General features: G+C 64.5%; 57 protein-coding genes (2 of these 57 running past the window's edge). 28 read left to right on the top strand and 29 right to left on the bottom strand.

Annotated elements, in window-relative coordinates:
* The 5 genes in view from N4T19_RS17910 to N4T19_RS17890 are tightly spaced (at most 17 nt apart) and all read right to left on the bottom strand, a layout consistent with a single transcriptional unit that may run on beyond the window.
* A protein-coding gene (locus tag N4T19_RS17910; RefSeq protein ID WP_116926058.1) for an FAD/NAD(P)-dependent oxidoreductase crosses the window boundary here: on the bottom strand, positions 1-1,067 show its 5' portion. 367 nt of this gene lie to the left of the window's left edge; the window shows 1,067 of its 1,434 coding nt (coding positions 1-1,067); it begins with the start codon at positions 1,065-1,067; the stop codon falls past the left edge of the window.
* Positions 1,064-1,426 (bottom strand): (2Fe-2S)-binding protein, encoded by a 363-nt coding sequence (locus N4T19_RS17905; RefSeq protein WP_260718680.1) that lies wholly within the window; start codon positions 1,424-1,426, stop codon positions 1,064-1,066. Before N4T19_RS17905 ends, N4T19_RS17910 begins: the two co-directional genes overlap by 4 nt.
* Entirely contained in the window at positions 1,426-2,220 is a 795-nt protein-coding gene (locus tag N4T19_RS17900; protein ID WP_260718679.1) for an ABC transporter permease, read from the bottom strand. Before N4T19_RS17900 ends, N4T19_RS17905 begins: the two co-directional genes overlap by 1 nt.
* 17 nt (positions 2,221-2,237) lie before the next feature.
* Complete coding sequence (locus N4T19_RS17895; RefSeq protein ID WP_116926055.1) at positions 2,238-3,095, bottom strand: ABC transporter permease; 858 nt, start codon at positions 3,093-3,095, stop codon at positions 2,238-2,240.
* Positions 3,092-4,165, bottom strand: a complete 1,074-nt coding sequence (locus tag N4T19_RS17890; RefSeq protein ID WP_260718678.1) for an ABC transporter ATP-binding protein — start codon at positions 4,163-4,165, stop codon at positions 3,092-3,094. Before N4T19_RS17890 ends, N4T19_RS17895 begins: the two co-directional genes overlap by 4 nt.
* A gap of 200 nt (positions 4,166-4,365) precedes the next feature.
* On the opposite strand from N4T19_RS17890, the gene N4T19_RS17885 reads away from it, so the two are divergent.
* From N4T19_RS17885 to yddG (N4T19_RS17865), 5 genes are all read left to right on the top strand, one after another.
* Positions 4,366-5,211, top strand: coding sequence for an IclR family transcriptional regulator (locus tag N4T19_RS17885; RefSeq protein WP_260718677.1), 846 nt, complete (start codon positions 4,366-4,368; stop codon positions 5,209-5,211).
* Between the two features lie 65 nt (positions 5,212-5,276).
* Positions 5,277-6,233 carry a 2-hydroxyacid dehydrogenase gene (locus N4T19_RS17880; RefSeq protein ID WP_182344627.1) on the top strand — a complete coding sequence of 319 codons (957 nt, stop codon included), beginning with the start codon at positions 5,277-5,279 and terminating at the stop codon, positions 6,231-6,233.
* A gap of 166 nt (positions 6,234-6,399) precedes the next feature.
* Positions 6,400-7,338, top strand: coding sequence for an aromatic amino acid DMT transporter YddG (yddG, locus tag N4T19_RS17875; RefSeq protein ID WP_260718676.1), 939 nt, complete (start codon positions 6,400-6,402; stop codon positions 7,336-7,338).
* A gap of 124 nt (positions 7,339-7,462) precedes the next feature.
* Positions 7,463-7,612 (top strand): hypothetical protein, encoded by a 150-nt coding sequence (locus tag N4T19_RS17870; RefSeq protein WP_182344623.1) that lies wholly within the window; start codon positions 7,463-7,465, stop codon positions 7,610-7,612.
* Between the two features lie 161 nt (positions 7,613-7,773).
* The gene (gene yddG / locus N4T19_RS17865) at positions 7,774-8,694 is read left to right on the top strand and encodes an aromatic amino acid DMT transporter YddG (protein ID WP_182344621.1); all 921 of its coding nucleotides are present in this window, start codon (positions 7,774-7,776) and stop codon (positions 8,692-8,694) included.
* A gap of 19 nt (positions 8,695-8,713) precedes the next feature.
* Here yddG (N4T19_RS17865) and N4T19_RS17860 read toward each other — a convergent pair whose 3' ends face one another.
* The 4 genes from N4T19_RS17860 to recA all read right to left on the bottom strand — a co-directional run bounded on the left by N4T19_RS17860 (position 8,714) and on the right by recA (position 11,251).
* On the bottom strand, positions 8,714-9,193 hold the full coding sequence (locus tag N4T19_RS17860; protein ID WP_116926051.1) for a VOC family protein: 480 nt from the start codon (positions 9,191-9,193) through the stop codon (positions 8,714-8,716).
* Positions 9,194-9,301: 108 nt separating this feature from the next.
* Positions 9,302-9,553: a VF530 family protein gene (locus tag N4T19_RS17855; protein WP_116926050.1), complete on the bottom strand. Its 252-nt coding sequence runs from the start codon at positions 9,551-9,553 to the stop codon at positions 9,302-9,304.
* A gap of 84 nt (positions 9,554-9,637) precedes the next feature.
* Complete coding sequence (gene recX, locus N4T19_RS17850; RefSeq protein WP_182344619.1) at positions 9,638-10,087, bottom strand: recombination regulator RecX; 450 nt, start codon at positions 10,085-10,087, stop codon at positions 9,638-9,640.
* An 87-nt stretch (positions 10,088-10,174) separates the two neighbouring features.
* Positions 10,175-11,251 (bottom strand): recombinase RecA, encoded by a 1,077-nt coding sequence (gene recA, locus N4T19_RS17845; protein ID WP_116926195.1) that lies wholly within the window; start codon positions 11,249-11,251, stop codon positions 10,175-10,177.
* A 189-nt stretch (positions 11,252-11,440) separates the two neighbouring features.
* Between recA and N4T19_RS17840 the strand changes: the two genes are divergently transcribed.
* The gene (locus tag N4T19_RS17840; RefSeq protein ID WP_182344617.1) at positions 11,441-11,929 is read left to right on the top strand and encodes a MarR family winged helix-turn-helix transcriptional regulator; all 489 of its coding nucleotides are present in this window, start codon (positions 11,441-11,443) and stop codon (positions 11,927-11,929) included.
* Positions 11,930-11,949: 20 nt separating this feature from the next.
* Here N4T19_RS17840 and N4T19_RS17835 read toward each other — a convergent pair whose 3' ends face one another.
* Positions 11,950-12,891: an SdiA-regulated domain-containing protein gene (locus N4T19_RS17835; protein WP_182344614.1), complete on the bottom strand. Its 942-nt coding sequence runs from the start codon at positions 12,889-12,891 to the stop codon at positions 11,950-11,952.
* Positions 12,892-13,167: 276 nt separating this feature from the next.
* Between N4T19_RS17835 and N4T19_RS17830 the strand changes: the two genes are divergently transcribed.
* Both N4T19_RS17830 and N4T19_RS17825 read left to right on the top strand, forming a co-directional pair.
* A complete protein-coding gene (locus tag N4T19_RS17830) occupies positions 13,168-13,854 on the top strand; it encodes a response regulator (protein ID WP_021026639.1) in 687 nt (228 codons plus the stop codon).
* Positions 13,855-13,917: 63 nt separating this feature from the next.
* Entirely contained in the window at positions 13,918-15,372 is a 1,455-nt protein-coding gene (locus tag N4T19_RS17825) for a sensor histidine kinase (protein WP_116926046.1), read from the top strand.
* 12 nt (positions 15,373-15,384) lie between these two features.
* On the opposite strand, the gene N4T19_RS17820 is transcribed toward N4T19_RS17825, so the two are convergent.
* Genes N4T19_RS17820 through N4T19_RS17810 form a run of 3 tightly spaced genes read right to left on the bottom strand, consistent with a single transcriptional unit; the run spans position 15,385 to position 17,820 of the window.
* On the bottom strand, positions 15,385-16,227 hold the full coding sequence (locus N4T19_RS17820) for an SPOR domain-containing protein (RefSeq protein WP_116926045.1): 843 nt from the start codon (positions 16,225-16,227) through the stop codon (positions 15,385-15,387).
* Between the two features lie 40 nt (positions 16,228-16,267).
* The gene (locus N4T19_RS17815) at positions 16,268-17,119 is read right to left on the bottom strand and encodes a biotin--[acetyl-CoA-carboxylase] ligase (RefSeq protein ID WP_260718675.1); all 852 of its coding nucleotides are present in this window, start codon (positions 17,117-17,119) and stop codon (positions 16,268-16,270) included.
* Complete coding sequence (locus N4T19_RS17810; RefSeq protein WP_260718674.1) at positions 17,116-17,820, bottom strand: SET domain-containing protein; 705 nt, start codon at positions 17,818-17,820, stop codon at positions 17,116-17,118. Before N4T19_RS17810 ends, N4T19_RS17815 begins: the two co-directional genes overlap by 4 nt.
* 162 nt (positions 17,821-17,982) lie before the next feature.
* Between N4T19_RS17810 and N4T19_RS17805 the strand changes: the two genes are divergently transcribed.
* The 7 genes from N4T19_RS17805 (at position 17,983) to N4T19_RS17775 (ending at position 24,652) form a co-directional block, all read left to right on the top strand.
* Complete coding sequence (locus N4T19_RS17805) at positions 17,983-20,931, top strand: DNA topoisomerase III (RefSeq protein ID WP_260718673.1); 2,949 nt, start codon at positions 17,983-17,985, stop codon at positions 20,929-20,931.
* A 128-nt stretch (positions 20,932-21,059) separates the two neighbouring features.
* Positions 21,060-21,521 carry a hypothetical protein gene (locus N4T19_RS17800; protein ID WP_260718672.1) on the top strand — a complete coding sequence of 154 codons (462 nt, stop codon included), beginning with the start codon at positions 21,060-21,062 and terminating at the stop codon, positions 21,519-21,521.
* Between the two features lie 39 nt (positions 21,522-21,560).
* Entirely contained in the window at positions 21,561-21,905 is a 345-nt protein-coding gene (locus tag N4T19_RS17795; RefSeq protein WP_260718671.1) for a DUF4124 domain-containing protein, read from the top strand.
* A gap of 103 nt (positions 21,906-22,008) precedes the next feature.
* Positions 22,009-22,620 carry a class I SAM-dependent methyltransferase gene (locus N4T19_RS17790; protein WP_260718670.1) on the top strand — a complete coding sequence of 204 codons (612 nt, stop codon included), beginning with the start codon at positions 22,009-22,011 and terminating at the stop codon, positions 22,618-22,620.
* Positions 22,621-22,696: 76 nt separating this feature from the next.
* Positions 22,697-23,497 carry a tRNA-uridine aminocarboxypropyltransferase gene (locus N4T19_RS17785; RefSeq protein ID WP_409935210.1) on the top strand — a complete coding sequence of 267 codons (801 nt, stop codon included), beginning with the start codon at positions 22,697-22,699 and terminating at the stop codon, positions 23,495-23,497.
* 371 nt (positions 23,498-23,868) lie between these two features.
* The gene (locus tag N4T19_RS17780; protein ID WP_116926037.1) at positions 23,869-24,186 is read left to right on the top strand and encodes a DUF4148 domain-containing protein; all 318 of its coding nucleotides are present in this window, start codon (positions 23,869-23,871) and stop codon (positions 24,184-24,186) included.
* 139 nt (positions 24,187-24,325) lie between these two features.
* Positions 24,326-24,652: a DUF4148 domain-containing protein gene (locus N4T19_RS17775; protein ID WP_116926036.1), complete on the top strand. Its 327-nt coding sequence runs from the start codon at positions 24,326-24,328 to the stop codon at positions 24,650-24,652.
* 392 nt (positions 24,653-25,044) lie between these two features.
* On the opposite strand, the gene N4T19_RS17770 is transcribed toward N4T19_RS17775, so the two are convergent.
* The 4 genes from N4T19_RS17770 to N4T19_RS17755 form a co-directional block, all read right to left on the bottom strand.
* The gene (locus N4T19_RS17770) at positions 25,045-25,287 is read right to left on the bottom strand and encodes a hypothetical protein (protein WP_116926035.1); all 243 of its coding nucleotides are present in this window, start codon (positions 25,285-25,287) and stop codon (positions 25,045-25,047) included.
* 63 nt (positions 25,288-25,350) lie between these two features.
* Entirely contained in the window at positions 25,351-25,893 is a 543-nt protein-coding gene (locus N4T19_RS17765) for a ferritin-like domain-containing protein (protein ID WP_116926034.1), read from the bottom strand.
* Between the two features lie 110 nt (positions 25,894-26,003).
* Entirely contained in the window at positions 26,004-26,654 is a 651-nt protein-coding gene (locus N4T19_RS17760) for a DUF924 family protein (RefSeq protein WP_260718669.1), read from the bottom strand.
* A gap of 103 nt (positions 26,655-26,757) precedes the next feature.
* A complete protein-coding gene (locus N4T19_RS17755; protein WP_116926033.1) occupies positions 26,758-27,813 on the bottom strand; it encodes an acyltransferase family protein in 1,056 nt (351 codons plus the stop codon).
* A gap of 745 nt (positions 27,814-28,558) precedes the next feature.
* Here N4T19_RS17755 and N4T19_RS17750 point away from each other — a divergent pair.
* The gene (locus N4T19_RS17750; RefSeq protein WP_260718668.1) at positions 28,559-30,583 is read left to right on the top strand and encodes an acetoacetate--CoA ligase; all 2,025 of its coding nucleotides are present in this window, start codon (positions 28,559-28,561) and stop codon (positions 30,581-30,583) included.
* Between the two features lie 176 nt (positions 30,584-30,759).
* Positions 30,760-31,956 (top strand): multidrug effflux MFS transporter, encoded by a 1,197-nt coding sequence (locus tag N4T19_RS17745; RefSeq protein ID WP_116926031.1) that lies wholly within the window; start codon positions 30,760-30,762, stop codon positions 31,954-31,956.
* Positions 31,957-32,020: 64 nt separating this feature from the next.
* On the opposite strand, the gene N4T19_RS17740 is transcribed toward N4T19_RS17745, so the two are convergent.
* Positions 32,021-32,404, bottom strand: coding sequence for a VOC family protein (locus N4T19_RS17740; protein ID WP_116926030.1), 384 nt, complete (start codon positions 32,402-32,404; stop codon positions 32,021-32,023).
* Between the two features lie 289 nt (positions 32,405-32,693).
* On the opposite strand from N4T19_RS17740, the gene N4T19_RS17735 reads away from it, so the two are divergent.
* Positions 32,694-33,650 carry a DMT family transporter gene (locus N4T19_RS17735; RefSeq protein WP_260718667.1) on the top strand — a complete coding sequence of 319 codons (957 nt, stop codon included), beginning with the start codon at positions 32,694-32,696 and terminating at the stop codon, positions 33,648-33,650.
* A gap of 14 nt (positions 33,651-33,664) precedes the next feature.
* Here the strand turns inward: N4T19_RS17735 and N4T19_RS17730 are convergent, their stop codons facing one another.
* A complete protein-coding gene (locus tag N4T19_RS17730; protein ID WP_116926028.1) occupies positions 33,665-34,612 on the bottom strand; it encodes a LysR family transcriptional regulator in 948 nt (315 codons plus the stop codon).
* Positions 34,613-34,734: 122 nt separating this feature from the next.
* Between N4T19_RS17730 and N4T19_RS17725 the strand changes: the two genes are divergently transcribed.
* The 4 genes from N4T19_RS17725 to N4T19_RS17710 all read left to right on the top strand — a co-directional run bounded on the left by N4T19_RS17725 (position 34,735) and on the right by N4T19_RS17710 (position 39,860).
* Complete coding sequence (locus N4T19_RS17725; protein ID WP_260718666.1) at positions 34,735-35,445, top strand: pirin family protein; 711 nt, start codon at positions 34,735-34,737, stop codon at positions 35,443-35,445.
* 63 nt (positions 35,446-35,508) lie between these two features.
* Positions 35,509-36,204, top strand: coding sequence for a hydrolase (locus N4T19_RS17720; RefSeq protein ID WP_116926026.1), 696 nt, complete (start codon positions 35,509-35,511; stop codon positions 36,202-36,204).
* A 75-nt stretch (positions 36,205-36,279) separates the two neighbouring features.
* Positions 36,280-38,178, top strand: coding sequence for an amidohydrolase (locus N4T19_RS17715; protein ID WP_260718665.1), 1,899 nt, complete (start codon positions 36,280-36,282; stop codon positions 38,176-38,178).
* 44 nt (positions 38,179-38,222) lie between these two features.
* Complete coding sequence (locus N4T19_RS17710; protein ID WP_260718664.1) at positions 38,223-39,860, top strand: MFS transporter; 1,638 nt, start codon at positions 38,223-38,225, stop codon at positions 39,858-39,860.
* A gap of 111 nt (positions 39,861-39,971) precedes the next feature.
* On the opposite strand, the gene N4T19_RS17705 is transcribed toward N4T19_RS17710, so the two are convergent.
* Together N4T19_RS17705 and N4T19_RS17700 are read right to left on the bottom strand one after the other, a co-directional pair.
* Complete coding sequence (locus N4T19_RS17705; protein WP_409935124.1) at positions 39,972-41,006, bottom strand: phosphotransferase family protein; 1,035 nt, start codon at positions 41,004-41,006, stop codon at positions 39,972-39,974.
* Positions 41,003-42,235, bottom strand: coding sequence for an acyl-CoA dehydrogenase family protein (locus tag N4T19_RS17700; RefSeq protein ID WP_260718663.1), 1,233 nt, complete (start codon positions 42,233-42,235; stop codon positions 41,003-41,005). The genes N4T19_RS17705 and N4T19_RS17700 overlap by 4 nt, the downstream gene beginning before the upstream one ends.
* Positions 42,236-42,425: 190 nt before the next feature.
* Between N4T19_RS17700 and N4T19_RS17695 the strand changes: the two genes are divergently transcribed.
* Positions 42,426-43,223 (top strand): tyrosine-protein phosphatase, encoded by a 798-nt coding sequence (locus tag N4T19_RS17695; protein WP_116926193.1) that lies wholly within the window; start codon positions 42,426-42,428, stop codon positions 43,221-43,223.
* Positions 43,224-43,268: 45 nt separating this feature from the next.
* Positions 43,269-44,246 carry a hypothetical protein gene (locus N4T19_RS17690; RefSeq protein ID WP_260718662.1) on the top strand — a complete coding sequence of 326 codons (978 nt, stop codon included), beginning with the start codon at positions 43,269-43,271 and terminating at the stop codon, positions 44,244-44,246.
* A gap of 12 nt (positions 44,247-44,258) precedes the next feature.
* Here N4T19_RS17690 and bla read toward each other — a convergent pair whose 3' ends face one another.
* Together bla and N4T19_RS17680 are read right to left on the bottom strand one after the other, a co-directional pair.
* On the bottom strand, positions 44,259-45,167 hold the full coding sequence (gene bla, locus N4T19_RS17685; protein WP_260718661.1) for a class A beta-lactamase: 909 nt from the start codon (positions 45,165-45,167) through the stop codon (positions 44,259-44,261).
* Between the two features lie 125 nt (positions 45,168-45,292).
* The gene (locus tag N4T19_RS17680) at positions 45,293-45,940 is read right to left on the bottom strand and encodes a PadR family transcriptional regulator (RefSeq protein ID WP_260718660.1); all 648 of its coding nucleotides are present in this window, start codon (positions 45,938-45,940) and stop codon (positions 45,293-45,295) included.
* A 173-nt stretch (positions 45,941-46,113) separates the two neighbouring features.
* Here N4T19_RS17680 and N4T19_RS17675 point away from each other — a divergent pair, with 173 nt between their 5' ends.
* From N4T19_RS17675 to N4T19_RS17665, 3 genes are all read left to right on the top strand, one after another.
* The gene (locus tag N4T19_RS17675; protein ID WP_116926018.1) at positions 46,114-46,344 is read left to right on the top strand and encodes a ParD-like family protein; all 231 of its coding nucleotides are present in this window, start codon (positions 46,114-46,116) and stop codon (positions 46,342-46,344) included.
* On the top strand, positions 46,341-47,135 hold the full coding sequence (gene map, locus N4T19_RS17670) for a type I methionyl aminopeptidase (RefSeq protein ID WP_116926017.1): 795 nt from the start codon (positions 46,341-46,343) through the stop codon (positions 47,133-47,135). Before N4T19_RS17675 ends, map begins: the two co-directional genes overlap by 4 nt.
* Before the next feature lie 571 nt (positions 47,136-47,706).
* Positions 47,707-48,984: a S1 family peptidase gene (locus N4T19_RS17665; RefSeq protein WP_260718659.1), complete on the top strand. Its 1,278-nt coding sequence runs from the start codon at positions 47,707-47,709 to the stop codon at positions 48,982-48,984.
* 415 nt (positions 48,985-49,399) lie between these two features.
* Here N4T19_RS17665 and N4T19_RS17660 read toward each other — a convergent pair whose 3' ends face one another.
* Positions 49,400-50,236: a DUF4261 domain-containing protein gene (locus N4T19_RS17660; protein ID WP_260718658.1), complete on the bottom strand. Its 837-nt coding sequence runs from the start codon at positions 50,234-50,236 to the stop codon at positions 49,400-49,402.
* A gap of 112 nt (positions 50,237-50,348) precedes the next feature.
* Between N4T19_RS17660 and N4T19_RS17655 the strand changes: the two genes are divergently transcribed.
* Positions 50,349-50,828, top strand: coding sequence for an RDD family protein (locus tag N4T19_RS17655; protein ID WP_116925537.1), 480 nt, complete (start codon positions 50,349-50,351; stop codon positions 50,826-50,828).
* A gap of 26 nt (positions 50,829-50,854) precedes the next feature.
* Here the strand turns inward: N4T19_RS17655 and N4T19_RS17650 are convergent, their stop codons facing one another.
* The 5 genes in view from N4T19_RS17650 to N4T19_RS17630 are tightly spaced (at most 37 nt apart) and all read right to left on the bottom strand, a layout consistent with a single transcriptional unit that may run on beyond the window.
* Positions 50,855-52,000: a M20 family metallopeptidase gene (locus N4T19_RS17650; RefSeq protein ID WP_182344577.1), complete on the bottom strand. Its 1,146-nt coding sequence runs from the start codon at positions 51,998-52,000 to the stop codon at positions 50,855-50,857.
* A 37-nt stretch (positions 52,001-52,037) separates the two neighbouring features.
* Entirely contained in the window at positions 52,038-52,916 is an 879-nt protein-coding gene (locus N4T19_RS17645) for an alpha/beta hydrolase family protein (protein WP_182344575.1), read from the bottom strand.
* A 31-nt stretch (positions 52,917-52,947) separates the two neighbouring features.
* Positions 52,948-53,952, bottom strand: coding sequence for an ABC transporter ATP-binding protein (locus N4T19_RS17640; protein ID WP_182344573.1), 1,005 nt, complete (start codon positions 53,950-53,952; stop codon positions 52,948-52,950).
* A complete protein-coding gene (locus N4T19_RS17635) occupies positions 53,949-54,926 on the bottom strand; it encodes an ABC transporter ATP-binding protein (RefSeq protein ID WP_260718657.1) in 978 nt (325 codons plus the stop codon). The genes N4T19_RS17640 and N4T19_RS17635 overlap by 4 nt, the downstream gene beginning before the upstream one ends.
* On the bottom strand, positions 54,926-55,106 hold the end of the coding sequence (locus tag N4T19_RS17630) for an ABC transporter permease (RefSeq protein WP_232539496.1). It continues 746 nt past the right edge of the window; the window shows 181 of its 927 coding nt (coding positions 747-927); its start codon lies beyond the right edge, outside the window; it ends in the stop codon at positions 54,926-54,928. The genes N4T19_RS17635 and N4T19_RS17630 overlap by 1 nt, the downstream gene beginning before the upstream one ends.

The following is a 55,106-nucleotide window of genomic DNA, read 5'->3' as shown; positions in this document are numbered from 1 at the left end:
TGGCGCAGCTTGGCCTGGCGCGCTGCATCGGTTGCAATGCCCCGGTCCTGCAGCAAAGCCAGTGCGGCCAGCTCGCCCGACATCTCGGCCGCGTCAGCCCCCATGATGCCGGCGCCATCGCCCGCCAAATAGACGCCGGGCACGCTGCTGCGCCGGTCGGCATCGATCTGCGGCACATAACAGCGGTGCAAGGGGGCAAAGGCGAACTCGCAGCCCAGCAGATCGGCCAGCTGCGTCTCGGGCCGCAGCGCATAGCCCAGGCCGATGGCGCTGCAGGCGGTGTGCTGTTCGGCGCCCTGTGCATCCTTCCACACGAGGGCCTGCACGCGGTCTGCGCCTTCGGCGCGCAGCAGCTGCACGCCATGGTGCACCGGCACATCGTGGAACATCAGCCAGCTCAAAAAATACACGCCCTTGGCCGCCACCGCCGGCTGGGCCAGCATGGCGGGTGCCGCCTTGTAGCGCTGCACCGCCGGGGCCGTATCCAGCACTGCCAGCACCCGGCCACCGGCCTTGGCGTACTGGTAGGCCACCAGATACAGCAAGGGGCCGGTGCCGGCAAACACCACCGCGTCACCAATCGCACAGCCCTGGTACTTCAAGGCCACCTGGGCGCCGCCCAAGGTGTAGACACCCGGCAGGGTCCAGCCGGGCAAAGGCAGCACCCGGTCGGTGGCGCCGGTGGCGACGATCAGATCGCGCCAGCGCAGGGTATTGGCAGTGCGCTGCGCCGTGTGCAGCAGGTCCAGGCTGTGGCCCTGGGCGTTCCAGACGAGCGTGTCAGGCCGGTAGTCCAGCTGCGGGCGCAGGCGGTCAAAGGTCTGGTGCAGGTCGCTGGCGCGGCCGGCCTCAAAGCCATACAGATCCTTGGGCGTGCGGCCAAAGCCATCGGGCTGGCGGCGGTAGATCTGGCCTCCGGCCTGGGGTGCCTCGTCAATGACCACCGGGCGCAGGCCATGGGCCAGCAGGGTTTGCGCGGCGCGGATGCCGGCGGGCCCGGCACCCACGATGACGGGCGGGCCGTCGGCGGGCCGGGGATCGTCCAGGTAGAAATCGCTGCCGATCATGGTTGCACCTGGCTGGCATTCGTGGCGGTAGCCTGGGCCACGGCCTCTGTCGTGGTACAGATCTGCATGCCCACCTGCAGCAAGGTCGAGCAGGCGCGCAGCTTGCGGCCAGCCTGCTCACCACCCAGCGTGACCCAGCAGTCCTGGCAGGCGCCCATCATGCAAAAGCCGGCGCGCGGGGTGTGGGCAAACTCATGGCTGCGCAGCTGGGCCGACTGGGCCAGCACGGCAGTCAGCACCGTGTCGCCCTGCAGCGCCTGGGCCGGCTGGCCGTTGAGCACGAAGTGCAGCGGCGCGCGGCCCTGCTCCTTGAGGCGCACCAGCTGGCCGGCCGGCAAAAGGGGAGTAGCGTGTGCCATCAGTGCTTGCCGATCAGGATGCGGTCCAGGCCATAGACCTTGTCGAGCAAGAGCATCAGCCCCAGCGTGATGAAAACGATCAGCGCCGACACCGCTGCCATCATCGGGTCCAGCGACTCGGTGGCATACATGTACATGCGCACCGGCAAGGTCACCGTGCTGGGCGAGACCACAAAGATCGACATGGTCAGCTCGTCAAAGCTGTTAATAAAGGCCAGCAGCCAGCCGCCGGTGATGCCGGGCAGCATCATCGGCAAGGTGATGCGCTGGAACACCTTGGCATTGCTCGCGCCCAGCGAGTAGGCGGCCTGCTCGGCGCTGCGGTCAAAGCCAATCAGCGCGGCCATCACCAGGCGCATGGTGTAGGGCGTCACCACCAGCGCATGGGCAAAGATCAGCCAGCCAAAGCTGCCCTGGCCGCCCACCAGCGAGAACATGCGCAGCATCGCCACACCCAGCACCAGGTGAGGAATGATCAGCGGCGACAGGAACAGCGCCTGCAGCGCGCCACGGCCGGGGATCTCATAGCGCACCAGCGCAATGGCAGCGGGCACAGCCAGCGCCGTCGAGATGGAGGCGGCAGCCACCGCCAGGCCCAGGCTGTTCCAGAACGACTGGACAAAGTCGGCATGGTGCAGCACCTGCTCAAACCAGCGCAGCGAGAAGCTGGTGGTGGGCAGGGTCAGAGTCTCGGCCGGGGTGAAGGCCACCAGGCAGACGATCACCAGCGGCGCCAGCATGAAGATGATGACCAGCGCGTTGAAGATCAGGGCAATGGGTCCGTTTTTTTGCATGTCAGTTACCTCGCCTCTCAGCCCAGGGTCTTCTTGTAGCGGCCTTCAACCATGCGGTTCCAGCCCAGCATGATCACCAGGTTGGCGGCCAGCAGCACAAAGGCGATGGCTGCGCCCAGCGGCCAGTTCAGCTCGTGCAGGTACTCGTCATAGATCAGAGTGGCCACCATCTTGACCCGGCGCCCGCCCAGCAGGCCCGGAATCGCAAACGAGCTGGCAGCCAGGCCAAACACGATCAGGCTGCCCGAGAGAATGCCGGGCAGCACCTGCGGAAACACCACGCGGCGCAAGGTGGTGAAGTGCGAGGCACCCAGCGACAGCGAGGCGCTCTCGACCGAAGGATCGAGCTTTTGCAGCGAGGTCCAGACCGGGATCACCATGAAGGGCAGCATCACATGCACCAGCGCAATGACAATGGCCGTCTCGTTGTAGAGCAGCTTGACCGGGCCGATGCCCACCAGGCGGAAGATGTCGTTGATCAGCCCTTCTGGGCCCAGCAGCATGCTCCAGCCAAAGGCCCGCACCACCACCGAAATCAGCAGCGGCGCCAGGATGATCAGCAAGAAGATGGAGCGCCAGGGCGCGCGCATCTTGCTCAGGATGTAGGCCTCGGGCGCGCCGATGGCGATGCAGATCAGGGTGACCAGGCCCGAGATCCACAAGGTACGCCAGAAGATCTCGTAGTAGTAGCTGTCGGTGACGATGTGCACATAGTGCTCAAACGTGAAGCTGCCCGCGACCGGGCCGGTGTCCACGTGGTAGGCATTGAAGGACAGGATGGTGGTCAGCAGCAGCGGCACGGCCAGCATCACCGCAAACAGCAGCAGCGCCGGAGCGCTCATGGCCCAGGGGGCCCAGGTGCGGCGCTCGCTCATGCGGCCACCCCGTCACCGGCGATCAGGCGCACATTGCGGTCGGACCAGTCAATACCCACCTGGCTGCCCACCTGGTGGGGCGCCTCGCCATCGTTGGCTGCCGTCACGGTGATGCTGCCCAGCGGGCATTCCACGGTGTAGAGCCAGAGGTTGCCCAGGAAGAAGCGCTCGCGCACGGTGCCCTGAGTGCGGCCGGCCGAGCTGGCCGACAGCTGGATTTTCTCGGGGCGCAGGCCCAGCAGCAAACGCGTGCCGTGGCTGGCCGCTGCGGCGGGCACATCCTGCACCGCCATCTGCACATCGCCCACATGCGCCAGCCACTGGCCGCCCTGGGCATGCACGGTGGCCTGCAGCAGGTTTGCCTTGCCGACGAAGGTGGAGATAAAGGCGTTGTGCGGGTGCTCGTACACCGTGTGCGGCGTGTCCACCTGGGTGATACGGCCGGCCTCCATCACCACGACGCGGTCGCTGATCGACATCGCCTCGCTCTGGTCGTGCGTGACCATGATGGTGGTCGTGCCCACCTTGCGCTGGATCTCGCGCAGCTCGAACTGCATCTCCTCGCGCAGCTTGGCATCCAGGTTGGACAGCGGTTCATCGAGCAGCAGCACCGGTGGCTTGATAACCAGCGCCCGGGCCAGGGCCACGCGCTGGCGCTGGCCGCCCGAGAGTTCACGCGGGTAGCGGTCGGCATAGGGCCCCAGGTGCACCAGGGCCAGCGCTTCGCTGGCGCGCTCGCTGCGCTCGGGCTGCGCCACCTTGCGCATCTCCAGGCCAAACTCGACGTTCTCACGCACAGTCATGTGCGGGAACAGCGCATAGGTCTGGAACACGATGCCCAGGCCGCGCTCATTGGCCTTGGCGCGCGTGATGTCCTTGCCGTCGAGCTCAATACGGCCTTCGGTCACATCCACAAAGCCGGCAATCATCTGCAAGCTGGTGGTCTTGCCGCAGCCCGAGGGGCCGAGCAACGAGACGAACTCGCCCTTTTGCACATCCAGGTTGAACTGGCTGACCACCCGGTTGGGGCCGTACTGTTTGGAGACGTTGTGGAGACGCAGAAAACTCATGGAAATCACCTCGGTGGCACGTGGTTGCGGGGCCCGTCAGCCATGTCGCACGGATGAACGACATTTGCAACTATTTATCTATTTTCGGAATGTGGTTTGAATCCATACACGGTGTAAACACTGATAATGGAAGAAAAATTTGATTTATTCCGATAAATGGAATAAAAATCAGATCCACCGAATTTTTATTCCGGAAAACCATGCGCACCGACACCTCTGAGGACAACAGCCACCAGCGCGGCACCCTGCACCGCAGCTTTTTGGTGATGCGCGCGCTGGCCGCGCACCAGACCGAAGGCGTGCGCGTGACCCATCTGGCCAAGGAAATCGGCCTGACCCAGGCCACCACGCACCGGCTGCTGCAGGGCCTGATCCAGGAGGGCATGGTGGAGCAGGACCAGGTGCACAAGCTCTACCGGCTGAGCCTGGATTTGTTCTCGCTGGCCGCCCAGGCCGGCGCGGTGAGCGACCTGCGCAGCCTGGCGCGCCCGGTGCTGCTGCGCCTGTGCGCCAGCCTCAATGACACGGTGATCCTGATGGTGCGCTCGGGCTTTGACGCGGTCTGCCTGGACCGCATCGAAGGCCAATTCCCGATCCGCACCTTCACCGGCGATATCGGCGGGCGCGTGGCGCTGGGTGTGGGCCAGGGCTCGCTGGTCATCCTGGCCAACCTGCCCGAGGCCGAGCGCGAGGAGGTGCTGCGCTTCAACCTGCCGCGCATGCAGCACTACAACGTCTATGACGAGGTCTACATGCGCACCGAGATCGACAAGGCGCACCGCCAGGGCTATACCGCCAAGAACTCCGGCCTGCTCGAAGGCATGGCCGGCCTGGCCGTGCCGGTGTTTGACCGGGGTGGCCAGGTGGTCGCCGCCCTGTCGATCGGCACCCACACCGCGCGCCTGAGCGACGAGCGCCTGCCCATCGTGCGCGACATGCTGCTGCGCGAAGCCAAAACGCTGAGCGCCCAGATCAACCCCTTTGACCCGACCTTGCGCCACCCGATGCATGCGATCTCCACCGGGGACCGCACCCGCTCGATGTAAGCGGCGCCAGCCTCTACCCCCTTTTCTCCCGCCCTCTCACCCTTTCAGCGCTACTGACCCCCGCCATGGCCTCCAGCACCCCTTTGCACCTCATCATCAAAAGCGGCGGCAGCGCTGCGATCCCGGAATGGACGGCCCTGTTTGCCGAATTTGCACCCCATGTGGTCGTGCATGACTGGAACAGGCCGCCGGCTGACCGCAGCCTGGTGGATTTTGCGATGGTCTGGGAGCCAGAGACCGGCGCGCTGGCCCGCTATCCGCAGCTCAAGGCCATCTTCAGCTCGGCCGCTGGCGTGGACCATATCCTGGCCGATAGCGAACTGCCGCCAGCGCTGCCCATCGTGCGCATGGTCACGGGCGAGTCGCAGCAGCGCATGGCCGAGTTCTGCCTGATGGCCACCTTGATGCTGCAAAAGAACATGCCGCGCGCGCTGGCCCAGCACCGCCAGCAGCAGTGGATCGAATTCAACCCGCCGCATGTGGCCAGCGAGCTGCGCGTGGGCATTCTGGGCCTGGGCACCTTGGGGGCTGCTGCCGCGCAGATGCTGCGCGCCGTGGGCTACCCGGTGCAGGGCTGGTCGCAAACGCGCAAGCAGATCGAGGGCGTGACCAGCTACTGCGGCCAGGACGAGCTGGCCGCCTTTTTGCGCAGCAGCCAGGTGCTCATCTGCCTGCTGCCCGATACGCCTGCAACCCGGGGCATTCTCAATGCCCAGCTGTTTGCCCAGCTTCCCGCTGGCGCCCAGCTGGTCAATGCCGGCCGGGGCACGCAGCTCCACAGCGCCGACCTGGTGGCCGCGCTCGACAGCGGCCAGTTGGGCGGTGCGCTGCTGGATGTGACCGAGCCGGAGCCCTTGCCGGCCGACTCGCCGCTGTGGACGCACCCGCGCGTCATCCTCACGCCCCACATCGCCGCCAGCGCCAGCCGCCGCGCCAAGGCGCGCCAGGTGGCCTTGTCGATGGCGCAGTGGCAGGCCGGGCAGGCGCTGGACAACTGCTTTGACCGGGTGCGCGGCTACTGATCAACCCGGGTAAATGGGGCCGGCCAGGCAGCTGAAAGCCGGGCTGCTGCCAGGCCGCTACTGGCGCCATATCCGAGTGTTTTGCGATGCCAAGCCCTTGGCCCCATCAGGGCCGCCCAATAGCCGCTAGGATGCGAGCCGCCCTCGTCTGCATCCCCTCCTCTCCATGTCCACCCCTTCTCTTGTGCCCAGCCAGCGCGCGACGCTGATTGGGCTTTCTGCCGTGCTCTGCTGGTCTGCACTGGTGAGCCTGTTCCGCAGCGTTGCCGAACACCTGGGGGCGATAGGCGGGGCCGCCTGCGTGTTCTCGCTCAGCGCCTTCTTGGTGACCTGGCGCTTTGGCCTACCGCGCGCCGCGCAGCTCAAGGCCATGCACCCGGCCTATGTGCTGGGCTGCGGCCTGCTGTTTGTGCTCAATGAAATTGCCTTCTCGCTGTCCCTGGGCTGGGCCAGCCACCGCGGCCAGACGCTGGAGCTGGGCATGATCAACTACCTCTGGCCCAGCCTGACCTTGGTGATGGCCACGGTGCTGGGGCTGCAGCGCTTTCGCGCCGGCCTGGTGCCGGGGGTGCTGCTGTCAATGGCCGGCATTGTGCTGGTGGTCAAGGGCGACAACGCGCTGTCGCTGGCCAGCCTCTGGGCCAATGTGCAAAGCAACCCGCTGGCCTATGCGTTGGCGCTGTGCGCGGCCTGCCTCTGGCCCTGCTATTCGGTGGTGTCCAAGCGCTACACCCAGGGCGCCAATGCACTGCCCGCCTTTCTCTGGGCCGTGGCCGCCGTGCTGTGGATCAAGTACGCACTCAGCCCCGAACCACCGCTGCGCTTTACCCTGCCCGCGCTGCTGCAGCTGGGCCTGCTCAGCGGCTTGACCGCCCTGGGCTACAGCTGCTGGGACCATGGCCTGCGCGCGGGCAACCTCACGGTGATGGCCGTGGGCTCTTACTTCACCCCCGTGCTGTCGGCCCTGGTCGGTACCGTCTGGCTGCAGGTGCAGCCGTCCTGGAGCTTTTGGCAAGGGGTGCTGCTGGTGACGCTGGGATCGTTGGTCTGCTGGTGGTACACCCGCAGCCCCACCTTGGCCGATGGAAAAAAGCTGGCCGGATAAAGGGGTGGCTGCCGCATGCATGCCGGTTTGGTATACACATACAAACACCTAGTCGTCGCCCGCTGGCCAAACGCGCCCGGCGCACTATAGTGGGCGGGTTGACCGCGTTTTTTCCGAGCTGCCCATGGACTACTCCCGCCCCAACCATATCCCCACTGCCGCCGAGCAAGAGGCCGACAAGCGCCTGGAGCTGCGTGGCCTGATCGCATTTGCCGTGCTCACCGTGGTGGCCACCATTGCTGCCGCACTGGTCTTTGGCAGCCATATCGCCTAAGCGCTAATCGCCCCAAGCCACACTGCGCCAACCTGCCGGGCGCCACTGAATGGCAGCCAGGTAGCAGCTCGATGCTGGCTACCAGGCCTGCAGAGCTGTGCTTTTCCGGCTAGGATGCAAGGCTGCTTTTCACAGCTGTCCCTGCATCCAGCCGCGCTCCCATGTCTTCCTCCCCGACGCCCTCTTCCCAGGCCGCTTCGCAACGCGCCACCTTGATTGGCCTGTCGGCCGTGCTGTGCTGGTCCACGTCGGTGGGCCTGTTTCGCAGCGTGGCCGAGCACCTGGGGCCCATTGGCGGGGCGGCGGCGGTGTTTACCTTGGGGGCCCTGCTGGTCACGCTGCGTTTTGGCCGCCCGCGCCTGGCGCAGCTGCGCGCCATGCACCCGGTCTACCTCTGGGGCTGCGGCCTGCTGTTTGTGCTCTACGAGATCGCGCTGTCGCTGTCGCTGGGCTTTGCCAGCAACCGGGGCCAGACGCTGGAGCTGGGCATGATCAACTACCTGTGGCCGAGCCTGACCATTGTGCTGGCCACCGTTTTTGGGCTGCAGCGCTTTCGTGCGGGCTTGGTGCCCGGGGTCTTGCTGGCCATGGCCGGCATCGTGCTGGTGCTCAAGGGCGACAGCGCGCTGTCCATCGCCAGCCTCTGGGCCAATGTGCAAAGCAACCCGCTCGCCTATGGCCTGGCGTTCTCGGCCGCCTGGCTCTGGCCCTGCTACTCGGTCATCGCCAAGCGCTATGCGCATGGCGCCAATGCGCTGCCCACCTTTCTCTGGGGCGTGGGCGCGGTGCTCTGGGTCAAGTACGCGCTCAGCGATGAGCCGGCGCTGCACCTGTCGCTGCCGGCCATCGTGCAGCTGTGCATGCTCAGCGGCCTCACCGCGCTGGGCTACAGCTGCTGGGACCATGGCCTGCGCGCGGGCAACCTCACGGTGATGGCCGTGGGCTCGTACTTCACGCCCGTGCTGTCGGCGCTGGTAGGCACCGTCTGGCTGCAGGTGCAGCCGTCGTGGAGCTTTTGGCAGGGGGTGATGCTGGTGACCGCCGGCTCGCTGATCTGCTGGTGGTGTACCCGCAGCACATAAGCAGCACAGGGCTGACTGCTCAGCCTTTGCGCGCCGCTTCCAGCGCGGCAATGTCAATCTTGGTCATGCCCATCATCGCCTCGAACACGCGCTTGGCCGCAGCGCGGTCGGGGTCGGACATGGCCGCAGTCAGCATGCGGGGCGTGATTTGCCAGGAGATGCCCCAGTGGTCCTTGCACCAGCCACAGGCACTTTCCTGCCCGCCATGGCCAACGATGGCGTTCCACAGGCGGTCGGTCTCGGCCTGGTCGTCCGTGGCGATCTGGAAGGAAAAGGACTCATTGTGCTGAAAATGCGGCCCGCCGTTGAGCCCAATGCAGGCAATGCCCGCCACGTTGAACTCCACCACCAGTACATCGCCCTGCCGGCCATCGGGGTAGTCCCCCGGCGCGCGGTGCACGGCGCCCACAGAGCTGTCCGGAAAAGTCCGGGCATAGAACTGCGCGGCATCGAGCGCATCCCCCTGGTACCAGAGGCATACGGTATTTTTTGCGGTCATCGTCGGTCTCCTGTTTGCACAGACGACTAGCCTAGCGGCTCGCAGCCCGCCTGCAAGTAGGACAGCGCTGCACAGCAAGGACGCCGCCGCACTGCGGGCGACGAGGCCTCAGGCGCCGCTGCGCCTTTTCTCGCGCAGCATGAACAGGTACAGACCCTCGACTTTCTCGCGCGCCCAGGGCGTCTTGCGCAAAAAGCGCAGGCTGGAGTTGATGCTCGGGTCCAGGCAAAAACAACGCACCGGGATGCGCTCACCCAGCTCTTCCCAGCCAAAGTACGCGACCAGCTCGTTCAGGATGTGCTCCAGGGTCAGGCCATGGAGGGGGTTGTTGGGCTGTTCGGCGGTGCTCATGGCCGCCATTGTCGCCCAGCCGGGGCACGGGCCGCGTGGCTGGGGCTTTGCGGGCCGCACATCTGCGCAGCCCGGCGGGGCACTCTTCAGCCGCTAATCGTCATCTCCGCCGCGCAGCACCTGGCGCACCACATCCCCACCAAACCCCCGGCTGGCCAGAAAGCGCATCTGCTTGGCCCGCTCCTGCGGGCTCTCGGGCGGCGCGCCAAAACGGCGTTGCCAGACCTCGCGGGCGCGCTGCAGCTCGGTGCTGCGCAGGCGCTCGCGGGCATCGGCGATCAGCAGGGCATCCACGCCTTTGTGGCGCAGCTCCTGCAGCACGCGGCTGGCGCCATAGCGGGCGGCCTTGGTGTGGATCACGCTGTCGACCACGCGCTGGGCGCTGATGAAGCCCTTGGCTTCGAGCTCGTCGAGGATGGCTGCCAGGTCCTCGCCCTCTTGCACATGGGGGCCGAGCTTGGCCAGCAGCTCGGCACGCGAATGCTCGCGCTGCGCCAGATAGCGCAGCGCCCGGCCCTTGAGGGAGAGTTTGCTGAAAGACATCGGTTCAAATTGCTATAAAACAAATAGCTGCTTGCGCACAGGTTCTGTGCACAAGCAGCTATTCTCAGCGCTGTGGCTAGGCGGCTATCAGCCTTCGGTGCCGGTCGCTACCGGGCCGTCCACCACGCCGTCTTCGGCGGGGCGCAGGCTGATGTTCAGGCTCTCGCGCACCTTGTTCTCGATCTCGATGGCGAGGTCGGAGTTCTCACGCAAGAACTCGCGCGAGTTGTCACGGCCCTGGCCGATCTTCTCGCCGTTGTAGGCGTACCAGGCACCGCTTTTCTCGATAATGCGGGCATTGACGCCCATGTCCAGAATTTCGCCTTCGCGCGAGATGCCTTCGCCAAACAGAATGTCGAACTCGGCCGTCTTGAACGGGGGCGATACCTTGTTCTTGACCACCTTGACCTTGGTTTCGTTGCCGATGGCCTCGTCACCACGCTTGATGGTGCCGGTGCGGCGGATATCGAGGCGCACCGAGGCGTAGAACTTCAGTGCATTACCGCCGGTGGTGGTCTCGGGGCTGCCGAACATCACGCCGATCTTCATGCGGATCTGGTTGATGAAGATGACCATGCAGTTGGTCTTCTTGATCGTGGCGGTGAGCTTGCGCAGTGCCTGGCTCATCAGGCGGGCCTGCAGACCGGGCAGCTGGTCACCCATTTCGCCTTCGATTTCCGCCTTGGGGGTCAGGGCCGCGACCGAGTCGACAACGATCAGGTCCACCGCGCCGGAGCGCACCAGGCTGTCCACAATCTCCAGCGCCTGCTCACCGGTGTCGGGCTGGCTGATCAGGATATCGCCCAGGTTCACGCCCAGCTTTTGGGCATAGCTGGTGTCCAGCGCATGCTCGGCATCGATGAAGGCGCAGGTGCCGCCCAGCTTTTGCATCTCGGCAATCACCTGCAGGGTCAAGGTGGTCTTGCCCGAGGATTCAGGGCCGTAGATCTCGATGACCCGGCCGCGTGGCAGGCCGCCAACGCCCAGCGCAATGTCCAGACCCAGCGAGCCGGTCGACACCACCTGGATGTCCGACACCGCTTCGCCTTCGCCCAGCTTCATGATGGTGCCCTTGCCGAACTGCTTTTCGATCTGGGCCAGGGCGGCGGCCAGGGCCTTGGCTTTTTCGCTGTTGGCTTCGGGTTTGGTGGCGGGTGCGTTCATGGATTTCTCCTTGCGTTTGATGGTCATGTCGTCGATCTGGAGATCCAGCTGTTTGCATATACAGCCTGGATGCTTGAACAGTAGTTTATGGGATGGGTATATTTTATAGAAGCATTTTTTTAGTCAGTTTAGTTGACTATATGCACAATAGCGACTTCGCCCTTTTTCAGCCTTTTTAGGCTGCTCGCCATGCCCATTCTTCTGCCCCATTTGCCCGATGACAGCTGGCGCCTGACCCATATGGGCCGCCTGCTGGGCCACGCGATGCGCCGTTTTGATGCCCGTGTGCTGCAGTTGATGGCCCAGGACGAGGCCGTGCCGCTGGCGCTGTCGCACCTGGCCGAACGCGACCAGGTGAGCGCCGCCCATGTCCACATCACCCGCCACCTGTCGCTGGCCGGCGACCGCCTGGTGGACCTGGCGGCGCGCGCGGGCATGAGCAAGCAGGCCATGGCCCAGCTGGTGGACCAGTGCGAAGCCTGGAACCTGGTGACCCGCGAGCGCGACCCGCGCGATGCCCGCGCCCGCATCGTGCGTTTTACCGAGACCGGCCTGCTGTGGCTGCAGGCGTTTGAGCGGGCCGTCACCCAGGCGGAGGCGGAGTTCCGCGCCGAGGTCGGCGAGCAGGTCGCCACCGTGGTACAGCTGGGGCTGGAGGTCTATGGGGCCGACAGCTGAGCGGTTGCGCTTTGCCGCGTTCAGCGGCGCTTGCGCTCGAATTTGTAGAACAGGTTGGGCTCGGAGACGATGTAGATGTTGCCGCTGTGGTCCATCGCCAGGCCTTCGGGCTGCGGCACCCGCTCGGCCAGCCCCGCCATATCGGCCCACAGCGGCATCACGCTGAGCAGGTCACCGGCTCGGCTGTATTCGTACAGCACCGACGATTCCTCCCCCAGCAGCAGCAGGTTGCCGCTGCGCGGATCGACCTCGATGGCGGCCAGATCGGTGCTGGGCATGTCGTCCACCGCCGGCACCTCCCAGGTCGAGACTTTCATATCGACCAGGCCCGGCTTGAGCTTGGACAGCGGCGCATCCATCACCAGCACCTGCATCGGCCATTTCTCGGTCACGGCCAGCAGCTGCTGGCGCTTGGCATCCCAGCCCAGGCCTTCAAGCGCAAAATTCTTGATGGCGATGTCATTGAGCTGCACATAGGGACTGTGGTCGAGCGATACCTCGGTCACCCCCTTGCCAAACTGCACCCAGTAGATGCGGTTGCTGCGCTCGTCGGCAATCGCAAACCAGTCGCCCTGGATATGGGCGATGCCTTCGGTATCTCTGGCGCCATGCAGCGGCGCCAGCCGCAGCAAGCGGCCATCGGTGCTCAGCTCGGCAATCTGGGGCGGGCGGTTGGTCACCGCAAACAAGGTCTGGGTCTCGGGGTTGAAGGCCAGGCCTGAGAGGTTGTCGGCAATGCCGCTGACCACCTTGGCATCGATGCTGGCCCGGTAGTGCGGCAGGTTGGCAGGCGGTGCCGAGCGCGGTGCAGACTGCAGCGCATCGGTCTGCCCCGGCATGGCAATGACGTGGTGCCACTGCAGGTACAGGGCGGTCAGCACCAGCAGGGCCGTCACCGCGACCAAGCGGCGCTGCCGCTGCGACGCCTGCCATCTGACCTGTACCTTGGACCCTGGTTTCATCACCACCTGCTGCAATCTCCCCCCACCAGCCACAGGCCGGGTGCCCGCGTGTTCTGGTCAAGACGAGGCGCTATCCTACGTGAGGCCTGCCCCGGTTTGATGACGGCCCGGCCGGATTTACGTCTTTGCAACAAAAAAGCAGGAGGCCAGCGCGGCGCACCACGGCCTCGCGGCTCACCCGCTTTGATCTATGCTTAGGTAGCCAGCCAGGCCATGGACTCGCCTAGAATCATTGGCACCATCCACATCACGACGACAACACCGATAGGAGACTGCATGCGAATACTGATTGCCGAAGACGACCAGGTGCTGGCCGATGGCCTGCTGCGCAGTCTCCGCAACTCCGGCGCCGTGGTCGACCATGTCTCCAATGGCACCGAGGCTGATGCCGCCCTGATGGCCAACAATGCTTTTGATCTGCTGATTCTGGACCTGGGCCTGCCGCGCATGCATGGGCTCGAAGTGCTCAAAAAGCTGCGCGCCCGGGGCTCGGCCATTCCGGTGCTGATTCTCACCGCCGCCGAGAGCGTGGACGACCGGGTCCAAGGCCTTGACCTGGGCGCCGATGACTACATGGCCAAACCCTTTGCGCTGTCCGAGCTCGAAGCCCGTGTGCGGGCGCTCACGCGCCGGGGCGTGGGCATGAGCACCAGCCTGATCCAGCATGGGCCGCTGGCCTACGACCAGGCCGGGCGTGTGGCCACGTTCGACGGCCGCATGCTCGAGCTCTCGGCCCGAGAGCTGGGCCTGCTGGAGGTGCTGCTGCAGCGCTCGGGGCGGCTGGTCAGCAAGGACCAGCTGGTCGAGCGCCTGTGCGAATGGGGCGAGGAGGTCAGCACCAATGCGATCGAGGTCTATATCCACCGCCTGCGCAAGAAGATAGAAAAGGGCCCCATCCGCATTGCCACCGTGCGTGGCCTGGGTTATTGCCTGGAGAAGATCCAGCCACCGGCCCCGCACTGACCTCCACCCTCCGGCCACAGCGGGGCGATGGCCGCCCCCGGCCCCATTCACGCAAGGACAGCCTTGGCCCTGTTTCGCAGCGAGCAGCGATCTTTGTTCGGAGAGATCCTTGACTGGATGCTCACGCCGCTGCTGCTTTTGTGGCCCGTATCGCTGGCATTGACCTGGCTGGTGGCCCAGGACCTGGCCAACAAGCCCTTTGACCGCGCGCTCGAATACAACGCCCATGCGCTGGCGCAGCTGGTGGGGGTGCAAGGCGGCAAAACCTATTTCAACCTGCCGCTGCCGGCCAGCGAGATCCTGCGCGCCGACGATGCCGACAAGGTGTACTACCAGGTGACCACCCCGTCGGGCATGTTTCTCGCGGGCGAATCGGCCCTGCCCATGCCCGCCAAGGACCTGGAGCGCAGCGTCGGCATGGTCCAGCTGCGCGATGGCGAGCTGCGCGGCGTGGATGTGCGCATCGCCTGGATCTGGGTGCAGCTGTCGCTGCCCGAGCCCAACCTGGCGCTGATCCAGGTTGCCGAGACGCGCGAGAAGCGCAGCGTGCTGGCCACCGAAATCATCAAGGGCGTCATGCTGCCGCAGTTCGTCATCCTGCCGCTGGCGGTGCTGCTGGTCTGGTTGGCGCTGGCGCGCGGCATCAAGCCCCTGCACCTGCTCGAAGAGCGCATCCGCGCGCGCAAGTCCGAAGACCTCTCGCCGATCCAGCACAAGGATGTGCCGCTCGAAGTGGTGCCACTGGTCGACTCGGTCAATGGCTTGCTAGAGCGCCTCAACGATTCACTGGCCACGCAGAAGCGCTTCCTCGCCGATGCTGCGCACCAGCTCAAAACCCCGCTGGCGGGCCTGCGCATGCAGGCCGAGATGGCCCAGCGCGCCGATGCCAAGGAAGACGACCTCAAGCTGTCCTTGCAGCAGATCGGGCGCTCGAGCATTCGCGCCACGCACACCGTCAACCAGTTGCTGTCGCTGGCGCGCGCCGAAGGGCCCAGCGCGCTGCTGCAGCGCACGCCCTGCAACCTGGCCGAGATTGTGCTCGACGCCATGCATGACGGCATTGACCGGGCCCTGGCCAAGCATATCGACATGGGCTATGACGGCATGCAGGTCGAGGACCGCGAAGTCTGGGTCAACGGCAATGCCACCTTGCTGGGCGAGCTGGTGCGCAACCTGCTGGACAACGCGATCAACTACACACCCTCCAGCGCCAGCGCGCCGGGCGTCATCAATGTTCGCCTGATGGCCGACCCCTTTGGCCATGTGATCGTGCTGCAGGTGGAGAACTCGGGCCCCGGCATTCCCGAAGAAGAGCGCGAGCGTATTTTTCAGCCCTTCTACCGCGTGCTGGGCAGCGAGGTCGATGGCTCGGGTCTGGGCCTGCCCATCGTGCAGGAAATCGCCCGCCAGCATGGCGCCACCGTGGGCCTGGAAGACGCGCACCCGCGCCAGGCCCAGCGCGGCGTGGTGTTCAGCGTGTGCTTTCCAACCACGCTGGCGCCGCAGCTGTCCAGCTGAACGGCCCTGCCATCAGGAGCAGCTGCGCAGCTCCTTGCCGTCCATCACATGCCAGCTCTGCACGCGCTTCTTGGTGGCCGCATCCATCTTGGGCCAGCGCACGGTGTAGCTCACGGCCTCGGGGCGCTCGACCACCACCTTGGCGCCGCTCACGCCTTTTTTGCCCATGGACGCCAGATGGCGCTCGGCCGCCTCTTCGCTGGAGAAGCGCCCCAGCGAGATGCCCGGCTCCAGGCTGGCGATGCGGGCGCGGTCGGTGCTGATGTCGAGCGCGCGCAGCTCGTCGCGGCGCGTGTCCAGCGCCTCCTGGCTGCTGAACTTGCCGACATAGACCATCCAGCGGCCGGCGCTGGTGCTGCTGTCCAGGCGCCAGCTGCCTTCTGGCAGCTTGGCCAGCTGCAGGCGCAGCGCGTCGACCTGCTTGGCGTCAAAGTTGCCGGCCACCAGGCATTCTTTTTTCTCGGGCTTCTCCGGTTTCTCTGCCGGCTTGTCGGCGGGCTTGTCCGTTGTCTTGGCTGCGAGCTTGTCGGCTTCTGCAGCCGTTTTGTCTGCGGTGTCGGTGGCCGGCTCAGCCACCGCAACGGCAGCGGGCTCGGATGCGGAAGCAGGTGCGGGTGCGGCCACCGGGGCTGGCGCCGGGGCGGTCTCTGCCGGCGCCGTGCGGGGCTGCTCCTGGGCCTGCTTGGCTTCCTGCGGCGTCAGAATGCGCAGCGCTTCGGGCTTGACCTGCTGCTGCACCCGCTCGGGCTCGGAGGGGTCTTCCGGGCCCCAGCCCAGGCTGCGCAGCATGCCTTGCGAGAAGGCGTAGTAGCCGGCATTGGCCAGTAGCAGCAGCACGATGGCAAAACGAATCATCTCCGCTCCTGTCTGATAGTTCTCTGATCCTGCGGCGCGCTCAGGCCGCGCCCGCCTGGGGCCGCACGCTGACTTCCGAGCTGGTCACATCGACCACGCCAGCGGCAGTCTGCACGCGCAAGGCGCCATCGGCGGCCACGCCCAGCGCCAGGCCAGCGGTGCCATCGCTCAGACCGACCTCGCGGCCGGCGAGCGCATCGCGCGCCGCATAGGCCGCCTGCAGCGGCGCAAAGCCCTGCTGCGCAAAGGCCTGGATGGCGGCCACCAGCGGCGGCACCACGGCCTGCAGCGCCTGGGGTGCATCCCAGCGGCCGTCCAGCATCTGCAGGCTGCCGGGAATCGTCGACAGGCCTTCGGCCTGCGGGGCCCGCACATTGATGCCGATGCCAATCACCACATAGCGCTCGGTCTGCTGCTGGCCATCACCCGCATGCGTGCGGGCCGAGACAAAGCTGGCGGTCTCGACCAGGATGCCGGCGAGCTTGTGGTCGCCGGTCAGCCACAGGTCATTGGGCCATTTGAGGCCAATGGTGGGGGTGCTGGAGCCGGCCTCGGGCAGCTGGGGCTGTAGGCTTTGCGCCACCGACACACCAACGGCCAGCGACAGGCCCGACCAGTCGGCTGGCGCCAGCGGCAGGCCCAGCGACATCAGCAGCGAATCACCGGCTTCGCTGCGCCAGGGCTTGCCCATGCGGCCGCGCCCTGCCGTCTGCTGCTCGGCCACCAGCAAGATGGGTTCCTGCCGCCCCGCACGGGCGCGGCGCATCAGTTCGGTATTGGTCGAGTCAATGCTGGGCAGCACTTCGATCGTGAAGCCCGGCAACTGCGGCTCCACCGCCTCCCAGATCGCTTCAGCGGGCCAGCGGATCGGCGTGTTCTGCGCCTCGCTCATGCGCCCGCCTTGGCGGCCTTGGCGCCCTGGGTCTTTTTATCAGCCTTGGCCTTCTTGTCGCTCTTTTTCTTGTCCTTGGCCTTGTCCTTTTCCTTGCTCAAGGCCTTGTGCTTTTCCGCTTTGGCAGGCTTGGCGGGCTTCGCCGCATCGGCAGATGCTGCCTTGGCCTTGCGCTTTGTGGGCAGCACCGGCTCGGGCAAATCCGAGGCGGGCACCTTGGGCTTCCAGCCGCGCTTGGGCGCCAGCATCGTGCCCCGGCATTCGGCCGCGCCGCAGTGGCAGGCGTAGTCGGCCTTGAGCTTGGCGGTGTAGCGCTCTTCGATGATCAGGCCATAGTCATAACCCAGCTCCTCGCCAGCGCTGATGTTGCGCAGCGCGCTGATGAAGATGCGGTCATCGGCCTCTTCGGCAAAGCAGTTGGGCTCGCAGCTGTGGTTGATCCAGCGAGCCGAGTTGCCGCCATCGCCTCCGTCGATGACACGGTCGCCATCGATCTGGAAAAAGAAGGTGTGGTTGGGGTGGTCGGGGTCATGCGGGTGGCGGCGCTGGCTTTCTTCGTAGCTGATGACCTTGCCCGCATATTCGACAATGACTTCGCCTTCTGCGATATCCTGCAACGCAAAAACGCCCCTGCCGTGCACGCCCGAACGCCGTACCTGGATACGACGACCTGTTGAAAAATGGGGAACATGGTTCGGCATGGGATTTTTTCTGCTACTTTAAAAATAAGCACATGCGCATGTGCGCACACGTACACATGCAGGCGCCCGCGCACATGCGCGTAAAGCGTGCATTGTAAGAGCGTGCTCAGAGAGCCAGCAACCCACAGTGTTGGCAGACCCCAGTTTGATGAGAGTGAACCCATGTCCAAGACCCTGGTCATTGCAGAAAAGCCGTCCGTTGCACAAGACATTGTTCGTGCACTGACGCCGGTGGCAGGCCAATTTGCCAAACACGACGACTACTTTGAAGCCGAGACCTTCATCGTGACGAGCGCGGTGGGTCACCTTGTGGAGATCCAGGCCCCCGAAGAATTCGATGTCAAACGCGGTAAGTGGAGCTTTGCCCATCTGCCGGTGATCCCGCCCTACTTTGAATTGAAGCCGGTCGACAAGACCAAGACGCGCCTGAACGCCGTCGTCAAGCTGGCCAAGCGCAAGGATGTCACCGCGCTGATCAACGCCTGTGACGCGGGCCGCGAAGGTGAGCTGATCTTCCGCCTGATCGAGCAATACGCCGGTGGCGCCAAGGGCGGCCTGGGCAAGCCGATCCAGCGCCTGTGGCTGCAGTCGATGACGCCCCAAGCCATCCGTGACGGCTTTAACAAGCTGCGCTCCGATAACCAGATGCTGGGCCTGGCCGATGCCGCCCGCAGCCGCTCCGAAGCCGACTGGCTGGTGGGCATCAACGGCACGCGGGCGATGACCGCGTTCAACTCGCGCGATGGCGGTTTCTTCCTGACCACCGTGGGCCGTGTGCAGACCCCCACCCTGTCGCTGGTCGTCGAGCGCGAGGAAAAGATCCGCAAGTTCGTCAGCCGCAACTACTGGGAAATCCACGGTGAGTTCAACGCCCAGGCGGGCGCCTACCCGGGCAAGTGGTTCAACCCGGCCTGGAAGAAGAGCGACGACGCCGAGGCGCGCGCCGACCGCGTCTGGAGCCAGCAGGAGGCGCAGGCGATTGCCGAGGCCGTGCGCGGCAAGCCCGCCACCGTGACCGAAGAGTCCAAGCCCACCACCCAGGCCTCACCGCTGCTGTTTGACCTGACCAGCCTGCAGCGCGAGGCCAACAGCAAGTTCGGCTTCTCGGCCAAGACCACCTTGGCGCTGGCCCAGGCGCTGTACGAACGCCACAAGGCACTGACCTACCCGCGTACCGATTCGCGCGCGCTGCCCGAGGACTACCTGCCCGTCGCGCGCCAGACCTTCGAGATGCTGGCCCACAGCAATATGCAGCAGCTCGCGCCATTTGCGCAGCAGGCCATTGGTGCCAACTACATCCGCGCCAACAAGCGCATTTTTGACAACAGCAAGGTCTCGGACCACTTTGCCATCATCCCGACCACGCAGGCGCCCGGCGCCTTGAGCGAGGCCGAGCACAAGCTCTACACCTTGGTGGTGCGCCGCTTCATGGCGGTGTTCTTCCCCAGCGCCGAGCACCAGGTCACCACGCGCGTCAGTCAAATTGACGACCACCACTTCAAGACCGAAGGCAAGGTACTGGTCAAGCCCGGTTGGCTGGCCATCTACGGCAAAGAAGCGGCCCACGAAGTGGAAGACGCCAAGGAAGGCGACAAGGGCCAAAACCTGGTGCCGGTGCAGCCTGGCGAGAAGCCCACGGCCGACCCGGTCGAGCCCAAGGGCCTCAAGACCAAGCCGCCCGCCCGCTACTCGGAAGCGACCCTGCTGGGCGCGATGGAGAGCGCCGGCAAGCAGATCGACGACGACGAGCTGCGCGAAGCCATGCAGGAAAAGGGCCTGGGCACGCCTGCGACGCGCGCGGCCATCATCGAAGGCCTGCTGACCGAAAAATACATGCTGCGCGAAGGCCGCGAGCTGATCCCCACGGCCAAGGCCTTCCAGCTGATGACCTTGCTGCGCGGGCTGCAGGTCGAAGAGCTCTCGCGTGCCGACCTGACCGGTGAGTGGGAGTACAAGCTCGCGCAGATGGAAAAAGGCCAGCTCTCGCGCGAAGCCTTCATGGCCGAGATCCAGGCCATGACCGAGCGCCTGGTGAAAAAGGCCAAGGAATACGACCGCGACACCATCCCCGGCGACTACGCCACCCTGTCCGCGCCCTGCCCCAACTGTGGCGGCGTGGTCAAGGAAAACTACCGCCGCTATGCCTGCACGGGCGTAGGCGGCACTGGCGACGGCTGCGGCTTCTCGTTCACCAAATCGCCCGCCGGCCGCACCTTCGAGACCGCCGAGGCCGACCAGCTGCTGCGCGATCGCAAGATCGGCCCGCTCGATGGCTTCCGCTCCAAGGCCGGCTGGCCCTTTGCCGCCGAAGTGGCCATCGTGCGCGACGAGGACAACAACAACTACAAGTTCGAGTTCCTGTTCGAGGACAACAAGTCCGACGAGGAATCGGGCGAGCTGGTGGACTTTGGCAGCCAGAACACCCTGGGCGCCTGCCCCAAGTGCGGCGCGCCCGTGTTCGAGCATGGCGCCAACTATGTCTGCAGCAAGGCCGTACCCACGGCCCAGCAACCCACGCCCAGCTGCGACTTCAAGAGCGGCCAGATCATCTTGCAGCAGCCCATCGAGCGCGACCAGATGGCCAAGCTGCTGGCCACCGGCAAGACCGACCTGCTCGACAAGTTCGTCTCCAACCGCACGCGGCGCAGCTTCAAGGCCTTCCTGGCCTGGGACAAGGAAGCCGGCAAGGTGAACTTCGAGTTCGAGCCGCGCGACAGCAAGTTCCCGCCGCGCAAGGGCGCAGCCGCCAAGACCGCAACCAAGACGGCCAGCAAGACCGCTGCCAAAGCGACCAAGACGGCGGCCAAAACCGCCACCAAGACCGCTACCAAGACCGCCTCCAAGACGGCCACCAAATCCGCCGCCAAAACGCCGCGCAAGGTTGCCGCCACGCTGACCCCGAGCCCGGCGCTCGCCGCCGTGATTGGCAGCGAGGCCACCTCGCGCCCCGAAGTCATCAAAAAGCTCTGGGACTACATCAAGGCAAACGGCCTGCAGGACGCCAAGGACAAACGCGCGATCAATGCCGACGCCAAACTGCAGCCGCTGTTTGGCAAGGACCAGATCAGCATGTTCGAGATCGCCGGCATTGTTGGCAAGCATGTGAGCTGAGCGCCGGGATGCAGCACCACCGCGCAGCCCACCGTGCCTGCCCGTAGCGCTGAGCATGGCCAAGGGTGAGCCGCTGCAGCTGCTGGCCCTGGCTGCAGGGATCTATCTGCTGCTGGAGGCCAGCTTTCATGGCGTGGCCTTGGCTGCTCGCGCGCATCATTGACCGCGAGGCGCGGCGCCGAGGCCAGCTGACCGAGCCCAGCCGGGCGCACTGGCAGGCCATCTTCTACCGCTTGTTTGCGGTATTGGCGGTGCTGATGCTGAGCCATTGGTTCAGCCTGGGCTTGAACGGACCGCATGCGCCGCGCTGGCAGCAGTGGCTGCTGGGCGCCGTCATCATCGCCACCGTGCTGTCGGTGGTGATGCTCAGCGATGCCGCCATCATCCAGAAGCTCAAGAAGGACAGCCAGCCGCATTTCAGCAATATGCAGGAGATGGGGCTGCTCTACATCCTGCGCCACCTGCCCGCGCACCGGCCCTGGTATTTCAGCGCGGCCTACCTGCCACTGGCCCGCCGGATTAATGGGGGTATCAGCCTGCTGGCGTTTTTGCTGCTGTACCTCGATTTGCGCGTTTACCAAGGGGGCTGATACAGTGCCAGCCATGTCCCCATGCCTGTGCCCCTCACCATGTACCTGCGCCCTGCCTACCGCCGGCTGATCTGGCTGGCCCTGGTGGTGGCCTGCGCTGCCGCCGTGTACGCATGGCGTGGCCCGGCGCTCATCGGCGATGCCGAGCAGGCCGCCGCCACGCTGTGGCGCAAAGCCTCATCACCGCCTCCGCCCAGCGCCGAGGAGCAGCAGCGCAGCCAGGCACGGCGCGCCGATCCTGCGGCGGGCACCGGCCCGGCGCGGCCCGCTGCCGTGCCGCGCAAATGCCAGTTGAACGGCCAGACCATCTACACCGATGGCCCCTGCCCGGCAGGCAGCCTCGAGCAGATCGTGCCGGAAAACCTGTCTGTCATTGCGCGCTGAGCACCCCTTGCCAATACCGCAGTGCGCTACCCCCAGCCACCATCTGCGCGATACTGCCTGCGCCATGCACACCGGAGCTGCATGGCATCGATCAAGGACAGGCGTGCAATCAGCGGACAGGCAATGGTTTGACGAGGCGTACTACCAGCGCTTTTATTTCGACAAGAAAACCAGCGTGGTGGACCCCGCGCATGCCGCGCGCCTGGGTGCCTTTGTCTGCAGCTACCTGCAATACGTGCGCGTGCCGGTCCAGCGTGTGCTGGATGTGGGCTGCGGCATCGGCCTGTGGCGCGATGCGATTGCGCAGCACTTTCCGCAGGCCAGCTACCACGGGGTCGAGTACAGCGAGTACCTGTGCCAGCGCTACGGCTGGGAGCAAGGCTCGGTCGTGGACTATGCGCCGGCCGATGGCCAGCCGTTTGACCTGGTGATCTGCCAAGGCGTGCTGCCCTACCTGAGCCCGGCCGATCTGAAGCTGGCGCTGGCCAATCTGGGCCGGCTGAGCAAAGGTGCGCTCTATGTCGAAGCCGTTGCGCGCGAAGACTATGAGCGCGACATCATCGACGACGAGCTGACCGACCCGCGCCTCTACCGCCACCGCGCCGAGCTCTACCGCCGTGGCCTGGCCCAGGGTTTTACCGAGCTGGGCGGTGGTGTGTGGCTGAGCCGGCGCGCCGATGTGCCGCTGTTTGCGCTCGAAGCGTTGCAGAACTGAGCGGCGCCAAGGGCAGCGCTAAACCCGCTGCGCTGCTCGGTTGGGCGGGGCGAGGACAATAGCGCCCGTGTCATCCCTGCCCTCTTCCCCCCTTGCCAGCGAGGCCGCCACGACGAGCGCGTCCACCACCGCTGGTGCCCTTGTCCCCCATGCCGTCTCGCGCCTGCGCGCCGAGCGGCTGCAGCGCAGCACCCGCCCTTTTCTGGCCCGAGGCGGCCCCAAGGGGGAGCGCTGTGAGGGATGCCGGCTGCGCCCCAGCCACTGCCTTTGCGCGCTGCGCCCCACGCAGCCCACCACGGCGGGCATATGCCTGCTGATGCACGATGCCGAGCCGCTCAAGCCCAGCAACACCGGCTGGCTAATCGCCGATGTGGTGGCCGAGACCTGGGCCTTTGGCTGGTCGCGCACGGAGATGGATGCGGGCTTGGAGGCGCTGCTAGCCGATCCCCAATGGCAGCCCTATGTGGTCTTTCCCCAGGAGTTTGTGCATGAGCCCGGCCGCGCCGTGCAGCAGCTGCCGCCACCATCACTCGGTGCAGCTCGCAGGCCGCTGTTTATCCTGCTCGATGCCACCTGGCCCGAGGCGCGCAAGATGTTCCGCAAGAGCCCTTACCTGGACCGATTTCCGGTGCTCAGCCTGCACCCCGAGCAGATCTCGCGCTACCAGCTGCGGCGCTCGCGCCGCGATGACCATTTCTGCACTGCCGAGGTCGCTGCCCTCTGCCTCGATCTCGCCGGCGACCTGCGCGCCGCGCAGACCCTGGAAACCTACCTGGACATCTACACCCACCACTACCTGCAGGCCAAGCACCAGCTGCCGCCCGAATGGCACAGCGCCGCGCACCAGCAGCTCCAGCGGCTGCAAAACCCTCTGTGACAGCGCTGTCACTGTCGTGTCTACATAGCTAATCTGGTTGCTATGGCAGCCACTACCCCGCGTCAACCCTGACAGGGTTTACCAAGAAACCCTTGGGCACACCACAACGCCAGATTTGCCAGAATTCTCCTACGCACGGGCTTCTCCAACGAAAGCACCGTGTAGCAAGCCCTTCTGGGACGATTCCTCATTCGCCAAAACATTAGATCGTTTTTCAGAACAATCTATTCCGATTTAGGCTATTTATCGGAGGCGAGCCACTGCATACACTAACTACATCGATCAACGAGAACCACACAAGGTGCACTGCACCACCCGTTGAGCGAACCAGCCCCTCATGGTGAGTCGCTGGAGTTCTCCAGGAGTTAAAAATGAACGCACGTATTTTCTCGATCGCCGGTGTAGCTGCTCTGATGTTGGGTGCCGGTGTTGCCCAGGCCCATCCCTTTGAAGGCGACCAGTCGATTGCTCCCCCAGTGGCTGCCACCAGCGCCGTGAGCCGCGCTGAGGTGCAAGCGCAATTTGTCGAAGCCCAGAAGAACGGCACCCTGTTGTTCAAGGGCGACCAGCTGCAAGCCAATGCTTTTGAAAAGGGCAGCAGCAACCTCTCCCGCGCCGATGTGGTGAAAGCCGCCCACGACGCCCGCGTTGCCGGCACCTTGCCTGAAGGCGAAAGCTTCGGCGAATAAGCCCAGGCATGAACGCTGAGAGTGGGCCACAGTCCGCTCTCGCAGCCCCCAAATTTCGAATCAACCTATTTTTGGACGCCGCCGCTCTCACAGCGCAAATCAGCGATTTGCCAGCAGCGCGGGTCCGTGGAGAGAAACCATGTTTGCACGCAATATGTCCGCTTTGATGATGGCCGCTGGCCTGGTGTTTGCCGGTGCTGCCAGCGCAGCCACCACTGCCCCCGTGGGCAATGGCTCGGACTACCCTGCCTACCCAGCAGCACACAGCACCCTGACCCGCGCCGACGTGCAGGCCCAGGTGAGCGAAGCCCAGCGCAATGGCGCCATGGCCGTGATCGGTGACCGCATCAACACCTTCGGTGCTGAAAGCAGCACCTCCAGCCTCAGCCGCGCCCAAGTGCAGCAGCAGGCCCATGAAGCCTTGGTCGCCGGCACCCTGCCTGAAGGCGAATCCTTCGGCGAATAAGCGAAGAAAACCGCTCTGCAAGGCAGACGCTGGCAGAGCGGTCAGATTTCAGGCCTTCGCCATTGGGCGGGTCTGGAGAGAAATTACAGCGGATATGCCCGCCACACAAAAAAAACGCATCTAGTGCGTAGCCCGGCCAGACCTTGTCCCATTGCGTCTGGGCCGTGCTCTTGGTAGCCACTGCCGGTTCGCCGGCAGTGGTCTTTTTACGCCTCGCGCCGCGACCACAACCCTTGATACGTCGTTGCCTGGCCGGCTGCTCCTCACCTTGTCGTACTACCGTACTGTCTGCGGCTCGGCGCCTAGTCGGAGACGCCTAGTCGGGGACGCCTAGTCGGGGACGCCTAGCTTCAACCGCAAACCTCCGGTTTGCTGGGCTGTGCTCACAGCTCTTAATCCAATGCAAAACCGGTTTCGGTGATCTGCAGCTGGCCGTTCTCGCCCTTCTGCAACCAGCCTTGCTCGCAGGCATAGTCCATGGCAGGTTGCTGCTCTGCGGCGCTGACGCCATGGCGCTCCAGCACATGGCTCAAAGATTCCGCATCCAAACCATCGCCCGCGCGCAGCAGCTCCTCGTTGACCATCAGGTAGAGCAGGTGCTTGGCATTCTTGCGTGTTGCTTCTGTATCGGTCATCCGTCTTTTCCTCCATCGGCATAAAAAAACCGCAACTCGGTTGCGGTTCAGGTGTGGTGGCCCTTATTGGGCCTTTTTCATCCAATCGGACAGCTCATCGGCGTGCTCTTGCTCCTGCTCCAGAATCTGCTCGATCAGGCGGCGCGTGGTGTGGTCCTTGTCACCGATCAGATCAACCATCTGCGTATAGGCCTCGATGGCGACGCGCTCGGCCACCAGGTTGGAGCGGATCATCGAGTGCAGGTCCATGTCGTCGTTGTAGTCGGCATGGCTGCGGGCCGTCAGACTGTCGGGGTTGAAGTCGGGCTCGCCGCCCAGCTGCACGATGCGGGTCGCAATACGGTCGGCATGGGCCTGCTCTTCTTGCGCATGTACCAAGAACTCTTCTGCAATGGCCGGCGATTCCAGGCCCGTCGCGGTGAAATGGTGGCGCTTGTAGCGCAGGATGCAGACCAGCTCGGTGGCCAGCGAATCGTTGAGCAGACGGATGATGTCCTCACGGTATGGAGAGTCATCGGGCAGCACAGCGCCTTCTTCCAGGCTCTTCTTGGCGGCGTCGAGACGCTTGGTATCAAGCGCCAGCGGGGTGCGGGATTTATCTGGCATCGTGGCTTCCTTTTTTGTGGGAGGTTGTTTTGTAAACAGTACCCCTCCAAGGTAAACCCGCCGCAGCCCCGCGTCTGTGAGACAAGGGCTACTGTGCTTGCGCTAAAAGTTCAGAATCCCGCCCCGGGCTGGGCCAGATAGTGCAGCTCTTCGGCGGTGCTGCGGCGGCCCAAGATCGCATTGCGGTGCGGAAAACGCCCAAAGCGGGTGATGACGGCCTGGTGGCGCAGCGCGTAATCCCAGGTGCCTTGCAGATAGGTCTGCAGCTCGGCGGGCTCGGGGTGGCTGTCACGCAGCTGGGCAACCAGGTCCACACTGCGCTGCTGCAAGGCCGCATCCTCGGCATGCTCCAGCGGCAGATAGACAAATACCCGCACCACTGCCGGCAGCGCCTGGTCCTGGCCGCTGTCGCACAGGCCGAGCGCCAGCTGCAATGCCAGCGGGTCGCCAGCAAAGGATTCGGGCGTGCCCCGGTAGATATTGCGTGTGAACTGGTCGAGCACGATGATGCGGGCCAGCGTATCCCAGACGCCCTCTGTCCAGCCAGGCAAATCACCCTTGAGCGCCGCCTGCACCGTCGCGCCAAAATGCGTACGGATGCGCGCATCGAATGCATCGGACTTGCTGAACCATTGCTGCTTGTGCTGCAAGGCCTCGCTGTTGCTGGGGCGAGCGCTACCCAACCAGAATTGCAGTACCTCGTCGGCAGAGGCGATGGGTGCGGGTGCGGGTGCAGGTGCGGATGCGGAAGCTGAGGTCATGGCGAAGCCTGTATCAATCAAAGCCCGTTTTTTACCATGCAGCAGCAGCCTGCAGAAACAACAAAGCCGGGCAAGGCCCGGCTTTGTTCTGGGTGACCGCCGCTTATGCGGTGCGCGAGCCGGCAGGCTGCTGCACTGGCTTGCTGCTGGAGCGGTCACGCAGACCCAGCGCCCAGCGCTCGATGGTGTAGAAAGACAGCGCGGCAAACGCGGCCGAGATCGGCAGGCCCAGGATCACCACCCACTGCCAGTCGGTGTGGGCGCGCAGCAGGCGCACAACAGGGTAGTGCCAGAGGTAGATACCGTAGGACATCTTGCCAACCCAGACCAGGGCCGGCAGGCTCAGCATGTCGAACAGCACACCCTTTTGCTTGCTCACGGCAACGATGATGGCAGCGGCCACCAGCTCCACCAGCGCAAAGCCCCAGAGCAGCGCACCGGCGTCGTCCCACCCGTAGCCAATCACGGCAAAGGGCAGCACCGGCAGCAGCCACAGCAGGTATTTTTGGCGTGCATGCAGCGCATCCATCCACTCGGGGCGGTGCACGGCCACAGCGGCCAGCGCGCTGCCCAGCAGCATGCCGGTGGCGCGGGTGTCAAAGCGGAAGAAGATTTCGTAGAAGTGCTGGCCCTGGACCACCCAGTAGGCGCGCCAGACAAACATCAGCGCCACCAGCAGCAGCACCGGGCGCCACAGCTGCTTGCGCGCGGTATGCGCCAGCAGCAGCACCAAGAGCGGCGGCCAGACCAGGTAGAAGTGCTCTTCCACCGACAGCGACCACATGTGCAGCAAGGTGTCCGGGCTGTCAAAAAAGGCGATGCCGTAGTCGGCCAGGTACAGCGCAGAGACCACCACGTCCTGGTTCACATCATCGAGACCGGGCCAGATCAGCGGCGCAAACAGCCAGTAGGCGGCCAGAAACAGCAGCAAGGCCGGGCCCAGGCGCAAAAAGCGGCGCTTGTAAAAGCGCCAGAAGTCAAGCCGGCCCGATTGCTGGTGTTCCTTGAGCAACAGCGACGTGATCAAAAAGCCGCTGAGCACAAAGAACAGGTCCACACCGAAGAAGGCGCCGTCAAACATCGGCGCATGGGCGTGTGACAGGAACACCAGAACAATGGCCACTGCGCGCATACCATCGAGCGCAGGGTTGTATTTCATACGGAATCCAGACAAAACCAAAGATCTCCATCTAACCGCAACAAGGCCTCAGCCGTTGTTGCGCTCCCAGACTTGGTGTCATTTGTTGCGCTGTTTTGGTGCAGGCCCGGAGGCTGGCCAACCAGCGCTTGCTGGGAATTAAACATCAGTGCTTAACGCGCCAAGTGGCACGAAAGCTGACCCATCGGGCTTTGTGGTCCCCGCATGGCCGCTGGTCTCCAGGGCATGCAGGGAATACCAACCATGCGCCAGGGCGCGACGATTGAGAACCCGAGCCTATCGATTTAGTTCCGGCGTGGATGCTTTATTTTGTGACCAATGCACCGCAAATGCGTCCATCTTGCAGTCACCTTGCAGCGCTGCGCCTGGTGGCCCAGCACGCCCGCTCCTCGCCGTCCATCCCCTCTGCCTTGCCTGGCCCGCTGGGTCTGCGCCCGGGGCCCCTGCCTGCTTCGCACGGTGTGCGAAGCCTGCATGGCGATGATCGCCTGCGGGCCCGCAAGCGCTGTGTAGGAAAAAACGAAAGGCACCCGTCAGCACCCGGGCGCGAATTGTGCCAGCTAGCGATGCCCTGCTGTCGTAAAAAGCGGGATGCAACTGACAAAAAATAACATTGCAAATCAGGATGCCGGAGGCCCTGGGACCAGAAACAGCGCACCTGCTGCCAGGGTGACAGCTTGCGTGCTAACCCCCATGCAAGCGCGCGCCGCTTTGCGTACGCTCGGGCTACGCTTTTTCTTTTGCCATGACCACCTCTGCCCCCTCCCCCCTGCCCCAGATCGAGCACTACGCGCAATGGCTCAGCCAGCAGCATGGCCTACACTTTGACGACTACGAGGCCATGCATGCCTGGTCGGTCGAGCATCTGGCCGCATTTTGGCGCAGCATCTGGGACTACTACCAGCTTGAATCTCCTACGCCGATCACCGAGGTGCTGAGCGACGATGCCATGCCCGATGCGCGCTGGTTCAGCGGCGCCCAGGTCAGCCTGCCGCGCCAGCTGCTGCGCCACACGGCAGCGGCCCAGCAGGCCGGGGTGCCGGCGATCGTCAGCGACAACGAACTCGGCCAGATGCGCGAGATGGCCTGGCCCGAGCTGCAGCGCCAGGTGGCCTCGGTGGCGGTGGCGCTGCGCGGCCTGGGCATTGGCCGGGGCGACCGCGTGGCCGCCTATATGCCCAATATCCCCGAGACCGTGGTCGCGATGCTGGCCTGCGTCAGCCTCGGCGCGGTCTGGAGCGTCTGCGCCCCCGACATGGGCGTGGCCGCCGTGGTGGACCGCTTCAAGCAGATCGAGCCCAAGGCCTTGATCGCCGTCGATGGCGTGTACTACGGCGGCAAGCCGCTGGACCGCAGTGCTGTGGTGCAGTCCTTGCTGGCCGAGCTGCCCACGGTGCAGCACTGCCTGACCGTGCAGACCCCTTATGCCGCCGCCCCGGTGGGCAGCCACCACTGGGACTGGGCCACCACCGGCCAGGACGCACATGCCGTCGCGGCCTTCGAGCCCGAATGGCTGCCGTTTGACCACCCGATCTGGATCGTCTACTCCAGCGGCACCACCGGCCTGCCCAAGCCCATCGTGCATGGCACCGGCGGCATCCTGCTGGCCTTGCATGTGGCGGGGCTGCACAACGACCTGGGCGCCAGCTACAGCGACAGCCATGCGGGCGAGCGCTTTCTCTGGTACAGCTCCACCGGCTGGGTGATGTGGAACATCCAGGTCAGCGGCCTGCTGTTTGGCACCACGATCACCATCTTCGACGGCCACCCGGCCGGCAGCAGCAGCCAGCCCGACTGGGGCGTGCTGTGGCGCTTTGCCGCGCGCCACCACACCAGCATCTTTGGTGCGGGTGCCGCCTATTTCAGCAACTGCATGAAGGCCGGCCTCGACGTGGGCGCGATCCCTGGCCTGCAGCAGGTGCGCACCTTGGGCAGCACCGGCTCGCCGCTGGCACCCGAGGTGCAGCGCTGGGGCAGCGCCCAGCTGCAGGCAGCAGGAGCTGGCGAGGTGTACTGGTGCAATATCTCGGGCGGTACCGATTTTTGTGGCGCCTTCATCGGCGGCAACCGCAGCCTGCCCCAGGCGCCCGGCCGCATGCAATGCCGCTGGCTGGGCCATGCGGTGGAGGCATGGAACGAACAAGGCCAGGCCGTGCGCGACGAGGTCGGCGAGCTGGTCTGCACCCGGCCTATCCCTTCAATGCCGCTGTACTTCTGGAACGACCCGGGCAAGCAGCGCTACCTGGACAGTTATTTCGACCACTGGCCCGGCATCTGGCGCCATGGCGACTGGATCCAGATCAACAGCGACGGCAGCTGCGTGATCTATGGCCGCAGCGACGCCACCATCAACCGCCAGGGCCTGCGCATGGGCACCAGCGAGATCTACAACGCCATCGAGGCGTTGCCCGAAGTGCAGGATTCGATGGTCATCGACCTGGAGTACCTGGGCCGCAACAGCTATATGCCGCTGTTTGTCGTGCTGCGCGAGGGCCTGGTGCTGGACGCCGCCATCCAGGGCCGCATCGAGCAGGCGATACGCACTGCGCTGTCGCCCCGCTTTATCCCCGACACCATCGCGCAGGTGGCCGAGGTGCCGCGCACCTTGACCGGCAAAAAGCTGGAGCTGCCGATCAAGAAACTGCTGCTGGGCCAGCCCGCCGACAAGGTGCTGAACCCGCAGACCATGGCCAACCCTGGCTGCCTGCCCTGGTACGAGGCCTTTGCCGCCCAGCATCTGGCGCGGCTCAGCCAGCCAGCCGCTGGCTGAAAGCCCTGCGCTGCAGCGATGGACGGACGGTGCGATAATGGAAAGCTATCGAGATGCAGCGGCTGGGCACCCCAGCCTCGGCGCCTGAGCCCCAGGGCCCGCGCCACAGCGCCTTCTCGCCTCCGACCCTCCTCCTGAAGACGCGCAGGCCACCCGCCTGCGTGTCTGCAACCTGTATGCCTTCATCCATTTCTCTGCGCCTGGTGTTTATCCTGGGCCTGCTATCCGCCATTGGCCCCTTTGCCATCGACATGTACCTGCCGGCCCTGCCGCAGATTGGCGCCAGCCTGCAAGCGCCCGTCGGGGCCGTGCAGGCCAGCCTGACGGCCTTCTTCCTGGCGCTGGGCGTGGGCCAGCCGCTGTTTGGCACCCTGGCCGATATGTGGGGCCGCAAGAAGCCGCTCTACCTGGGCCTGGCGATTTTTGTGCTGGCCAGTGTCGGCTGCGCGCTGGCGCAGGACATCCACACGCTGGTGGTGCTGCGCTTTATCCAGGGCCTGGGTGCCGCAGCGGGCATGGCCATTCCGCGCGCGGTGGTGCGTGATCTGCACACCGGCCACGAGGCCGCGCGCATGATGTCGCTGCTGATGCTGGTCTTCAGCGTCTCGCCCATCCTCGCGCCGCTGGCCGGCAGCGGGGTGATTGCAATCGGCGGCTGGCGCATGGTGTTCTGGGTGGTGGCAGTGGCCGCGCTGATCGGCATGGTGGCCATGGCGCGCGGCCTGCCCGAGACGCGCGCATCCAACAACGGCGTGGACAGCAGCCTGGGCGGTGTGCTCCAGGCCTATGGCCTGCTGCTGCGCGACTGGCACTACCTGGGCCTGGTGTTTATCGGCGCCTGCGCGATGGCCGGTTTCTTTGTCTACCTGGCCGGCTCGCCTTTTGTGCTGATCAACCACTACGGCCTCAGCACCACGCAGTACAGCATGGCCTTTGCATTCAATGCGATTGCCTTTATTGGCGCGGCGCAGTTTACCGGCATGCTGGGCAAGCGCTTTGGCCTGGTGCCCGTTGTCAAGCTGGCCGCTACCGCCAGCGGTGTGGTGATGTGCTGCCTGCTGGCCTACTACCTGGTGGGTGGCGACCAGCTCGCCGTGTTGATTGGCCTGTACTTTGTCGCCAGCGGCTTGATGGGCCTGGTGATCCCCACGACTTCGGTGCTGGCGCTGGAGGCGCATGGCCAGATTGCCGGCACAGCCTCGGCCTTGCTGGGCACCTTGCAGATGCTGACCGGCGCGGTCGCCATGCAGATCGTGGGCCTGTTCTCCAGCGGCAAACCGCTGCCGATGGTGGTGGGCATGGCCACCGGCGCGCTGTGCGGCGTGCTGCTGACCTGGATCACCTTGGGCGGCCGGCGCGGCGCCCGGGTCTGATGCCTGCCAACGACCTCTAACGACAACGCCCCGCAGCTTGCGGGGCGTTTTTGCTTTTGGAGGTTTAAACCTTGGGCTGGCGGTAGGCCAGGCAGAGCTTGTTGCCATCGGGGTCGCGCAGGTAGGCCAGGTACAGGGCCGCAGGGCCTTCGCCGCGCCAGCCCGGTGGGTCTTCACAGGCCACGCCGCCATGGGCCAGGCCCACCGCATGGGCCTGGTCGACCTGCTCGGTGCTGCTGGCGGCAAAGCCGGTGGTGCTGCCATTGCCGATAGTGGCTGCCTCGCCATTGATGGGGGTGCTGACGCTGAAGGTGCCGCCATTGGCGCGCCAGAAATAGCGGTTCTTGTTGGCGGCACCCGGGGGCACGCCCAACTCGGCGAGGAAGGCGTCGTAGAACTGGCGTGATTTCTCCAGATCGCTGGTGCCGAGCATGATGTGGCTGAACATGGGTGTCTCCTTGCAGATGGGTAAGACGTTGGGGAAAGATCGGGCAGCTGCCACTATAGCGGCGCTGGCGGGCGGCTGAAAACGGGCGCTTGTCGCGCAGTATCCACCATCGCGCGGGCCGGTTTGCAGCCAGCACACAACAGTGCCTGGCCGTGCAAGTGCCAGTCCTTAGCCCCTGGTTCTGGTCACCTGTCGCCTGCCTGCCAATCACCGAACACGCACAGCCGCTATAGTCGCCCCGAGCCTGCTGGCGTGCGTTGCGCGCGCCGGGTGCAGGCACCATCCACACATGAATTTACAAAATATCCTCGGCCCACAGGCCGCCTCACACCTGCGTTTGATGGGCATGGCCTTGCTTTGGGGCGCGTCCTGGCCCAGTGGCCGCATGGTGGCCCAGCACATGCCGCCACTGGCAGCGTCGGGCCTGCGTTTTGTACTGGCCGCCGTGGTGCTGCTGGTCTGGCTGTATGCGGCAGGCGGCATGGCCGGGCTCAGGCACTGGTCGCCCAAGCGCTGGTTGGGCATGGCCGCCGCTGCAGCTACAGGCGTATTTGGTTACGCGGCCTGCTTTTTGAGTGGCCTGCAGTACCTGCCCGCCAGCAAGGCGGCGCTGGTCATCACGCTCAACCCGGTGCTCACCTTGCTGCTGGCTGCCTGGATCTTTCGGGAACGCATCAACCGCACGATTGCCTTGGGCATGGCGCTGGCGGCGCTGGGTGCGGTGCTGGTCATCTCGCATGGCGATCCAGCCCAGCTGCTGGCCGGTGGCCTGGGCCGGGGCGAACTGCTGATCCTGGGCTGCGTGGCCTGCTGGGTCAGCTACACCTTGCTGGGCCGGGCGATTCTGGCCGGGGTCGATGCGCTGTCCACCACGGCCGTCACCGCGACCATTGGCGCCGTGATGCTGCTGGCCGCCAGCCTGGTGGTCGAAGGGCCGCAGGGCATGGCCCAGGCCTTCGATGCGGGCCTGTCCGCCTGGGGCGCGCTGCTGTTTCTGGCCTGGGGCTCTACCGCGCTGGCTTACGCCTGGTACTTTGATGGCGTCAAGGCACTGGGCGCTGGCGCGGCATCGGGCTATATCACCCTGGTGCCGGTGATTGGCGTGGCCTGCTCGGCCCTGTGGCTGGGCGAGCAGATCGATGCACCCATGCTCGCCGGGGGCGTGATGGCGCTGGCGGGCACCGCGGTGATGAACTGGGGCCGGCGCACACCGCGTGCTGCGGCGGCTGCAGCGGCAGCGCGCTAAACCGCCAGCGCGCTTCACACCGCCAGCGGGTTCTCGGCCAGCTGCGGCGGCAGCTCCGCCCAGGGCTCGTTCATGAACTGCTGGGCCGCATAGTCCATAAAGGCCTGCACGCGCGCCGGCCGCGTACGGCCCGGCGGGGTGACGATGTTCAGCGACAGCACATCGGCCTCCCAGCCCGGCATGGCGGTCTGCAGGCTGCCATCGCGCAGCTCCTGCCACACCAGAAATGACGGCTGCAGCGCCAGCCCCATGCCGGCCAGCAGTGCGGGCTGCAGCGCCTCGGCATTGTTGACCTGCATCTGTATCGGCATCACCTGCGTGTACTCGCCATGGCGCGCATGGCGAAAGCGCCAGCTGGTGCCATAGCGCGCCAGGCTGTACTGCAGGCCCTTGTGCTGGGCCAGATCGCGCGGGTGCACCGGGTGGCCATAGCGCTCGAAATAAGCAGGTGAGCCGACCAGCAAGATGCGCACCTTGCACAGGGTGCGCGCAATCAGGCTCGAATCGCTCAGGTTGGCAATGCGCAGCGCCAGGTCAAAGCGGTCGCGGATCAGGTCCACCTGCTCGTCAGCGAAGTGCAGGTTCAGCTCCACATCCGGGTGCATCTTCATGAACTTGGGCAGGATCGGCGACAGCCGCGCAATGCCAAAGGACATCGGCGCGGCAATGCGGATCTGGCCGCGCAGGCTGGTGGAGCGGTCGGTGATGTCGGCCTCCACCGCCTCGCCCTCCTGCAGGATGCGCGTGGCCCGCTCCAGCGCGCTGCTGCCGGCATCGGTCAGCGCCATGCGGCGTGAGGTGCGGTGGAACAGGCTGGTCTTCATGCGGCCCTCCAGCCGCGTGATGGCCTTCGATACCGTTGCCTGCGACAGCGCCAGCTCGGCAGCGGTGCGCGCGAACGATCCGGTCTCGGCGACCTTGGCAAAAATGGCCCAGGCCTCCAGGTCAGGCAGCTTGCTCATGGCTTCATCGCTTTCTCAATCACATCAAATATGGAATGAATGCTTTTCTATATTTTCTATTTTAATCATATTCAAGGCGACCTACACTTTCTTCATCGACGACAAAACACCTGGAGAAAGACATGATTGAACGACGCAGCTTTGACAGCCTGGGCGGTGCCAACCACGGTTGGCTCGATGCCAAGCACCACTTCTCTTTTGCCGACTACCGTGACGCCCAGCGCGTGAACTGGGGCGCTCTGCGGGTCTGGAACGATGACACCATCGCGCCGCAAACCGGCTTCCCACCGCACGGCCATGCCGACATGGAAATCATCACCTATGTCCGAGAAGGTGCGATCACCCATGAAGACAGCCTGGGCAACCGAGGCCGCACCGAAGCCGGTGATGTGCAGGTGATGAGCGCCGGCAGCGGCGTGCGCCACTCGGAATACAACCTCGAGTCCACGACGACCCGCATCTTCCAGATCTGGATCCTGCCCGACCGCCAAGGCGACAAGCCCAGCTGGGGCGCCAAGCCCTTCCCCAAGGACGACCGCAGCGGCAAGTTCGTGACCTTGGCCAGCGGCATGGACGGTGATGGCGACGCGCTGCCCATCCGTGCCAATGCCCGGGTGCTGGGTGCCACGATCAAGGCCGGTGAAAGCCTGGACTACGGTTTTGACCATGCCGACCGCTATGGCTACCTCGTCCTTGCCAAGGGCAGTGCCTCGGTCAATGGTGTGGCGCTGTCCAGCCGCGATGGTGCTGCCATCCATGGCGAGACCACGATCCGCATCACCGCCACGGAAGACACCGAAATCGTGCTGGTGGATGCACCGGCCCTGAACTGAGCACCTGTAGATCCTTTGTAGACAGCTTCCTTCCCGTTTTTTAACCTTTCAAGAGCACGCACCATGACCAACAAATCTTTCCTCGAAGTCCTGACCCCCGCCAACAGCCAGATGATCTTCATCGACCAGCAGCCCCAGATGGCCTTTGGCGTGCAGTCCATCGACCGCCAGACGCTGAAGAACAACGTGGTGGGCCTGGCCAAGGCGGCCCAGGTGTTTGGCGTGCCGACGACGATCACGACGGTCGAGACCCACAGCTTCTCGGGCCACACCTACCCAGAGCTGCTGAACGTATTCCCCAGCAACCCCATCCTGGAGCGCACGTCGATGAACTCCTGGGACGACCAGAATGTGCGTGATGCGCTGGCCGCCAACGTTGCCAAGGGCCACAAGAAGATCATCGTCTCGGGCCTGTGGACCGAGGTCTGCAACACCACCTTTGCCCTCAGCGCCATGCATGACGCCGGCTACGAGATCTACATGGTGGCTGATGCCTCGGGCGGCACCTCGCTCGAAGCGCACAACCAGGCGATGCAGCGCATGGTGCAGGCTGGTGTGGTGCCCGTCACCTGGCAGCAGGTGCTGCTGGAATGGCAACGTGACTGGGCCAAGCGCGAGACCTATGACGCGGTGATGGACATCGTGCGCGAACACTCCGGTGCCTATGGCATGGGCGTGGACTATGCGTACACGATGGTGCACAAATCCCCAGAGCGTGCGCAGCACGGCAACACCATCGGCCCCAAGCCCGCTGTTTAATTGCCTTGTTTGTGGTGGGGTAGCCCCCCCACCCCCGCTGGCCTCCCCGCACCACCCACCCCGCACGCCACTGCCATGACCACCTCCAGCCCCGACACCATTTTTCACAACGGCCGCTTTACCACCTTGAACAAGGCCCAGCCCACGGCCAGCGCTGTGGCCATCCGCGATGGCAAGTTTGTCGCGGTGGGCAGTGATGCCGAGGTGCTGGCGCTGGCTGCCAGCGGCACCCGCAAGATCGACCTGCAAGGCCGCAGCGCGCTGCCCGGCCTGTTCGACAACCACACCCATGTGATTCGCGGCGGTCTGAACTTCAACATGGAGCTGCGCTGGGATGGGGTGCGGTCGCTCGCCGATGCGCTGGAGATGCTGCGCCAGCAGGTGGCGATCACGCCGGCGCCGCAATGGGTGCGCGTGGTGGGCGGCTTTAGCGAGCACCAGTTTGTCGAAAAGCGCCTGCCGACCCTGGCCGAGGTCAATGCGATTGCGCCGGACACGCCCGTGTTCCTGCTGCATATGTATGACCGCGCCTTGCTCAACGCTGCTGCGCTGCGCGCTGTGGGCTACCACCGCGACACGCCCCAGCCACCGGGCGGCGAGATTGTGCGCGACAGCCAGGGCAACCCGCAGGGCCTGCTGCTGGCCAAGCCCAATGCCACCATCCTCTATTCCACCCTGGCCAAGGGCCCCAAGCTGCCCTTCGAGTACCAGGTCAACTCCACGCGCCACTTCATGCGCGAGCTCAACCGCCTGGGCGTGACCGGTGTCATCGACGCCGGTGGTGGATCGCAGAACTACCCCGATGACTACCAGGTCATCGAAGAACTGAACCAGCAAGGCCAGATCACCGTGCGCCTGGCCTACAACCTGTTCACGCAAAAGCCCAAGGAAGAGAAGGACGACTTTCTGCAGTGGACGCAGTCGGTCAAGTACAAGCAGGGCAACGACTACTTCCGCCACAACGGCGCGGGCGAAATGCTGGTGTACTCGGCCGCTGACTTTGAAGACTTTCGCCAGCCCCGCCCCGACATGCCGCCGCAGATGGAGACCGAGCTGGAAGATGTGGTGCGCGTGCTGGTCCAGAACCAATGGCCCTGGCGCCTGCATGCCACCTATGACGAGACCATCAGCCGCGCGCTCGATGTGTTCGAAAAGGTGCACCAGGAAACACCCATCGACGGCCTGAACTGGTTCTTTGACCACGCCGAAACCATCTCCGACCGCTCGATCGACCGCATCGCTGCGCTGGGCGGCGGCATTGCCGTGCAGCACCGCATGGCCTACCAGGGCGAGTACTTTGCCGAGCGCTATGGCCACAAGGCGATGGAAGCCACGCCGCCGGTCAAGAAAATCCTGGAAAAAGGCGTCAAGGTCTCTGCGGGCACCGATGCCACCCGCGTGGCCTCGTACAACCCATGGGTGTCGCTGTCCTGGATGGTGACCGGCAAGACCGTCGGCGGCATGCAGATGTACCCCGAGCGCAACCTGCTGGACCGCGAAACCGCCCTGCGCATGTGGACCGAGAACGTGGCCTGGTTCTCCAACGAGGAAGGTGCGCGTGGCCGCATCCAGGTGGGCCAGTTTGCCGACCTGATCGTGCCGAGCAAGGACTATTTCCAGGTACCCGAGGATGAGATCTCCTTCCTCACCTCCGACCTGACCGTCGTAGGTGGCCGGGTGGTGTATGGCGCAGGCAGCTTTGCGCGCCATGACGACAACCCCCTGCCCCCTGCGATGCCCGACTGGTCGCCCGTGCGCCGCTTTGGTGGCTATGGCGCCTGGGGCGAGCCCGAAGGCGCTGGCAAAAACTCGCTGAACCCCGCGCGCTACCGCAGCCTGGCTGCTGGCTGCGGCTGCGGCAGCCAATGCGGCATGCACGGTCACCAGCATGCCAATGCCTGGGCGTCCCAAGTACCGGCCTCCGACATGCAAGGCTTCTTTGGTGCACTGGGCTGCTCCTGCTGGATGTCCTGAGCGAGCCTGCCCCCTTTTCAAATTCTGCTGATCCGAGACCTGCCATGAACCACCCCCATCCCGACCATCCCCCGGCGCCGCCCGCGGCCCCGGCCGCCGGCGGCAGCTTTGCCCCCTTGCAGCAAAAACTGTTTGCCGTGCTGTGGATCGCCACCGTCGTCGGCAACACCGGCAGCTTTGTGCGCGATGTGGCCAGCGCCTGGCTGATGACCGACCTCTCGCCCTCGCCCACCGCAGTCGCCCTGGTGCAGGCGGCAGCCTCGGCCCCGGCCTTTTTGCTGGCGATACCGGCGGGCGTGCTGTCCGACATCCTGGACCGCCGCAAGTTTCTGATCGCCATCCAGGTGCTGCTCGCCTGCGTCAGCATTACCTTGATGACCCTGTCGGCGATGGGCATGCAGACGGTGGGCTCGCTCGTGGCACTGACCTTTCTGGGTGGCATTGGCGCCGCACTGATGGGCCCGACCTGGCAGGCCATAGTGCCCGAGCTGGTCGCCAAGCGGGATCTCAAGTCGGCCGTCGCGCTCAACTCGCTGGGCATCAATATTGCCCGCGCCATTGGCCCGGCTTTGGGTGGTGTGGTGCTGGCGGGCCTGGGTGCCTCGGTCACCTATGGGGTGGATGTGATCAGCTACGCCTTTGTGATTGCTGCGCTGTTGTGGTGGCCGCGCCCCAAGGCCGAGCAGGACGACCTGAGCGAGCGCTTTGCCGGCGCCTTCCGTGCCGGCCTGCGCTATGCCCGCTCCAGCCGCGAGCTGCATGTGGTGCTGCTGCGTGCCTTCCTGTTCTTTGCACTGGCCAGCTCGGTCTGGGCGCTGCTGCCCCTGGTGGCCCGCCAGCTGCTGGGCGGTGGGGCAGGCTTTTACGGTGTGCTGCTGGGCGCCGTTGGTGTCGGCGCCATTGGCGGTGCCTTCCTGCTGCCCAAGCTGCGTGCCCGCCTGTCTTCCGATGGCCTGCTGCTGATGTCGGCCCTGGTGTCGGCTGCCGTGATGGCCTTCCTGGCGATGTCGCCGCCCCAATGGGCTGCCGTGCTAGCACTGCTGCTGCTGGGCCAGTCCTGGATCACCGCGCTCACCACGCTCAACGGTGTCGCCCAGGCCATCTTGCCCAACTGGGTGCGGGGCCGTGCGCTGGCCGTCTACCTCACCGTGTTCAACGGCGCGATGACCTTCGGCAGCCTGAGCTGGGGCTTTACCGCCAAGGCGCTGGGTGTACCCAGCACCTTGCTGGTGGGCGCTGCCGGCCTGGTCGTGATGGGCCTGATCGCCCACCGCATCAAGCTGCCCGAAGGCGAGGCCGACCTGGTCCCATCCAACCACTGGCCCGAGCCACTGACCGCCCACGCCGTCGACAAGGACCGGGGCCCGGTGATGATCCAGATCCGCTACCACGTGGCCAAGGACAACCATGCGCCCTTCCTCAAGGCCCTCGCCCGCCTGTCTGCCGCCCGCCGCCGCGATGGCGCCTATGCCTGGGGCATCGTGCAGGACACCGCCTCCGAGGACCACTTCATAGAGTGGTTCCAGGTGGAATCCTGGGCCGAGCACCTGCGCCAGCACAAGCGGGTCACCCATAGCGATGCCGATGTGCAAAGCGAAGTGGCGCAGTACCACCAAGGCAGCGAGCCCCCGGTGGTCCAGCATTTCCTGTCGGTGAACCACCCCGCCCAGGGCCATGCCTGATCGTTGAATCCCAGCACCCAGTCTGCCCAGCGGCAGCCTGGGTTTTTTGCGACTTTTTGGGACTGCTCCAGCCCCGCTGCCGCAGCGGGTGGCGGTTTTTCTGCGTGCTGATCAACCGCGCTCAAAAGCCTGCGCGCATTGCCAGCCCAGCGCTGCCAGCGGGCCGGCCTTGGCGCCTGTGGCCACTGCATCGGCAGCAGCGGCGGTGCCATCAGCAGCGCGCTGCGCAATACCGTAGAGGATGGCGGCCATGCGAAACAGGTTGAAGGCGAGGTAGTACTCCCACAACGGGCCCGGGTCGCGGCCCGCGCGCTCGGCATACATTGCCAGGTAGGCGCGCTCGTCGGGGATGCCCAAGGCCGCCAGATCACAACCACCCATGCCGCGCCACAGCGCAGGCGGCACACGCCAGGCCATGCCGTGGTAGGCCAGGTCGGCGAGCGGATCGCCCAAGGTGGACAGCTCCCAGTCCAGCACGCCAATGATCTGCGGCTCGCTGCGGTGCCAAACGAGGTTGTCCAGCCGGTAGTCGCCATGCACCAGGGTGGTCTCTTCGGCCTGGGGCAGATGCTGGGGCAGCCAGTCCATCAGCTGATGCATCGCAGGGTCTACGGGCACCCGCAACTGCTGGGTCTGCTGGCTCCAGCGCTTGGTTTGCCGCGCCACATAGCCGCCGGCGCGGCCATAGCTGCCCAGGCCCAGCGCGGCCGGGTCCAACTGGTGCAGCGCGGCGATCACGCGGTTCATCTCGGCATACAGCGCGCCGCGCTCGGCCGGCTGCATGCCGGGCAAGGCCGGGTCCACCAGCACCCGGCCGTCCAAAAAATCCATCAGGTAAAACGGCGTGCCCAAGAGTTCGGCATTGTCGCAATAGGCCAGCATGCGCGGCACGGGCACCGCCGTGCCGGCCAGGGACTGCATCACCTGGTGCTCACGGTCAATCGCATGCGCTCCCGCCACCAGGCTGCCAGCGGGCTGCTTGCGCAGCACCATTTGCCGGCCGCCTACCTGCAGCTTGTAGGTGGGGTTGGACTGGCCGCCCGCCAGCACGCTGACGGTGACCGGCTCGCCACCCGACAGGCCCAGGCCGTGCAAATAAGGCTGCAGCCGCTGCGCCAGCGCCTGCGGGCTGGAGGCGGCGTTCACAGCGGGCGCGGCGCTGCGGGCACCGCCTGGATGATCGCTGGCACACCGCGCTCGGCCTGCGCATCCTTCTCGGCCGCCTGCACCAGCTTGCGCGCCATGCTGAAGCGGTGCACCTCGCTGGGGCCGTCGTAGATGCGAAAGGCGCGCATGTCCATGAAGATGCGCATCACCGGGGTTTCCATGGTCACGCCCTGCCCGCCCAAAATCTGTACGCAGCGGTCCACCACGCGCCATTCGGCCTCGGAGCAGACGACCTTGGCCCGGCTCGACTCGTAGCTGCCCTGCTCGCCCTGGTCCAGCAGCCAGGCCGTGTGCCAGATGTGCAGGCGCGCGGTGTGCAGGTCCATGTCGTTGTCGGCCAGCATAAAGCCCACGCCCTCGTGCGAGGACAGCGGCTTGCCAAAGGCGGTGCGGCGGCGGGCATAGGCCAGCGCCACATCCTGCGCGCGCCGGGCCTGGCCCAGCCAACGCATGCAGTGCGTCAGCCGCGCGGGCGCCAGGCGCACCTGGGCATAGCGAAAGCCCTTGCCAACCTCGCCCAGGATGGCGCTGGCCGGCACGCGCAGCTGGTCAAAGCGCAGCACGCCGTGGCCGCCGGTAAAGCAGGCATCCATCGCATCCATGGATCGCTCCAGCGTGATTCCGGGCTGGTCCATATCGCTCAGGAACATCGTGGCGCCGCCGTCTTCGGTGCGGGCCATGATGATGGCGTAGTCCGCCCCTTCGGCGCCGGTGATGAACCATTTTTGCCCGCTGATCAGGTAGTCATCGCCATCGCGCACCGCCACGGTGGCGAGCGCGGCCGGGTCGGATCCGGCACCGGGCGCCGGCTCGGTCATCGCAAAGCAGGAGCGCAGCTGGCCCGCTACCTGCGGGCGCAGCCAGCGCGCCTGCTGGGCCGGGGTGGCCACCGCCTCCATCAGGTGGATATTGCCTTCATCGGGCGCATGGATGTTGAGTGCCGTCGGGCCCAGCCAGGAGTAGCCGGCCTCCTCAAACACCACCGCCTTTTCGACATGCGTGAGCCCCAACCCACCCAACTCGCGCGAGGCATGGGGCGTAAGCAGGCCGGCCGCGCGGGCGCGCTCGACCAGCTCGCGGCGCAGCGCCTCATCGGGGCCATGGCGGCTTTGCCGGACATCGTTTTCCAGCGGAATCACCTGCTCGGCAATAAACGCGCGGGTCTTGTCGCGCAGCGCCAGCAGTTCGGGGGACAGGGAAAAATCCATGGTGCGGTCTTCGGTAGCGGTGGCAGGCCCCCAGGCGAGGACCCATGGGCAAATGGTGCCATGCCCGGCGTGCCAGGCCGTCACGGTTGAGACAGAGTCGCCCGCCCGGCGCTGCGGCGCTCAAAAGCGCTGCAAAGGGATGACACCCTGGTGTCGTACCCCGGACTTGCAGATGGGCTATAAACAAAGCATGCCCATCCAAGCCGAATCTGCACCCATCACCTCCGAGGCCACCCCCCAGGCCCATAGCCGCCACCTGCCACTGGCGGGCACCACCAATTTCCGCGATCTGGGCGGCTACCAGGGCCTGGACGGCCGCACGGTGCGCTGGCGCAAGCTGTTCCGCTCTGACCACCTGGCCTTGCTCAGCCCCGAGTCCCAGCTGCAGCTGCTGCGCGAGCTGGGCGTGGCCCGCTCGGCCGATTTTCGCGGCCAGCGCGAGCAAACCGTGGACCACTATGCGATCGATGGCCTGCAGCACCATTCGCTGGCCATTGAGCCAACGCTTGTGCAGCGCGCCTTCAGCCTGATGCAGCAAGGCCAGCGCCTGACGCCCGACCACACCGTCGTGCTGATGCAGGACACCTACCGCAGCTTTATCCACGACAATGCCGCGCCGTTTGCACAGTTCTTCGAGATGCTGCTCGACAGTGATGCGCCCATCGTCTTCCACTGCACCGCCGGCAAGGACCGCACCGGCTGGGCCGCCACCTTGCTGCTGACCACCCTGGGCGTGCCTCAGGATGTCGTGCTGCAGGACTACCTGCTGACCAACGACTACTACCACCGCCCGGCCGAAGCCGTGGCCGCTGCCGCCCACATCCCCGAGGAAGTGCTGCAGGTGCTGTGGCGGGTGCAGGAGCCCTTCCTGACCGCCGCCATCGAGCCGGTGCTGCAGGACTATGGCAGCATCCCCAACTATGTGGAAAAGGTGCTGGGCGTGGATGCAAAGGCGCAGCAAAAGCTCGCGCAGATGTATCTGGAATAATCGGTTGTTCCTTCGACCCACGGCCACCCCGCTGGCCGCCCGCCGATGAACCAACCGCTCCCCTCTCCGCGCCCCCTGGTCGCATCCCGTTGGACACCCCGCCAGATCGCACTGGCCAGCCTGCTGGTGCTGGCCGTTGTGCTGTGCTGGCTGCCAGCTTTCCAGGCCATGGCCGACCGCTATGTGGATGACGGCCTGCAACGCTCCCTGCTCAGCTTTGCCACCGCCCGTGCGCTGCACAGCGTCGTCTCGGTGCTGCAGGGCACCGAGCTGGCCGTGCAGCCGATGGGCGTGGGCCTGACCTTGACGCTGGGTCAGGTGCTGGCCCCCATCAGCGACCTGGTGGCGCAGTTTGCCGACTGGATGCTCTGGGCCAGCATTGCCTTTGGCCTGCAAAAGCTGCTGCTATCGATGGGTGGCAGCTATGGCGTGACCGGCGTGCTTACCGCCATCGCGCTGGCCTGGCTGCTGCTGCGCTGGCGCCAGCAGGCGGTGCCCACCTGGCTCAGCCGCTTGCTGGTGGTGCTGCTGTTCACCCGGCTGGTAATGCCGGTCACCATCATCGGCAGCGAGGCGCTGTTCCAGCACTTTATGGCTGGCACCTACCAGGAAAACCAAATCGCCACCGAAGGCGCCGTCGGCCAGCTGCAGCAGTTTGATGTGCGCGCCCCGGCCAAGGCGCCAAGTGCGGACGCAGCAACGCCGACCCCGCCGGCCAGCCCCGCCGTGACGGCGTCATCCGGCCTCTGGGAACGCTTCAAGCAATGGGGGCAGCAGGCCCAGCAATCGGCCAGCCAGGCGGCATCGGGGGTGCAGGATCTCGTACGCAACCCGGGCGATGCGCTGCGCGACAAGCTCAGCGAACTGCAGCAGCAGCTCGACCAGCAGGTCGAGCGGCTGGTGACCTTGATGGTGGTGTTTGCGCTGCAGACGCTGGTGATACCGCTGGTACTGGTCTGGGCGCTGCTGCAGCTGTGCAAGGGCTTGCTGGCGGGGCCGCGCCAGCAAGCTGCCAAATCGTAGGAGTAGCGTCGCTTACAGCGCAGCGTGCCATTGCGCAATCGCTGCGCCCACCTTGGCCATCACCGCGTCGCTTTGCGCCGTTGTGCGCTCGCCGCCGGTCAGGAAGGCTGTGATGATCAGGCCTTCCGAGGCGGCATTGGGCCAGGCGATCAGACAGTCATTGGCGGTGCTGTGGGCACCGGCACCAGTCTTGCCGCCCACGCGCCACTCGGACGGCAGGCCCGCGCGCACGCGCTGGTCGCCGGTGCGGCTGTCGCTCAGCCACTGCTGCAGCATCGCGCGGCCATAGCCCTTGAGCACATCTCCCAGCAGCAGCGCCTGCAAGGTCGCCTGCATCGCACGCGGCGTGGTGGTGTCGCGCGGGTCGCCGGGCGCTGCCGTGTTGAGCAGCGGCTCGATGCGGTCCAGGCGCGTGGCCTTGTCGCCCAGGGTGCGCAGCCAGGCCGTCAAGGCTTCCGGCCCGCCGCTGGCGCGCAGCAGCAGGTTGGCCGCGACGTTGTCGCTGACCACCACGATCGCTTCGCAGAGCTCCAGCAGGCTGATGCCGCCGGGCTGGTCCTGGTACTTTTCCGTCACCGGCGCATAGGGCACCATGTCGGCCGAGGTCACCCGCACCTGCTGGCCCAGGTCCAGCGCACCCGTCTGCCCCAGGTACAGCACATGGGCGGCCAGCAAGGTCTTGAAGGTGCTGCACATCGCAAAGCGCTCATCGCTGCGGTAGCCGGCCTCGCCGCCGGTCTCGGCATCCAACGCATAAACGCCCAGGCGGCCACCGCTCTGGGCTTCAATCAGGGTCAGCGCCTTGTGCAGCGCACGGTCGGCACGGGGGTGGGCAGACTGGCGGGATGCGCATCCGGCCAGGCCAAAAACAGAGCCGCTGCCCATGACCAGGGTGGCGGCTACAAAGTGGCATCGTTGCATGGTCTTGCTCGGTAGAGGTTGTCATCCCGGAGGATGGATAGCTACCGAGCATACCCCGGCCCAGGGCCTGGCGACACGATATGGCGCAAGCTTTGCGGCGGCCGGGCAACAGGCCCGGAACGCGCTCAGGCCTTTTCGATCTTCAACGCGGCCTCGTCCAGCAGCGCAGCCATCTTGTCGATCTGCTCGGCCGACAGTGCGGTCTCGCCGTCGCCGGCCATCTTCAGGCGCAGGGCCATCTTGAAGTTCTCGATCGCGCGCACCAGCTGCGGCGGGCGCTGGCGGGCATCGCGGTCCTTGCCACGGGCCAGGCGCGTCAGCAGCAGCTGCAGCGCATCGGCTTGCTCGGCCAGGGCCTGCTCGCCTTCGGCAGTGATGGTGTAGCGCTTGCGCCCGCCTTCGGATTCGCTGGCGGTTGCATGGCCCATGTCCACCAGGTAGCTCAAGGTCGGGTAGATCGTGCCGGGGCTGGGCTGGTAGTCGCCGCCCACCAGCTCGCCCACGGCGCGGATCACGTCGTAGCCATGGCTGGGTTGCTGGCCAATCAAATGCAGCGCCAGCAGCTTGAGGCCGCCAGCCTCGAACATGCGCTCACGCTTGTGCGCCAGGTGGCGTGCAGCGTCCGGCCCGTGGCCATGGCCATGCGGGCCGTGGCCCGGGCCATCGCCATGGTGGCGTGGGCCCCGGCCAGGGCCGCCCTCTTCGCCCATATGGCGGCCACGGGGGCTGCAGAGGTGGGGGTGGTGCTGAAAGTGGTGATGGGGATGTGGCATCTGTGTTCCTTTACTAAGATGCATCTAAGATATATCTTTCAATGGAAGATTTCAAGCCGGTTTTTTGTAAAGATATATCTTTATTGCCGATACCGACATCGCCACACACACCGCGCATAAACGAATAATATATAAAACATATACAATCTGCGTATGTTTTATAGAGGATAGTCATGGGCATCGTCAAAATTTCCGACCCTATGCATGAGAATCTGCGGGTCGCGGGCGCGGCGCTCTCCCGTTCCATCAATGCGCAGGCCGAGCACTGGATGCGGGTGGGCATGCTTGCCGAGATGTACCCTGATCTGGACCACCGCGCGATCTGCCAGGTGCTGGTGCAGGCGGAGCTGGACGGCGGCCTAGATATCCATGCGCTGGTTGCCAAGGCAAGGATGGCGGCATGACGCAAAGCATCACGCCGGTGCATACGGCGAGCGAGCTGGCCCGTGCGCGTCAGGCGGCGCAGCTGGCGGCCGAGGTGCTGGAGATGATTGCGCCCCATGTGGTGCCGGGGGTCAGCACCGCGGCGCTGGATGCCATTTGCCACGACTACATCGTGAACGTGCAAAAGGCGGTGCCGGCCAATCTGGGCTACCAGGGCTATCCCAAGACCATCCTCACCTCGGTGAACCATGTCGTCTGCCACGGCATTCCGTCCGAGGACCGGATTCTGAAAAAGGGCGACATCGTCAATATCGATGTGGCCGTCATCCAGGATGGCTGGTTTGGCGACACCAGCCGCATGTATTTTGTCGGCACGCCCAGCATTCTGGCCAAACGACTGGTCGAGACCACTTACGAGGCATTACGCGCGGGCATTGCCCAGGTGCGGCCGGGCGCCACCTTGGGCGATATCGGCCATGCGATCGAGACGGTGGCCAAAGGGGCAGGCTTTGGCGTGGTGCGCGAGTTCTGCGGCCATGGCATAGGCCAAACCTACCACGATGCCCCCAATGTGCTGCACTACGGCAACCCGGGCGAGGGGCTGGTGCTCGAGGCCGGCATGCTGTTCACGATCGAGCCCATGCTCAATGCCGGCAAGCGCCAGGTCAAGACCTTGGCCGATGGCTGGACCGTCGTGACCCAGGACCATTCGCTGTCGGCGCAGTGGGAGCACATGGTGGCGGTGACGCCCGATGGCCATGAGGTGCTGACGACCTGGCCCCATGGCACCGGCAGCTACACGCCGGCCTAAGCCTTAGTCGCCCTGCCCAGCCCCTCCGGCTCGACCAGCGCATCCAGGTGCTTGCAGGCTCATTTGCTATGGCCATCGGCGATGACTTCGCCGTGCTCGACCTGGTAGACGCTGGTATTGAACACAAAGCGCGAGACTTCGGTGGGGTCCTCCTAAGTTGCTAAAGCGTAGGAACCAAGTTCTCAGACAGGCCCATTTGAAAAACATACTGAAACACCGCACCGAAGCTTGTCTCCTTTCGTTAGCTGCGCTTTCGGCTCAGGTGATCTCTCTACTCACTCTTTATTCTTTGCACACTCCGTATACTTTTCATCTGAATATGCCTTGGTGATCGGCTTTTTTGGCATAAATATGACGAAATAAACGAGAAACTATAGAAATATTGTTTTTCTGAATATTAACAAATAAAAGAACATGTACCCTGAGGAACCATTTTTTGAAGTGTGTTAAAAATGCTTGACGCTAGCAACTTCACCAACATATGATCAAAACTCCAAAGAAACACAAATTTTTTGGGTACTCCCACAAATCCCAACTAGGCTGACATTCATCATTTTCAAGGAGTTTGCTTGTGAAAAGAATTTTATTTTCAAATGCTTTTGCGATAGCCCTCTTGAATACACTTATATCTTTCAATGCATCCGCTCAAAACACAGAGCCATTTATTTCAAAATCTCAAGCTTTGAAAAATGCAGGCCTTTCCGAAGACGCAGTGAATGAAAATCAAAAAATCGTGTTAGCTGCCAATGCGAATGAGGAAAAATTCAAATCCGAGATAAGTGATCTTTATGCAGGGACTTGGATTGAGCATGATTCAGAAGGAAAAGCATATCAAGTTCTTGCAGTCACCGATGAAATCATAGTTCATAAAAGATACAAAGAAGAAACCAACTTGAAAATTGTCTCGGCTAAATATACTTTAAAACAGCTCAACGAATTAAAAGAAAAAATCATCGATAAATTTTTTACCCTAAAGGATGCAGATGGGGACGTCCTAATATTCTCCCTAGATGTCGACCCAAGACGAAATAAAATTGTACTTAGCACAAAATCACTCAATATCAAAAATATTCAATTATTATTTAGTGTAGAAAAATATAATTTTGATATGATCGTCTTTGAAAATCAAGATGCACCTGAAAGGCCAAGTGCAAAGCCTTCACTACCTAGTGGATCCCCTATCGTAATCGCAAATCGAGGAACGCCACCTAGCTCTAATTTATTTAAAGGTGGCTGCACTTCGGGATTCAATGCCAAATTAAAAGGCACATCTATTGGGGTAGTGGTAACTGCAGGGCATTGCGAAATAGTGGATGACACAGAAGCAGTATATATAGACTCTGGAGGTTTTCGAAATCCACGCATGGGAGCATATATAGGCGATTTTTTGGCCAATACATATTATAGAAATAACATTGATGGCGTTCTGTTTGGCAATGTGAATGAGGCTTTCAACCTAATCCCAGGGCATGCAGTGGGGCGAACCGTGAAGCCTGTCATACCAATAACTAATGCAATGCGCGGATCTTCGTTATGTGCAGATGGCAAGATTTCCGGAAGACGCTGCGGATTGGTAGAATCGGTTAATACTGCTGTCAACCGAAATGGTCGGGCTTTGAGACTTACTATTGCTTCATTTTGCAGTGAGCCTGGGGACTCTGGTGGCCCAGTTGTTTACCCTACTGATCGAACTGCATCCAATGGAAATGCTGTGGGTGTGGTTTCCGGCTATATTGATAATAATAATTATGGATGCTATCACAACAACTCAAATAGAGTAAAAACTACGATTCAGACGTTAACACCATATTTGGCAATTCATCCCAATGTTGAAATCTTAACTAATTAGCATTGAATTATCATTAGCATCCTTTTAAAACCTAAGTTCTCATTAGTTCACTGTACATTTGTACCTTGCCGGAATACAAACCTTCAGAGGAAGTAGACCGGCAGGGCTACAAAAAAACCTGTGCGGAGATAGTACTCGGGGAATTGATGAGACCCAATCGAAAATATAACTAGTCCTACCAGTTACGCCTTAGCAGCAAAAACCCCAACTAAGATAGATTTCCAAAAATTACTCCGATGAAGACAATGGCTTTGTTCGGGTGCGTAATTTCAACAATGTGCATCAATACAACTTGCGGCTGCGCGCTGCTCCTATCCATACCACGCGGTGGGTTGGGTCCAACACTATCAGTCGACGAAGAAGCTGATTGCGGCTCTGGGCCCTTTCGAGACCTGTAAAAAAGCGACTCTAAGCCTTAGCCTCCCTGCCCGGCCCCCTCAGCGGGGTGTGGATCAATATCCACCACCAGCCGCTCGGGCTCGACCAGCGCATCGAGGTGCTTGCAGGCCCATTTGCTGTGGCCATCGATGCCGGCCACCGTGTGGCCGTCGGCAATCACATTGCCGTGCTCGACCAGGTAGACGCTGGTATTGAACACAAAGCGTGAGACTTCGGCGGGGTCCATCTCGGAGAACAGCAGCTGCACATCGGGCACGCCAAAGGTGGCGCCGCCCAGGCTGTCCATCAGCATCTCGCCGGGGCGGTTGCTGATGTTGAAAAAGCGCACATTGACGACGCCGTAGTAGACAAAGCCTTCGGCATGGGCCTGCAGATAGCGCTGCGGGTTCAGCAGGCAGCCGGCATTGGTCTGGCTGATGGCAGTGACGCCCCCGTTCTCGATCAGCACATGCATGACCGCTTGTAGGATCTCCAGCCGCTCGGGCACAGAAAGGCCTCTACCCATGAACTCGCTCACCAGCACGCAGTGCTGGCACTGGGCCAGCGCGCTTTCCTTTTCGGGCCAGTCCCAAGTCTGCTCCAGCGCGCTGGCGTAATCGGTGGGCGCCATCGGCTCGCCTGCGCGGATGATCGCGACCTCGCTGGGCACGCCCTTTTTGTCGCTGTAGTCCACGCAGTAGTCGCGCAGCGCCAGCAAGATGGTGTCGCCATCTGCGACCAGGCCCACCGCCCCCAGGCGCTCGGCCAGCGCGGCCCGCAGGGTTTCGCCATCCAGCATCGCGGGCTGGGCGTAGAGAGCCTCAAAGGCCCACATATCGGGGGCCATGCGGAGCTCGGGATTCGGTGGTGCCATGGTGCGCTCTCGGGCAGTGAAGATAGCCTGCATCTTGCCATGGCGCGCCCAGGTCTTGTCACCTCGGCTTTACCGGACAGGCCTAAGATGGCGCCACTCAGTGGAGCAAAAAATGGATAACAGCGATCTGGAATATGTCGGCTTTTGGGCGCGCGTCGGGGCAGCTTTGATCGACACGGTGGTGTTGCTCGTCATCATCACACCGGCCCTGGTGGCGATATACGGCTGGGACTACTTCATGGCCGAAGGCCTGGTGCAGGGCCCCGCCGATGTGCTGATCAGCTGGGTGCTGCCCGCAGTGGCCTGCATCTGGCTGTGGCACAAGCTGCGGGCCACGCCGGGCAAGATGCTGATAGGGGCCGAGATAGTGGATGCCGAGACGGGAGAGGCGATGGGCCTGGGCCAATCGGTGGTCCGCTACCTCGGCTATTTTGTGTCCATCGTGCCGCTGTGCCTCGGCCTCATCTGGGTGGCCTTTGACCCGCGCAAGCAGGGCTGGCACGACAAGATCGCCGGCACCGTGGTGGTGCGCCGCAAGGGTGGGCGCACCCAGCCCGTGCAGTTCAAGGGATCACCTCGCGAGCAAGGCTGACCCGCATCTGGGGCCAGCCCCTGGTCTTAGTCCAGGTGGGTCAGCAGATGCAACCAGAAGCGCGCCCGCATCTCCAGGGTGGACACCAGAATGTGCTCATACACCGTATGGGCGCCGTCGCCATCGGCTCCCAGGCCATCGAGTGATGGCACGCCCATGGCCGAGGTGAAGTTGGCATCGCTGCCGCCGCCGGTAGGGGGCGCTTCTTCCAGCGCAAAGCCGGCTTCGCGGGCTGATTGCTGGGCCTTGGCCAGCAGCGCTTCGGCGCGGGCGTCCTTGACCATCGGAGGGCGGTTCACTTCGACATCGATATCGAGCGTCAGGCCCTCGCCCACGGGGCGCAGCGCACGCATCTTGCCCACCAGCTCATCGGCGGCCTGCAGATCGGGCAGGCGGAAATCGACCACGCACTTGCAGAAGGCCGGCACGGTGTTGGTGGTGGTGCCGCCTTCGATGGTGCCCACGCTCACGGTCACACCCCTCTGGTAGTCGGTCATCGCTTCGAGCGCCAGGATCTGGTGCGCCATCTCGCGGATCGCGCTGCGGCCCTTGTCATGGGCCACACCCGCATGCGATGCCAGGCCCTTGACGCCCAGGCGCAGCATGCCGGTGCCCTTGCGGGCGGTGACGCAGCGGCCACCGTTGGCGCGGGCAGGTTCGGCCACCAGGCAGTAGCGGGCATGGCGGGCAAAGGCCTCGATGTGCTTGCGCGATGCGTGGCTGCCGGTTTCCTCGTCGGGCACGACCAGCAGGTCCACCGGCAGCGGCGTGCTGCCCGGCGTGGCCACGGCGCTCATCGCGGTCAGTGCCAGGTAGATGCCAGCCTTCATGTCGTAGCCGCCGGGGCCATAGAGGCGGTCGCCTTCGATGCGGATCGGGTTGTCGGCCAGCATGCCGATGGGGTGCACGGTGTCCGAGTGGCCCAGGATCAGCAGGCCTTCACGGGTGTCGCCCTCGGCGCGGTTGGTGATGTGCAGCACGGGCAGCACCGGGCCCAGCCCTTGCTTGCCTTCGGCCTGGGTCTCGATCACCGTGGCGCGCAGGCCAGCGGCGGCGGCCTGGGCACGCATCATCTCGACCATGCGGGCGATCGAGGCGGGGTTGTTCGATGGCGATTCGCAGCGCATCCATTCCGAGATGCCATCCACCAGTTGTTGCGTTGTTGCTTGCATCGTTGTTCCTTGGGTCTTGTCGAAAAGTGATAGGAGATCAGGCGGTGACCCGGCCGGCCCAGGGGGCCAGCCAGTCCGCATCGGGCATGCGCCCTTCAAACCATAGGTGGGCGCAGACATGGCTCATGGCCTCGCCGTCATGGCCGATGCCGGCGACCTCATGCAGTTGCCAGGCCAGCGGCAGCCCCAGCCGGTCTGCCGCCTGCTGGCCCGCTGCGTAGTAGTGGTGGGCGCGGGCAAAGCGGTGCGGGCCCTGGCGCAGTGCGGCGGGCTCGGCCGGCAGGTTCGGGTCCTGGGTATCGGTGTCGCGGTCGCCCGCCAAAATGACCAGTGGGGTGCGCAGCAGCTGGGCCAGCGCCCCATCGGCCAGGCCAATGCCGGCCAGGCCTTGTGGAAAGTCCTGCTGGACATCGGGCAAGGTGTACCAGCCCGGGTTGCCCGCTGCCACGCCGGCAAAGCCGGCCGCGCCCAGGGTGCTGACCAGGCGGTGCACAAACTGGCCGCCGGCCGAATGGCCAAACAGGTAGAGCGGCTGGCCGCGCAGCACGCCGGCATCACGAAGCTGCTGGGCCAGGTTCGCCACCGCCTGGTAGGCCCAGTAGGCGCGCGGCTGCAGGTCGCCCGCTTCGCTCCAGACGCTGCCGTTGTTGTAGCTCTCCACGCCGGGCCAGTGCTCGTTGCCAAAGGTCGGCGCAATGATCTGCAGGCCGTAGCGGTCGGCCGCAGGCATCCAGAAGTCGCGGTAGTCGTCGCCATTGCGCAGCACGCCGTGCTGCACCAGCACCACCGGTGCATCGGCGGCCAGGCCCTCGGGGCGGTAGCAGTTCAATGTGATCGGCAGGTAGAGCGCGCCGTCGCCGGCTTGCCAGTCGATGGCAAAACGGCCGTGCTGCTGGGTAAAGCGTTGCCAGTCCATGCGGTGGTTTCCTCTGTGCGCGTCCAACGGATCAGTCCAACAAATGGCAGGCGGTCACATGGCCGGCTGCCGTCTCGCGCAGGCGTGGCACCTCCTGCTTGCAGCGCTCCATCGCATGCGGGCAGCGCGGGTGGAAGGTGCAGCCCGGTGGCGGGTTCAGCGGTGAGGGGATCTCGCCCTTGATAGGGGTGAACACGCGCTTGCGCCGGCCCACATCGGGCACCTCGGCCAGCAGCGCCTGGGTGTAGGGGTGCTGGGCCTGGCCAAAGATCTCGGCCGTGGGCGCCATCTCCACGATCTTGCCCAGGTACATGATGGCCACCTTGTCGGAGATGTGGCGCACCACGCCCAGGTCATGGCTGATGAACAGGTAGGTCAAGCCGCGCTGGGCGCGCAGGTCCATGAACAGGTTGATTACCTGGGCCTGGATGGACACATCGAGCGCGGCCACCGGCTCATCGCAGACCAGGAACTCCGGCGTCACCATCAGCGCACGGGCAATGCCGATGCGCTGGCGCTGGCCGCCCGAGATCTGGTGCGGCAGGCGCGCGCGGTACTCGCTGGCCAGGCCCACCTCGGCCAGCGCGGCATCGACGCGGCCGGGCACCTCGGCCGCAGGGGCTAGCTTGTGCACATGCAGTGCCTCGCCCAGGATCTGGTGCAGCTTCTGGCGCGGGTTGAGCGAGGCCTGCGGGTCCTGGAACACCATTTGCACGCCCAGGGTGTAGGCGAGCTTGTCCTGGCCGCCCAGGCCGCTCACATCCTGGCCCTTGTAGAGCAGTTGGCCTTCGGTCGCAGGGTGCAGGCCGGCCACCACGCGGCCCAGCGTGGATTTGCCGCAACCCGATTCACCCACCAGGCCCAGCACCTCGCCTTTGGCGATCTGCAGGTTGACGCCGTTGACGGCATGCACAATGCGCGTCTGCGCGGGCTGCCGGGCGACGGCGCCAACGATTTTCTGCAGCAGATCGGGCGCGCTGACAAAGCGCTTGTGCACATCGCGCAGTTCAATCACAGGGGTAGTCATCGCGGTCATGCGGCAGGTGCCTCCAGCGGTACAAAGCAGCGGAATGCGCGGCCGGGAATGGTAGTGACGGGGGGCTGCTCATCGACGCAGCGCGGGGTGGCGCGGCCGCAGCGCGGCGCAAAGGCGCAGCCGGGCACGCGGCCCGACAGGCTGGGCGCCATGCCATTGATCTGCGTGAGGCGCTCGCCCGGCGTGGCCTGGGCGGGCAGCGAATTGAGCAGGCCCTGGGTGTAGGGGTGGCGCGGTGCATCGAGCACCTCGGCGACGGTGCCGGTCTCGACAATGCGGCCGCCATACATCACCGCCACCCGGTCGGCCAGCTCGGCGATCACGCCCAGATCGTGCGTGATCCAGATCAGCGCCGTGCCCTGGGCCTGGCAGATCTGCTGCATGCGGTAGAGGATCTGGCCCTGGATGGTGACATCGAGCGCCGTCGTCGGCTCATCGCAGATGATCAGGTCGGGACGGTTGAGCATCGCAATCGCAATCGCCACGCGCTGGCGCATGCCGCCGGAGAACTCATGCGGGTAGCTGCGCAGGCGCTTCTCGGGCGCGGGGATGCCGACCATCGCCAGCGCCTCCACGCAGCGCTGCAAAGCCTGCGCCTTGGGCAGCTTTTGGTGCGCGTCGATGGCTTCGAGCATCTGCTCTTCGATGCGCAGCACCGGGTTGAGCGTCATCAGCGGGTCCTGGAAGATCATCGCGATGCGGTCGCCGCGCAGCTTGCGCATCGACTCGGCCGACAGCGCGCGCAGGTCCTGGCCCTTGAACAGCACCTTGCCCTGGGTGACTTCGCCGGGGGCATCGATCATGCCGAAAATGGAGAAGCCGGTGACCGACTTGCCCGAGCCGGATTCACCGACCAGGCCCAGGATTTCACCCGCCTCCAGGCGGATGTCGATGTCGCTGACAGCGGGCCAGGCGCCCTCTTCGGTGTGGAACACCGTCTGCAGATCTTGTACTTCAAGCAAAGGGATAGTCATTACTTCCTCGGGTCCAGAGCTTCACGCAGGCGGTCGCCGATCAGGTTGATCGACAGGATCAGGGCCAGCAGCGCCAGGCCGGGGAACATGCTGATCCAGTAGTCACCCGACATCAGGTACTGAAAGCCGTTGGCAATCAGCAGGCCCAGCGAGGGTTCGGTGATCGGCACCCCCACTCCC

Origin of the sequence: Comamonas squillarum (genome assembly GCF_025309455.1) — a bacterium.
GTDB lineage: Bacteria > Pseudomonadota > Gammaproteobacteria > Burkholderiales > Burkholderiaceae_C > Comamonas > Comamonas squillarum.
The sequence above is the reverse complement of the archived record's forward strand: the minus strand, read 5'-3'. Positions and strand labels throughout refer to the sequence as shown.

Bases quoted from the DNA above. Each gene is read 5' to 3' on its own strand.
- N4T19_RS17640 (WP_182344573.1), bottom strand. From the start codon at position 53,952: ATGACCGCGATGACTACCCCTGTGATTGAACTGCGCGATGTGCACAAG.
- N4T19_RS17890 (WP_260718678.1), bottom strand. From the start codon at position 4,165: ATGAGTTTTCTGCGTCTCCACAACGTCTCCAAACAGTACGGCCCCAAC.
- N4T19_RS17755 (WP_116926033.1), bottom strand. From the start codon at position 27,813: ATGAAATACAACCCTGCGCTCGATGGTATGCGCGCAGTGGCCATTGTT.
- N4T19_RS17780 (WP_116926037.1), top strand. From the start codon at position 23,869: ATGAACGCACGTATTTTCTCGATCGCCGGTGTAGCTGCTCTGATGTTG.
- N4T19_RS17795 (WP_260718671.1), top strand. From the start codon at position 21,561: ATGTACCTGCGCCCTGCCTACCGCCGGCTGATCTGGCTGGCCCTGGTG.
- N4T19_RS17750 (WP_260718668.1), top strand. From the start codon at position 28,559: ATGACCACCTCTGCCCCCTCCCCCCTGCCCCAGATCGAGCACTACGCG.
- N4T19_RS17880 (WP_182344627.1), top strand. From the start codon at position 5,277: ATGGCCTCCAGCACCCCTTTGCACCTCATCATCAAAAGCGGCGGCAGC.
- N4T19_RS17770 (WP_116926035.1), bottom strand. From the start codon at position 25,287: ATGACCGATACAGAAGCAACACGCAAGAATGCCAAGCACCTGCTCTAC.
- N4T19_RS17655 (WP_116925537.1), top strand. From the start codon at position 50,349: ATGGATAACAGCGATCTGGAATATGTCGGCTTTTGGGCGCGCGTCGGG.
- N4T19_RS17815 (WP_260718675.1), bottom strand. From the start codon at position 17,119: ATGAGCGAGGCGCAGAACACGCCGATCCGCTGGCCCGCTGAAGCGATC.
- N4T19_RS17895 (WP_116926055.1), bottom strand. From the start codon at position 3,095: ATGAGCGAGCGCCGCACCTGGGCCCCCTGGGCCATGAGCGCTCCGGCG.
- yddG (WP_260718676.1), top strand. From the start codon at position 6,400: ATGTCCACCCCTTCTCTTGTGCCCAGCCAGCGCGCGACGCTGATTGGG.
- bla (WP_260718661.1), bottom strand. From the start codon at position 45,167: ATGCAACGATGCCACTTTGTAGCCGCCACCCTGGTCATGGGCAGCGGC.
- N4T19_RS17885 (WP_260718677.1), top strand. From the start codon at position 4,366: ATGCGCACCGACACCTCTGAGGACAACAGCCACCAGCGCGGCACCCTG.
- N4T19_RS17900 (WP_260718679.1), bottom strand. From the start codon at position 2,220: ATGCAAAAAAACGGACCCATTGCCCTGATCTTCAACGCGCTGGTCATC.
- N4T19_RS17835 (WP_182344614.1), bottom strand. From the start codon at position 12,891: ATGAAACCAGGGTCCAAGGTACAGGTCAGATGGCAGGCGTCGCAGCGG.
- N4T19_RS17760 (WP_260718669.1), bottom strand. From the start codon at position 26,654: ATGACCTCAGCTTCCGCATCCGCACCTGCACCCGCACCCGCACCCATC.
- N4T19_RS17715 (WP_260718665.1), top strand. From the start codon at position 36,280: ATGACCACCTCCAGCCCCGACACCATTTTTCACAACGGCCGCTTTACC.
- recA (WP_116926195.1), bottom strand. From the start codon at position 11,251: ATGAACGCACCCGCCACCAAACCCGAAGCCAACAGCGAAAAAGCCAAG.
- N4T19_RS17730 (WP_116926028.1), bottom strand. From the start codon at position 34,612: ATGAGCAAGCTGCCTGACCTGGAGGCCTGGGCCATTTTTGCCAAGGTC.
- map (WP_116926017.1), top strand. From the start codon at position 46,341: ATGACGCAAAGCATCACGCCGGTGCATACGGCGAGCGAGCTGGCCCGT.
- N4T19_RS17860 (WP_116926051.1), bottom strand. From the start codon at position 9,193: ATGACCGCAAAAAATACCGTATGCCTCTGGTACCAGGGGGATGCGCTC.
- N4T19_RS17870 (WP_182344623.1), top strand. From the start codon at position 7,463: ATGGACTACTCCCGCCCCAACCATATCCCCACTGCCGCCGAGCAAGAG.
- yddG (WP_182344621.1), top strand. From the start codon at position 7,774: ATGTCTTCCTCCCCGACGCCCTCTTCCCAGGCCGCTTCGCAACGCGCC.
- N4T19_RS17765 (WP_116926034.1), bottom strand. From the start codon at position 25,893: ATGCCAGATAAATCCCGCACCCCGCTGGCGCTTGATACCAAGCGTCTC.
- N4T19_RS17820 (WP_116926045.1), bottom strand. From the start codon at position 16,227: ATGATTCGTTTTGCCATCGTGCTGCTGCTACTGGCCAATGCCGGCTAC.
- N4T19_RS17810 (WP_260718674.1), bottom strand. From the start codon at position 17,820: ATGCCGAACCATGTTCCCCATTTTTCAACAGGTCGTCGTATCCAGGTA.
- N4T19_RS17695 (WP_116926193.1), top strand. From the start codon at position 42,426: ATGCCCATCCAAGCCGAATCTGCACCCATCACCTCCGAGGCCACCCCC.
- N4T19_RS17830 (WP_021026639.1), top strand. From the start codon at position 13,168: ATGCGAATACTGATTGCCGAAGACGACCAGGTGCTGGCCGATGGCCTG.
- N4T19_RS17735 (WP_260718667.1), top strand. From the start codon at position 32,694: ATGAATTTACAAAATATCCTCGGCCCACAGGCCGCCTCACACCTGCGT.
- N4T19_RS17650 (WP_182344577.1), bottom strand. From the start codon at position 52,000: ATGCAAGCAACAACGCAACAACTGGTGGATGGCATCTCGGAATGGATG.
- N4T19_RS17905 (WP_260718680.1), bottom strand. From the start codon at position 1,426: ATGGCACACGCTACTCCCCTTTTGCCGGCCGGCCAGCTGGTGCGCCTC.
- N4T19_RS17680 (WP_260718660.1), bottom strand. From the start codon at position 45,940: ATGCCACATCCCCATCACCACTTTCAGCACCACCCCCACCTCTGCAGC.
- N4T19_RS17840 (WP_182344617.1), top strand. From the start codon at position 11,441: ATGCCCATTCTTCTGCCCCATTTGCCCGATGACAGCTGGCGCCTGACC.
- N4T19_RS17700 (WP_260718663.1), bottom strand. From the start codon at position 42,235: ATGGATTTTTCCCTGTCCCCCGAACTGCTGGCGCTGCGCGACAAGACC.
- N4T19_RS17635 (WP_260718657.1), bottom strand. From the start codon at position 54,926: ATGACTATCCCTTTGCTTGAAGTACAAGATCTGCAGACGGTGTTCCAC.
- recX (WP_182344619.1), bottom strand. From the start codon at position 10,087: ATGTCTTTCAGCAAACTCTCCCTCAAGGGCCGGGCGCTGCGCTATCTG.
- N4T19_RS17720 (WP_116926026.1), top strand. From the start codon at position 35,509: ATGACCAACAAATCTTTCCTCGAAGTCCTGACCCCCGCCAACAGCCAG.
- N4T19_RS17740 (WP_116926030.1), bottom strand. From the start codon at position 32,404: ATGTTCAGCCACATCATGCTCGGCACCAGCGATCTGGAGAAATCACGC.
- N4T19_RS17660 (WP_260718658.1), bottom strand. From the start codon at position 50,236: ATGGCACCACCGAATCCCGAGCTCCGCATGGCCCCCGATATGTGGGCC.
- N4T19_RS17710 (WP_260718664.1), top strand. From the start codon at position 38,223: ATGAACCACCCCCATCCCGACCATCCCCCGGCGCCGCCCGCGGCCCCG.
- N4T19_RS17800 (WP_260718672.1), top strand. From the start codon at position 21,060: ATGGCGTGGCCTTGGCTGCTCGCGCGCATCATTGACCGCGAGGCGCGG.
- N4T19_RS17745 (WP_116926031.1), top strand. From the start codon at position 30,760: ATGCCTTCATCCATTTCTCTGCGCCTGGTGTTTATCCTGGGCCTGCTA.
- N4T19_RS17805 (WP_260718673.1), top strand. From the start codon at position 17,983: ATGTCCAAGACCCTGGTCATTGCAGAAAAGCCGTCCGTTGCACAAGAC.
- N4T19_RS17690 (WP_260718662.1), top strand. From the start codon at position 43,269: ATGAACCAACCGCTCCCCTCTCCGCGCCCCCTGGTCGCATCCCGTTGG.
- N4T19_RS17855 (WP_116926050.1), bottom strand. From the start codon at position 9,553: ATGGCGGCCATGAGCACCGCCGAACAGCCCAACAACCCCCTCCATGGC.
- N4T19_RS17645 (WP_182344575.1), bottom strand. From the start codon at position 52,916: ATGGACTGGCAACGCTTTACCCAGCAGCACGGCCGTTTTGCCATCGAC.
- N4T19_RS17675 (WP_116926018.1), top strand. From the start codon at position 46,114: ATGGGCATCGTCAAAATTTCCGACCCTATGCATGAGAATCTGCGGGTC.
- N4T19_RS17725 (WP_260718666.1), top strand. From the start codon at position 34,735: ATGATTGAACGACGCAGCTTTGACAGCCTGGGCGGTGCCAACCACGGT.
- N4T19_RS17775 (WP_116926036.1), top strand. From the start codon at position 24,326: ATGTTTGCACGCAATATGTCCGCTTTGATGATGGCCGCTGGCCTGGTG.